We start from the raw sequence: 45,656 nt of genomic DNA, 5'->3' as shown, positions 1-45,656 counted from the left end.
GTCCCTGCGGGATAGGGTGAATGTGGCCGGCAACGTCGTTGCAAATCTTTGAAAACCGGACGGTTTCCTTCAGCCTTGCGCCTCGTATCCGAACAAATTCATCCCTACCATTCCATCCAAATTAATGGGTCCTGACCCTAGATGCAACTTTTGGGAAAAAACAGAAATTGATGTCGGGATTACAACATAATTGCCCGCATGAATTGCGAAACCGGTTTCGTACCTTTTTGCATATGCACCATAAAAAAAGCCAGCCACATCAGTCAGATGTCAGGCTGGCTTCTTTTAATGTTGTGCAATGCAGCTGCTTTTAGCAGGCCTTTCCGCCATTGATAACTTCAAAGAGTTTGCCACGTAGGCCCGCTTCCTCTTCACCATCACGAAGACCCTTGCGCCATTGATCAATGATCAAGCGCAGGCTCATGGTTTCACGAGTGTGCGGCAACTGACTTACAAAACCGGCAAAAAACGCATCAAGTTGATGGCGATCCAGAACATCCTGTTCTATCATCCCGTGGATGAGGGCCATCGTCGCAGCGATGTGTCCCTTGACGAAATCGAGCTCCACCGTGCTCACTTCGCCCTCTGTTTGGTAGTACGACATCGTACCTCTCTTCTATGTATTATCGAGGACGTTTTCTTTGAACGTCTATTCGAATTTGCATTTCTGTTTGCCTGGGGAGTGCACATTCCCCGGTTCGCGAAATGCCTCACATGAAATTCATGATCGGGCTGAACTACCATCAACATGGTTATTCATCAAATAACTCTTCGATTCAATACCGACAAACGCAATATATTATTAACGACCTTCAATTGTTTGAGAATTACAAGATATTCATTGTAGGTTTTACCTAGGCAGTGGAATAACAAAAAAATATTCAAATTTCCTCTTGCATCTGAAACCAGCCCGGCATAAACACACGCCACATCAACGGGGCGCAACAAACTGCCTCGCAGGAGCGGTTCCAAAGACGTTCCAAAACTCTCAATGAGAGAGCCGATAGCTCAGCTGGTAGAGCAACTGACTTTTAATCAGTAGGTCCAGGGTTCGAACCCCTGTCGGCTCACCATTCCTCCCCAAGAATTCAGTTACTGGAATGGTTCCCCCCCCCTGATTAACAAGGGGTTTTCGATCCTCTAGATATGACGCTCTAGCGCTTTAAAGAGCCTGTCTTCGTCGGAAGGTGTGGTCCAGACGTGCGGCGTAATTCGCAACGAACGGCCACGTTGGGAAACATAGACATTGTCTGACGCCAATCGTTGCACCAAATCCGCAGGAGCCGAATCTTGCAAACCAAGCGTCAAAAAGTGCCCTGCTCTCTCGATTTCTGACACCGGGACTAATCCCAAGCCTTTTGCCCGCTCCACGAGATACAGGTTTCTTTGGGAAAGTGTCGAATAAAGGTTATCCACAGACCAGTCATTTATCTGTGCAAGAGCCGACGCAACGGCAGGAAGTGCAGCAAAATTAGCAACTTCACCCATGTCGAAACGACGGGCCCCTGCACGATATGTATCGCTGTAGTCCACAAGGTTGGCGAAATTCTCTGCACCCGCCCGATTCATCCACCCTTCTTCCAACGGCTCTCCATCAAAGTGACGGTCGGCGACATAGAGCACACCGCAGCTATAGGGACCGAGCAGCCATTTGTAGGTCGCAGCAATTACGAAGTCCGGATCGATCCCCGAAACACTGAACGGTTGAGCGCCCAACGACTGGGTCAGGTCCAAAACTAGCGCTGCATTGTTTTGTCTGCACGCTTTCGATACCTCCAACAGGTCTATTTTTCGGCCATCGGTCCACCGACACGCGGCGGCTGCAACAATTGAGGTGCGTTCATTGATGCAGGAAACAAATGCCTCGGTCAGGTCTTCGCCGTCTGCCAATACAAGTCTCGCACCCGTTTCGGCAGCGATTTTCGCCCAAATGTGACGATTGGATGGAAACTGATCGGCAGCAAGAACAATTTCTTCACCCGCTTTCACCGGCAGGTTTTTAGCTGCAACAGCGAGGCCATAACTTGCAGAGGGAACAATCGCAATATGATCTGCTGTTGCATTCATGAGTTGGGCCACAAGACCACGAACGCGTTCAGGTGTTTCAAAGAAGTCAGCTGGCTTGATTGTCCAGGGCTGTGCTTTTCGCCGTGCCCCCTCCTCAGCAGCTGCAGCGACAGACTTCATCAAAGGCCCCATGTAGGCACAGTTCAAATAGGCAACATCTTCGGGAATATCGAACAGGTGACGCTGGACCGGGATCATATTGGTGGTGTGCTCCCCAAACGGGCTGTTTTAGAATTTTCGCATTTGCTTCTGGATCAAACCAAATCCATCTTGGCAAAACGGCTGATCAAACATTTACCAAGGGACACCACATGGCAACAATCAACTATCTCACGCGGGTGGAATTCGATTTCGGTGCTCTCAGATTGTTGCCGCGGGAGCTGAAGTCTCTGAAAATCGAGCGACCGCTGGTTGTGACCGATAAAGGTATTGCAGCAACGCCGATCTTCGATCAGCTGCTGTCGCTTGTTCCAAGCAACATGCAGCTGTTTGACGGCACTCCATCCAATCCGACAGAAGCGGCTATTGAAGAAGCTGGACAGGTTTACTCAAAACGAAATTGCGATGGGGTGATAGCTTTCGGCGGCGGCTCTTCGCTGGATCTTGCCAAAGGGGTTCGTCTGCGGGTCTCTCACGAGGGGCCCTTGGTTGAATATGCAGCGATTGAAGGCGGCATCCCCCGAATTCATGGCAACATGCCGCCTCTTATCGCGATCCCGACAACGGCAGGCACAGGCTCCGAAGTTGGCCGAGGGGCGGTGATCAACTTTTCAGATGGCCAGAAGCTCGGGGTTCTGTCCCCACACAACTTACCCTCCGTTGCCCTTTGTGACCCAACCCTGACAACCGGTCTACCGGCTGGTCTCACAGCCGCCACGGGCATGGATGCCATCTCCCATTGCCTTGAGACCTATATGGCGCCCTCGATCAACCCACCGGCGGACGCAATCGCATTGGAAGGACTGGTCCGCGGTTTTGCAGCGCTGCCACGAGCGGTAAAGGACGGCACCGACCAACAGGCCCGCTGGGACATGATGATGGCCTCCATGGAAGGCGCGCTTGCTTTTCAAAAAGGGCTGGGAGCCGTTCACGCTCTTACCCATCCTCTTGGGGCGGTGAAAGACGTTAATCTGCATCACGGAACGTTGAATGCGATCCTGATGCCACCGGTGCTTCGGTTCAACAAATCCGAGATAGGAGCGAAATGGGATCGCCTGACTGAGATCCTTGATGGGGAGCCAGATCAGGTGATTGATGCCCTGAACCGGCAAATTGGTATTCCAAATCGGCTTTCAGACTTGGGCGTCACTGGAGCGCATGTGGATGAGGTCGCAAAAGCCGCCCTCCTTGACCACTGCCACGCCACCAACCCCCGTCAGGCAGATGAAAATGACTATCGCGCCATTTTGGAGGAGGTCTTTTAGACGTCTCACATCTGAAAGTGAAAGGCCCGCGAACGCTCGCGGGCCTTATTGTTTGCGGGATCAAATATCTGCGTTATTCGGCAGGTGCTGCTGGTGGTGCTTTATTTGCGTTACCACCGCCCATCATCGCTTTGACCTTTTCCCGCATGGTTTGCATGACCACGAAAAGAACCGGGATCAGAATGACCCCAAACACCGTTGCAAACAGCATTCCCCCAAAGACGGCAAATCCAATCGCGTTCTGACTGGCAGCACCAGCGCTTGAGGCGGTCATCAGTGGGACCACGCCCAGCAGGAAGGACAGAGCCGTCATCATCACCGCGCGGAAACGCAAGTGTCCGGCCTCAATCGCGGCGTCCTTGATCGACTTCCCGGAGGCCCTTTGCTCCATGGCGAATTCGACAATCAAAATGGCGTTTTTCGCACCAAGGCCGACAAGCATGATCATACCAATCTGTGTATAGAGATTGACGTCTCCGCCCGTCACAAAGACCGCTACAAACGCGCCCAACATCGCCACCGTTACGGACATCAAAATCGCCACCGGCATGGTCCAGCTTTCATATTGGGCCACGAGGAAGAGATAGGCGAAGAGGATAGCCAGCATCAGGATGAACAGAACGAGATTACCGGTCCCTTGCTGCTGCAACGCTGTTCCCGTCCACTCATAGGCATAGCCTGATGGCAGTGCTTCTGTTGCCCCTGCTTCCATGGCGTTGATGATCACGCCTGTGGATGCGCCTGGCGCCGGCTCAGCATTTACGCTGGCAGAGCGGAACATATTGTACCGGGTGAGTGTTTGCGGCCCCAGAACGTTTTCGGTGGTCATCAAGGTTCGCATTGGAACCATGGTTCCGTCGCCTGTCCGAACATAAAGACGACCAATATCATCGGCCTTGTTACGGAACTCACCCTCTGCTTGAACCATTACGCGATAAACTCTGCCAAAGAGATTGAAATCATTGACATAGAAGGAACCAAGATAGGCCTGCAGCGTCGTGAATACATCCGCCACGTTCACGCCAAGCGTCTTGGCCTTCTCACGGTCCAAATCCACGAAGATTTGTGGAACATTGGCTCGATAGGTGGAATAGGCCTGCGCAATCTCTGAGTTCTGATTTGCAGTGTAGACCAACGACCCAATAGCTGAGGATAGGTCTTGCGGAGTTCCCCCCCCTGTTTGCTGAACGATCATCTCAACACCGCCCGTAGTTCCGAGACCCGGAATCGGTGGTGGATTGAATGAAATAATGTTCGCTCCCGGAATAGTCGAGAACTGCCCCCAGAATTTGGCGAGGATCGCGTTGATCCCGAGGTCCGGGTCTTGGCGCTCCTGCCAATTCGTCATCGTTGCAATCACAAGAGCCGAATTGGACGAAAGGGCCGAATTCAGAATCGAAAAGCCGTTCACGACAGTCACGTTTTCAACGCCCGGGGTATTCTTGGCAATCTCAACCACCTGCTGGGTAACACCCTCGGTCCGCTCCAACGATGCGCCATCGGGCAGTTGAACGTCGACCATGAGATAGCCTTGGTCTTCCAAAGGCAGGAAGCCCTGAGGGAGTTCTTTGCCGAAGTAGCCAATTGCCACGATGACTCCAGCGACTGCAACCAACCCCATAAACGACACGCGAACCAGTCTGCGAATGAGCGCCGTGTAGCCATTTCGAGCCGCGCCAATGCCGCCTTCGAAAACCGCCAACAATCCGCGGGCTGGGCCGGAGCGTGGCCGCAGAATGAGGCCGCAGAGCGCGGGTGACAGCGTCAACGCGTTGATTGAAGAAATAATCACGGAAACGGAAATGGTGACCGCAAACTGCGAGTAGAGGCGACCCGTGATGCCCGGCATGAAGATAGTTGGAACAAACACCGCCAACAGAACAAGTGTTGTTGCAATGACCGGTCCTGTGATCTGGGTCATCGCTTTGGCAGTGGCCTCTTGAGGAGATAACCCCTCGTCCGCAATCAGACGCTCGACGTTTTCAACGACGACAATAGCGTCATCCACCACGATGCCGATGGCAAGTACAAGCGCGAACAACGAGATTGTGTTCAGCGACATTCCGAGTGCGAGCAGCACGCCGAAGGTTCCGATGAGCGATACCGGAATGGCCACGGTTGGAATGATGGTTGCTCGCCAGTTGCCCAGAAAGATGAACACCACTGTCACCACAAGAATGAAGGTGACAAACAGAGTCTCGATGACGTCGTTAAGGGACTGTTCCACAAACACTGTAGTGTCGAATGGAATTTCGTATTCCATGTCATCCGGGAAGGACTGAGACAGGCTTTCCAGGCGCTCTTTAACAGCAGCAGCTACAGCAACAGCGTTAGCTCCCGGTGCCTGATACACGGCCAGAACCGTTGACGGCTGCCCGTTAAACTGACCACTGGCATTGTAGAATTGAGCGTCTCGTTCGACCCGTGCAACATCCCCGATCGTCACCACGGCACCATCTTGGCCGGTGCGCAAAATGATGTTTTCAAAATCCTCTACGGTCGTTAGGCGGCCCTTGGCCTTGATCGTGTATTGGAACTGTTGTCCATCTGGAACCGGAGGTGCGCCGATCTGACCAGCTGCCACCTGAATGTTTTGATCGCGAATGGCTGCGATAAAATCAGTCGGGGCCATTCCAAGGCTTGCCAGACGGTCTGGATCCAACCAAATGCGCATGGCGTACGCGAAGTCGGTCATGACGTCCGCCTTGCCGACGCCCTGAACACGCGCAAGAGCATCCTTCATGTTGATCGAAGCGTAGTTCGACAAAAACACTTCGTCATAGGAGCTGTTCGGCGAAAACAGCGTAATTACCATCAACATGTTGGTTGAGGCTTTTTGAACGGTCACGCCGGTTGCTGTCACTTCACTTGGAAGCTGGCTTGTCGCCTGCGACACCCTGTTTTGCACATTCACCGTGGCAATGTCGGGGTCCGTGCCAACGGCAAAGGTCACATTGAGCGAATAGTTGCCACTGTCTGCGCTGTTGGAGGACATATAGATCATGTCATCCACGCCGTTGACCTGCGCCTCAATGGGCGCAGCTACCGTTTCCTCAAGCACTTCGGCGCTGGCACCTGTGTAGCTGGCAGAGACATTTACAACAGGCGGTGTGATATCTGGAAACTGTTCAACGGGAAGCGCGAGATAACCAAGAACGCCGGCGATGGAAATAACGAGCGAGATCACCAGCGCGAATTTGGGCCGGTAGATGAAAAACTGCGAGAACATTGAGGCTTACTCCACCGGCTTGGCGGCTAGTACCGCGTTTACCGGCACGCCCGGACGGACTTTTTGGAGCCCCTGGACAATGATCCGCTCACCTTCTTGCAGGCCATCGGACACGATGAAGTCGCCATCAACCTGATCGCCAAGTTTGACATAACGCTGTTCAACGGTTTCTTCGCTTCCAACAACGAGAACAAAATCACCTTTTTGATCCCGCTGGATGGCAGCCTGCGGGATGACAAGGGCTGTTGTTTCCTGCGGTGCTTCGATAATTACACACACGTATGTGCCAGGAAGCAACGTAGCGTCCTTGTTGTCGAACTCGCCGCGGAACGAAACCGTTCCTGTGGTTGCATCAACTGTGTTGTCAATGAAGACGATCCGGCCCTTTTCGCCATACTTTTCACCGTTTGGAAGAATAAGGCTGAGGTCAGGTGCTGTTTTCGGATCGATATCCTCAGCCGTGATGCCGTGCTCTTTCACCGCATTAAGATACTGAGCGTCACTGACGGAGAAGTTCACATAGACTGGAGCCTTGCGGATCAGCTTTGCAAGAGGCTGTGTGCTCGGGCCGACGACCTCCCCAACGCTGTAGGTTGATTTACCAATCTGACCCGGGAACGGTGCCTTGATGTCTGTATAACCAAGGTTGAGTTCCGCTTGTTTCAACGCGGCGCTTCTTGCATCGACGGACGCTTCAGCTTGTTGTTTTTGCGCTAGCGTCGCTTCATATGCAGCTTCCGAGACATGTCCTTTTTCAAGCAGATCTTTGTCTCGCTTTTCATCTGCAGCTTTCAGCGCTGCATCCGCCTTGGCGCTTGCAAGATCGGCCTTGGCGCTTTCAAGAGCTGCTTCGTATTGCGACTTTTCGATCGTAAAGAGAAGGTCACCCTCTTTCACGGTCGCGCCATCCGGAACTTCCTTGGAGTTCAGGAAACCGGAAACGCGCGCGATCAGAGCGACCTCATCGACGGCTGCAATTTGTCCGACAAACTGTACGCTCTGGCGAACATCCTTGTTCTGAGCTGCAGCTACTGTAACGGAGGGAGGCGGAGCTTCGGGAGCGGCCTGTTTGCTATCGTCATTACAACCGGCAAGTGCCAGTGCCATCACGCCGCTCAAAATCAGTGTCTTGTGCGGAATTGAAAAGTGTTTGTTGAACATCGAGGGGGAAGCTCCGACGAAATAATGCTGGCAGCGAAATAGCTGCCTTCGTGCCGCAACCCTACCCTTTATCTGTTCAAAATCACAAGTGTTGCCTTGCACGTTTGACAGTACTTTTCGTCAGCGCACAATAACTGTCGCATTTTTGGAACAGATAATCATGGACCGCGAGATCACTTCGTGAGGAGGATTCGCATCCCACCGATCATGGCATTCGATTCTTCGGAAATCTCGGCATTGGGCAAACCCCCGATTCTCATAGCGGCAATTTGCGGACCGCTTGACAGGTCCAGCTCAGGTGCGTCAGCGGAATAGAGGCCTTGATATGCAGCAGCTGTAAGAACGCGGATTGTGCCACGCGCTGTTTTCATCTCCAGTCCCAGACTGGTCGCCCGCATCAATCTCTGTCCGGTGAACCCGCCCAAAAATTCATGGAGGTCTGAAGGGTCATCCGCAACAAAGACGATTTCCTCGATGGATTTTGCACCATTGGGATGCGTTTGAAACTCCGTGCGCCAAAACGTATCCGGATACCTGTTGTGACAGGTGAAAAAGCCAAGTGCCGGTGCGATGTCGGTGGATGTAAAGGTCAGGTCGAAGCCTACCTTGGCAGTCGATCCATCTTTCAGGTTGGCAATGCGCTCAAAAGAAAACGGATCATAGGTCGTCAGGCCCAATCGTTTAAAGTCGGCTTGATCCTGAACCGGGTTTTTGCTGTCCAGTACCAGCATCGCCGCGCCTTCGCGCTTTCTCAGAAAGTTGCGATTATAGGCACCGAAAGAAAAGCTGGTATTTGCGTGCTCTGCTATCAGGCTCTCATCACGAACAGCCAGGATTTCAATGAAAAATCCGTCGAGTTGAACCAGACGGTTAGACGTCCCCCAATCATGATGATTGGTCGGCGTGACAGTGAACCCAAGCTCCTCGTAAGCTTCCGCCGTCTTGTCCAAATCCTTGACGACTTGAACAATGTGATCCAGTCCTCGAGCCATCCTGCCTCGCCTCATCCCTACCAGTTCATTGGAGAAGCCGCCTCTAGACGAGGCGACTTTGATGAACAGCTGCGCCTATGAATGAAGCGAACAATGGGTGCGGCTCAAACGGTCTGGACTTCAGTTCCGGGTGGTACTGAACACCGATAAACCACGGGTGATCCGCAATTTCGACAGTTTCTGGCAGAATGCCGTCTGGCGACGTACCGGCAAAGATTAGCCCGCAGTTTTCCAGCTGTTCCCGGTAGCCGATGTTGACTTCATAGCGATGTCGGTGGCGTTCAGAAACGGTCGTCGCGCCGTAAATCTCCGCGATCTTGGAGCCGGGCTTCAGCGCGGCTTGATATGCGCCAAGACGCATGGTGCCACCCAAATCACCATCTGCGTTACGGGTTTCTTTCTCATTGCCTTTGGTCCATTCAGTCATCAAACCAACAACGGGTTCTTCTGCTGGACCAAATTCCGTTGAATTGGCTTTCTCGATACCAGCCAGATGGCGTGCGGCTTCAAGTACTGCCATTTGCATCCCAAAACAAATGCCGAAATACGGAATTTTCTGCGTTCGTGCAAAACGGGCTGCGGCAATTTTGCCTTCTGCGCCACGCTCACCAAAGCCGCCCGGTACCAGAATGCCGTGAACACCTTCCAGATGCGGAACCGGATCTTCCTTTTCAAAGATCTCTGATTCGATCCACTCGAGGTTCACTTTGACCCGGTTGGCGATGCCGCCGTGCACAAGTGCTTCAATGAGCGACTTGTAGGCGTCTTTCAGCACCGTGTATTTGCCTACAATTGCGATATTGACCTCGCCTTCCGGGTTGGCCACGGCATCGGAAATTCCTTTCCAGCGATCAAGAACTGGCGCGGGCGTCCCCTTTAAGCCAAAGGCAGCGAGAACTTCGTTGTCGAGGCCTTCCTTGTGATAGGCAATCGGCACATCGTAGATCGACTTGACGTCATAGGCGGGAATGACCGCGCCTTCGCGCACATTACAGAACAAGGACAGTTTGCGACGTTCGTTCTCGGGAATGGGACGATCACAACGAACCATCAAAATGTCGGGCTGAATACCGATCGACCGCAGCTCCTTGACGGAGTGCTGCGTCGGCTTGGTTTTCATTTCTCCGGCAGCCGCAATGAACGGCATAAGCGTCAGGTGAATGTAAATCGCGTCGCCGCGTGGAAGATCGTTGCCGAGCTGGCGAATGGCCTCGAAAAACGGAAGACCCTCAATGTCACCAACCGTGCCACCGATTTCAACCAGAACGAAGTCATAGTCCTCATTGCCGTCGAGCACGAAGTTCTTGATGGCATCAGTCACATGCGGAACGACCTGCACTGTGCCGCCAAGATAATCACCGCGCCGCTCCTTGGCGATGATGTCCTGATAAATGCGGCCCGTGGTAATGTTGTCCTGCTGGTTGGCCGGACGACCTGTAAAGCGTTCATAGTGCCCTAGGTCCAGATCTGTCTCTGCCCCGTCATCGGTCACAAAACACTCGCCGTGCTGATACGGGCTCATCGTGCCCGGATCGACATTCAGATAAGGGTCAAGCTTACGAAGGCGTACCTTGTAGCCGCGTGCCTGGAGCAGAGCGCCGAGCGCCGCTGAAGCCAGACCTTTGCCGAGCGAGGAAACCACGCCGCCAGTGATGAAGATGTATCGCGCCATGGAGCAATACCATATCCTTGCCGAGGGTCATCTGACCACTCGGGAGTTTTCATTAGGAACAAGAAAAGTGCCCTGCGAGGTGCCTGCAGGGCATATTTTTTGTGCGTTTAAGTTGAAGTCCGCTGGCGCATGTTACTGCGCGGCGGGAACCTGAGGGCCAGACGGCTGACTTTGCTCTTTCAGAGCATCGAGAATTCCACCACCTGATTCGCCGTCAGCCGTTGTGGGCGCGCTATCGCTAGCGGCCGGGCTTGTCGCATCAAGGATCGAAGACGGACGGTCTTCGTTCTTTGCAATCAGGCTAAGGCTCAAAGATGTGATGAAGAACGCAACGGCCAAAATTGCGGTTGCACGGGTCAAGACGTTTGCGGTGCCGCGTGCGGACATCATGCCGCCGCCGCCGCCGCCGCCGATACCCAGCGCGCCGCCTTCAGAGCGCTGCAGAAGCACCACAAGCACAAGCGCGAGGACGATCATCAGATGAATGACGATGACTACGGTTTCCATGGAATACCATATCTAGTTGCTGAAAGTTTGCGGCCTTCTACACCAGTCCAGCGCGCCTGACCACCCTTCCATATGTGTTTTCTGAAAGGCAGATGCAAGAACGCCTATTTATAGGCCGCCAAGATGCCGAGGAAGTCCTCGGCCTTAAGGCTTGCGCCCCCGACGAGCGCCCCATTGACGTTCTCAACAGCCATCAACTCCGCTGCGTTGCTGGGCTTCACGGAGCCGCCGTACAAAATGCGAACTTGATTTGCCGCCTCACCAAAACGATCCACAAGTTTAGCTCGGATAGCTGAATGCATATCGGCGACATCTTCAGCAGTTGGCGTCAATCCTGTACCAATCGCCCAAACCGGTTCGTACGCAATCACGGTGTTGGTAGCATTGGCCCCATCAGGAACCGAGCCTGCCAATTGACCAGCAACCACTTTCACCGCCTCGCCGGCCTTTCGTTCAGCTTCCGTTTCACCAACGCAAATGATGGCTGTTGCCCCCACGGACCAAGCTGCTTCGGCCTTGGCGCGTACCATATCATCTGTTTCACCCTGATCGGCGCGTCGTTCAGAATGACCGACAATAATGGCACTAGCGCCTGCGTCAGCGAGCATTTGCGCTGACAAACACCCGGTATGCGCGCCTTTTTCGGCCATATGACAATCCTGCGCACCGACAGAAATTGATCCGTTCTGCGCGAGTTCTACCATTGGAAATATCAAGGTGGCGGGCGGGCAAATCATCGTGTCGACCTTGGCCGAAACATCTTGGGTCACGCCTTCCGACATTTTGGTGAACTCACTGAGCGCTGCTTTCAGCCCGTTCATTTTCCAGTTTCCAGCCACCAAAGGTTTGATATTTGCGCTCATTGCCCGCTTCATCCCAGCTCATAAAAACTCACAAGGCAGAGGTTAGAGCAAAACTAAGAGAAGGTTTCAATTCCACATGTTGCAATTGCTGAAAAGAGTTTCTTGTTCTGTCACTTGCCCCCCTGCCCCATGCTCATTATGATCCGCGCGCCCTGCCAATAGTGGCAAGGCCCGGCTGCAAGTTGCGCCGACCCTGAGGCCCGATAGAAAAAGAACGACGGGAGAAAACATGCTCGACGCGCTGCGCAAGGGCGCCGGCACCTGGGTTGCCAAGATATTCATTGCCCTTTTGGTCTTCAGCTTCGCCGTTTGGGGCGTTGCGGACGTGTTTTCCGGATTCGGACAAAATACGGTCGCAAAGGTCGGCGAAACGGAAATCGCCACCGTTGCCTTTGATCGGGCCTATCGACAGGATCTCAATCGCTTTGGCCGCCAGTTGGGTCGCCCGCTTTCAACGACTGAGGGTGCCCAGTTCGGGATTCCACAGCAAACCCTTGGTCGGATGATTGCCGAAGCCGCCCTGAATGAGACCGGCCGCGAATTAAATCTTGGCATTTCGGATGACCATTTGGCCGGGATCATTCAAAATGACCCCAATTTCCGGCGTGCTGGCGGCGGGTATGACCGCGCGCTTCTCGCTCAGGTGTTGCGCAACATCGGTATGAGCGAAGACGAATATGTCATTCAGCAACGTGAATTCGCCGAGCGCCAGCAAATTGCTCAAGCCGTTTCCGGCGATATGCCAGCCCCGACAGCATATCTGGAAGTGCTCAACGCCTATGAGAACGAAACACGCGATATCAGCCTGATCGTTCTGACTGCTGAGCAGGTTGGTGAGATTGAAGATCCAGATCAAGCCGCACTGGAAGCCTACTTTGAGGAAAACAAGGTCGCGTTTCGTGCTCCTGAATATCGGAAAGTGACGCTTCTTGAACTGACACCAGAAGCCTTGGCTCGTCCGGAAGACATTTCCGACGACATGGCTCTTGACGAATACGAGCGCGACAAGTCACGTTATTTCGAGGCTGAGAAGCGCCGGGCCCGCCAGATCGTGTTTCAAGACCCGGCTGAAGCTGCGGAAGCCTCTCAGCGGCTTTCCGATGGTACGACGTTTGAAGAGTTGATGGCGGAGCGCAATCTTTCAGACAACGACGTCAATCTCGGCCTAATGGCTCAGGAAGATTTTCTGGACACAGCCGTTGGAGAAGCTGCGTTTTCACTTTCTGTCGGTGGCACCAGTGAACCGGTCGATGGTCGCTTTTCGACTGCGATTGTGAATGTGCTTGAAATCCAGCCTGAGGCCACTCAGCCATTTGATGATGTAAAAGCTGATATCAAGGCTCTGCTTGCTGCAGAACAGGCAGAGCGTGAAGTTCTCGATCTTCTCGATGAAATCGAAGATGCCCGTGCTGGCGGTGATTTGCTGGCAGAGGTCGCCGAACGTCTTCAACTGACCACGACTATGCCTGACGCGTTTGACCACGCAGGAAAAGGGCTTGATGAGAATTCTGTCTCCCTTCCGGATGCCGTAGAGCTGATTTCCGGCGTATTTTCTTCCGACGTAGGCGTTGAAAATGACCCGGTTCAACTCGGTAATCGTGGTTTCCTCTGGTACGAAGTTTCTGAGGTTATTCCGGCTCGCGAGCGCACGCTTGACGAAGTGACCCAGAAGGTGATCGACGCCTGGAAAGAAGCCGAATTGGCAAAGCGCCTAGAAAACATGGCTGATGACTATGCCGAGCGCGTCAAAAATGGCGAGACCATGCAAGCGCTGGCCGAAACTGCAGGCCTTACTGTTCAGACCAACGATGGTGTCAAACGGACAGCAACGTCCCTTGCGGTTAGTCGTAATGGTTTGACGCAGCTATTTGCAGGACCGGAAGGCCTTGTTGCAGCTGTAGAAGCGGCAGATTCTGCTGCCCGCGTTGTGGCAAAGGTCAATAAGGTCAACATACCAGCCTTCTTTGCCGAGGAACAAGGCATTCAGGCACTTGGTATGCAGTTGGCGAACCAAATGCAGGACAGCCTTCTTAGCCAGTATGTTTCCGGCATTGAGGAACGCGCTGGTGTTGAGATCAATGACGGCGCGGTGGCGCTGGTGCTTGGTCTTTCCAACCAGTCTGGCCAAACACAGTAACCAACGAGTGCGCGGTATCGCTGATGACCACCTTTAAAGACACGATTGCCAGAGTTGCCGACGGGCACAGCTTGAATGAGCAGGAAGCCCGCGCGGCATTTGACATCATCTTGTCTGGCTCAGCGACACCATCGCAACTCGGTGGATTTCTAATGGCGCTTCGGGTTCGCGGAGAAACCGTTGACGAAGTGACCGGCGCAGTTGCAACCATGCGCTCCAAAATGTTGCCGGTCTCCGCCCCTGCTAACGCCATCGATATTGTCGGCACTGGGGGGGACAATTCCGGCAGCTACAACATTTCCACTTGCACGGCGATTGTTGTCGCTGGCTGTGGTGTACCGGTTGCCAAGCACGGCAACAGGTCGCTGTCTTCCAAATCTGGCTCTGCAGAAGCTCTTTCTGAACTCGGCATCAACATTGATATCGGGCCTGAAAAGATCGCCGAGTGTATTGAAGGTGCCGGAATCGGCTTCATGTTTGCACCGCTTCATCACGCGGCCATGAAGCATGTTGGCCCAACCCGCATGGAACTTGGAACCCGAACGATTTTCAATCTTCTTGGTCCACTTTCCAACCCGGCAGGTGTTAAGCGACAGATGGTTGGCGTCTTTGCCAAGAAGTGGATCGACCCTGTTGCAGAAGCCCTGAAAAACCTCGGCTCCGAACATGTTTGGGTTGTTCATGGTTCTGATGGAATGGACGAGATCACAACCACCGGCCCTTCCTTCGTAACCGAAGTGAAAGATGGCGAGATGCGGTCGTTTGAAGTGAGCCCGGAAGCCGTTGGCTTGCCGCGTGCTACCCTGGCAGACCTTAAAGGTGGCCAACCGGCTGAAAATGCTGCAGCTCTTAAAAAGGTTCTGGCGGGTGAAAAAAACGCCTACCGGGACGTTGTTCTGTTAAATGCAGCAGCCTCCCTCATCGTTGCTGGTGAAGTCGACGACCTGAAAGCCGGAGTCGAGCAGGCCGCAAATGCAATTGACACAGGCGCTGCTGCTGATCATCTGGCGCGCCTCGTTGCGATCTCGAACGGATAAGAAATGGCAGACATTCTCCAGAAAATCGAAGCTTATAAGCGGGAAGAGATCGCGGCGGCGAAAGCTGCTGTTTCGCTTGATGAGTTAAAGGCACAAATCGCCGATGTTGCGCCTTGCCGGGGTTTCAAGAAAGCGATCGAGACCAAATTGGCGGCGGGCGATTATGCGCTGATCGCCGAGATTAAAAAGGCGAGCCCTTCCAAAGGCTTGATCCGCGAATATTTCGACCCGCCCGCCTTGGCCAAGGCCTATGAAGCTGGTGGTGCTGCGTGTCTGTCTGTCTTGACGGATACGCCATCTTTTCAAGGCAAACCGGAGTTCCTTGGCGCTGCCAAAAATGCGGTTTCCCTGCCTGCGCTGCGCAAGGACTTCCTTTATGACACCTATCAGGTGTACGAGGCCCGGGCATGGGGTGCGGACTGCATTTTGATTATTCTTGCAGCTGTTGATGATGCCACTGCAAAGGCCCTTGAGGACACCGCTTTTGGCCTTGGAATGGATGTCCTACTGGAAGTCCACAATGCGGAGGAGCTGGAACGGGCACTCAAGCTCACGTCTCCGCTGCTTGGCATAAACAATCGCAATTTGAAGACGTTTGAGACGAAGCTCGAAACAAGCGAACAGTTGGCACCGCAAATTCCAGCCGAGCGAATTATCGTCGGCGAATCTGGTCTCTTCACACCAACTGATCTTCACCGAATGACAAAAGTAGGCATCTCAACATTCCTGATTGGCGAGAGCTTGATGCGACAGGCCGATGTTGAAACGGCGACACGCTCGCTTTTAACCAAGCAGACCACAGCTGCAGCGGAATAGCCCTATGAGTGCCGATCCGAGCCTGACCCATATCGATGCGAGCGGCGCGGCCAATATGGTCGATGTGTCGGAAAAGGAGGTCACCTCTCGCACAGCGACAGCCGAAGGCCGCATCCGGATGTTGCCGGAAACCCTTGAACTCATTCAGTCCGGTAATGCCAAAAAGGGCGACGTCCTTGGAACCGCTCGCCTTGCCGGGATCATGGCGGCCAAAAAGACCCATGAATTAATCCCGCTGTGCCACCCTTTGATGCTCTCCAAGGTCTCAATTGATCTTGAAGTAGATGAGCAATTGCCGGGCATTCGCGTTTTGGCCACCACAAAGGTGAGCGGGCAAACCGGCGTTGAAATGGAAGCACTGACCGCTTGCTCTATTGCCTGTCTCACCGTTTACGATATGGCGAAAGCCGTCGATCGATTTATGGAAATCGGTGAAATTCGCCTTGTTGAGAAAAAAGGCGGCAAGTTCGGCCATTGGCACAAGGATGACAGCAGTCCCAAACCGGGTGTTGGAACCTGATATGAGCTTGATGCCGGTCGATGACGCGCTTCTCGCCTTGCTGGATGACATTCTTCCCAGAGAGTGCGAATGGGTGCCTCTGGAGGAGGCCAACGGCCGGAAGCTCGCACAAGACCTCGTTTCCAAACTGACCCAGCCCCCCTTTGCAGCCTCTGCCATGGATGGTTATGCTGTTCGGCATGAAGACGCCGCCAAGCCCGATGTTCGGCTGACGGTGATTGGCGAAGCTCCCGCCGGTCATGCATTTCAAGGCGCTGTCGGCACAGGAGAAGCGGTTCGTATCTTCACCGGAGCGCCGGTTCCGGAAGGTGCCGACACAATACTCATTCAGGAAAACGCCGAGCGCACTGAAAACCAAGTCCGAGTGGTGGAAGCGCCAACCAAAGGCCGCTTCGTTCGTGCCGCGGGTCTTGATTTCAGTTTGGGCGATACTCTGATCAAAGTCGGGAAGACCCTCAACTACCGCGATCTTGCCTTGGCTGCGGCCATGAATCATGCGGTCCTTCCCGTTGTTCGGAAGCCCGTTGTGGCAGTGCTGGCGACTGGCGACGAACTGGTTCGCCCGGGCGGTGAACCGGGCCCCGATCAAATCATTGCTTCCAATCATGCCGGGATTGCCGGGCTGGTTGAAGATTGCGGTGGTATCCCGCTTGATCTCGGCATTTCCCCGGATTACCCCAAAGCTATGGCCAACTATGTGGCACGAGCAATAGATTCCAAGGTAGATGTCCTCATCACGCTTGGCGGTGCATCTGTTGGCGACCATGATCTGGTCCAGGACGTACTCGGCGAACAGGGTATGGACCTTGCGTTCTGGCGCATTGCCATGCGTCCGGGAAAGCCATTGATGGCGGGCCGTTTGGGCGACATCAAAGTGTTGGGTCTGCCGGGCAATCCGGTTTCCAGTCTCGTCTGCGGGTTATTGTTCTTGAAACCGCTTCTGGCTGCCATGCTTGGTGAAAGCCGTCTGAGCGAGGAAACCACCGCTGTTCTTGGCGCGGACCTCGGGGAAAACGACCGGCGCCAAGATTATATTCGGGCCAAACTGGAAACCGATAACAACGGCCAATTGGTTGCAACGCCGTTCAAACGACAAGACAGCTCAATGCTAGCGCTGCTGGCCCATTCCGGCGCACTCATCATCCGGCCACCTCATGCCCCAGCTGTAAAAGCGGGTGATCAGGTGAAAATCCTGAAGCTTTGAGCTCCCGCTTCAACGCTCCCGCATGGCATGCGCGATTTGATCCGTCACAGGTTTAACGAGATAACTTAAGACCGTGCGGTCCTGCGTTTTCATGAATGCTTCGACCGGCATGCCCGGTATAAGTGCTTTACCACCCAGTTTCGCCAGTTCTTCTTCTGGAATAAGCAGCCGCGCAGTGTAGTAACCAGTACCGGTTCTTTCATCCATGATCAGGTCGGCAGAGACGGTCAATAGCGAGGCTTTCAACTCTGGTGTGGTCCGCTGATCAAAACTCGGAAAACGGACCGTTGCTTGTTGGCCGGTGCCCAACTGGTCAATATCGACCGGGCGCACCTGCGTCTCGATCAGGAGCTGATCTTCTTGCGGCACGATCACCATCACGGTTTCGCCGGGCGCAATCACGCCGTCGATGGTGTGAACGGCCAATTGGTGCACATATCCTGTTTGCGGCGCACGAATATCAACGCGGGTTAGCTGGTCCTCAGCACCGATCCGCTGCTCCTGCAACCGAGCAATCTCGGACCGGACCTGTTGCAGTTGTTCCAGCACCTCTGCGCGATAGCTGTCTTCGATTTGCAGGATTTGAACACGACGTTCGCTGATCGCCTGTTCAGACCGCGCAATTTGAGAGAGAAACTCGCCATACTCACCCTGCAGCCGCGCCCGTTCACGACGCAAACCTGTAACCCGGCTTTTGGAAACAAGGTTTTTGGCCAGTAGGTCAGACAGGTCGGAAAGCTCCTCGTCCAGCAGCTTGATCTCAACATCCTTCGCCTTAAGCTGTGCTGTTAGACCTTCTATCTGTTTGTCGAATTGGCGAATTTGCTCTTCTATCTGGTTTTTCCGACCAACGACGCTTTCCCGGCGCGCTTCCATGAGCGCAACCTGCCCCTGCTCGATGGGCCCTACATCTACATCTGCGCCAAAGTCTATCCGGTCAAGCCCGTCACGTTCGGCCACCAAACGTACTTCTTGTGCGCTTAGTTCCCTGAGCTGTTTGGTGATGACGGAAAGATTGGCTCGTGTCACCGTGTCATCCAGCCGGATAAGCAAATCGCCTGCTTTCACCGTATCGCCATTTTGGACCCGGATTTCCTTGACGATCCCGCCTTCCTGATGCTGGACCTGTTTGGTGTTGCTCTCAACAACCACAGTTCCGGATGAGACCACAGCTCCTGAAATTTCGGCATTTGCAGCCCATCCACCAATGCCGCCAGCCACGATCAACGCCAACAGTGACGCGGTTACGATATGCGAGCGGACGCTCTTCTTCAACCCCGCGTCACTGGCAGAATCCATGGAGGACCCTGCGTTGGCTTTAACCGAACCGGATTGGGGAGATATTTCACTCATACAATGCCTCCCATTTTGCGCGGAACCGGTTTCACCACTTGTTTGAGTGCTTCGTCTTTGGGTCCAAATGCCGCCATATTGCCTTCGCTCAGGCAAAGGATCTTATCGACCGTCGCAATCGCACTCGGACGATGGGCGATGACAACCACAATTGCCCCCTTGTCGCGCATCTCCTTGATGGCTGCTGTCAAAGAAGCTTCACCTTCTGCATCCAAATTGGAATTCGGTTCATCCAGAACGATAAGAAATGGATCTCCATATAGAGCTCGGGCAAGAGCGATCCGCTGGCGTTGTCCGGCAGAAAGCGAACGTCCCGCAGACCCTATGACCGTGTTATAGCCCTCTGGCAGCGTCACGATGAGCTTGTGAACATCAGCGAGTTCAGCTGCCTCAATAATCGCTTCGGTTGATTTGTCTTCTCGAAACCGAGCGATGTTGTCTGCAATGGTTCCATCAAACAGCTGCAAATCTTGTGGCAGATACCCGACAAACTGACCGCGGCGTTGGCTCGTGTATTGAGAGATTTCTGCACCATCATAACGAACAGCGCCCCGCAGACTTGGGGAAATACCAACAAGGGCACGGGCCAAAGTAGATTTTCCTGAGCCGGACGGACCGATTACACCGAGTCCGTCTCCGGCCTCCAGTTTGAAGTTGATGTTATTGACGAAAGGTGCGTGTTCTCCAAGCGGTCCACAGCTCAACTGCTCGACAGAAATCTCTTTTGACGGAAGAGGCAGTTCAAAGGTATCTGAACTGAATATATCTCCAGCTTGACCAAGCAATTGGCGCAGACGAGCGAGTGCTTGACGACAAGCGACGAAGCCGCGCCATTGAGCGACGGCCTGTTCAATGGGTGCCAAAGCACGCGATGTCATAATTGAAGACGCAATCATGACGCCCGGTGTAATTTCACCCAGGATAGCCAGCCATGCGCCGACACCGAGTATTGCGGACTGCAAGACAAACCGGATCGTTTTGATCGTGGTACCGAAGAAACCGGATCGATCCGCTGCATGTCTTTGCGTGTCGAGATAGTCGGTATTTTGGTTATCCCATTTTTCTGTAAGGGCAACATCCATGCCCATAGCCGAGATAACTTCAGAGTTACGCTGACCGGTTTCCACGTATCCCATGCGCCGCCCAGCCTGCTGATTGGCCTTTTGAACCGGCGCACGTGACATAACCTCATTCAGAGCAATCAGGATGCAGATAATCACCGCTCCGCCCAAGCCGACAAACCCGAGGATCGGATGAAACAGAAAGACAATGCCGAGATAGAGTGGGAGCCAAGGGAGGTCAAAAATCGCGGCGGGACCGGGACCGGATAAGAACTGGCGAACCGCATCGAGATCCTGAACCGGCCTAATTTTTGCCGCATGCCGTCCCAATCGCGTCGGCAGCAACATGGATAACCGATAGACAAGCGGCGACAAACGCGCATCAACGCGCTGTCCGATCCGCGAGAGAATTCGACCTCGCAGTCCCTCCAACAATCCGTAAAATGCGTAGAGAACGATTGCCAGGCCACCGATAACAACAAGCGTTGGAACCGACCCACTTGCCAACACTCGATCATAGACCTGAAGCATGAAAATTGGGCCGGTCAACATGAGGATGTTGATCAGGAAACTGAACACACCGACAGCCCAAAAGGTCGACCGAATTGGACGAAAGGCTTCAGAGACGGGGTTGTCCTTGCCGGACGCTTCAGTTTTGTGACCTGTATGAGTTTTCGCGGTCATCCCTACCATTCCATCCAAATTAATGGGTCCTGACCCTAAACCCATCCAATTTGAATTGGGTAAAAAACCATGACTTTCCGAATAGATGCTTCAGTCAATCAAAAATGCAACGTGTTGTTGTGTAATTTCAATAACAAAAAGGGCCGCCCGTGGGCAGCCCTTTTCCATATTTGTTCGGATTCGATAGCTTATCCGGCGGCCTGAACGGCGCGTTTTGCCATGACTGTCACCAGGTTTGCGCGATACGCGCTGGAGCCGTGGATATCTGACAAGAGGTTGTCTGCACCAACTGAAATGCCCGCCACAGCATCAGTGGAGAAGTTACCGCTCAGCGCTGCTTCCATGTCGGTCGCCCGGAATACGCCTTCTTGACCAGCGCCCGTGACTGCCACACGAACAGAGCCGTCTGACTGTTTGGCCACAAACACACCCGCCATTGCATAACGCGATGCCGGATTTGGGTATTTGGCGTAGGCAGATTTTTCGGCAACCGGGAAGGACACCGAAACAACCACCTCATCTTCATCGAGTGCTGTTTCAAACAGGCCGGTGAAGAACTCTTCTGCAGACAGAGTGCGCTTACTGGTGGTGACTGTCGCATTAAGGGCAACAAGCGCCGACGGGTAATCCGCTGCCGGATCATTGTTGGAAATCGATCCGCCCATTGTCCCCATGTGGCGCACAGCAGGATCACCGATGCCGCCAGCCAATGAGGCCAGACCCGGGATTTTCTGTTTCACCAAATCAGAAGATGCCACTTCGGCATGCGTGGTTGCAGCACCAATTGCAATGGCACCGCCCTCTTCGCAAATGCCCTTCATTTCGGCGATCTTGGCCAGATCGACCAGATCACTTGGAGCAGCCAAGCGTTGCTTCATGGTCGGCAAAAGGGTTTGGCCGCCAGACAGGAACTTGCCGTCCTCGGCCTTTCCCATCAGCGCCACTGCGTCGGCCACAGAACCGGCTCTGTGATAGGATGTCTCATACATTTTGTTTCTCTCCCGTTGGTCCTGACCAAAGAATGCAGTCAGGGTCGGTTGTCACCTTGTAGATAAGGATGCCTGGCCGGAGACCGGCCAGACACCAGCCGGTTATTCAGCGGCCTGTTTCATGCTGCTTTGGCAGAGCTGCCAGACCTTTTCGGGTGTTGCAGGCATGGACAGGTCATTTGAGTTGATCGCATCTGTGATCGCATTGATCACCGCCGGTGGAGAACCGATAGCGCCCGCTTCACCACAGCCCTTCATGCCAAGTGGGTTGCCCGGACACAGGGTCTCGTGGGTCGACAGCTTGAACTCAGACGGCAGGTCGTCCGCGCGTGGCATGCAGTAGTCCATGTAAGAGGCCGTCAAAAGCTGACCCGTTTCATCATAGGCTGCATTTTCCAGAAGCGCCTGACCTATGCCCTGGGTCAGACCGCCATGAACCTGACCTTCCACGATCATCGGGTTGATCACCTTGCCGAAATCGTCGGCGGCGACAAAGTTGATGATTTCGGTCTTGCCGGTTTCCGGATCAATTTCAACTTCACAGATATATGTTCCTGCCGGGAACGTGAAGTTTGTTGGATCGTAGAAGGCGCCTTCCTTCAGACCCGGTTCCATGCCTTCAGGCAGGTTGTGGGCCGTGTAGGCGGCAAGAGCGACTTCGGTGAAGGTCAACTTCTTGTCTGTCCCTGCAACTTTCAGTTCGCCGCCTTCGATGGTGATGTCTCCTTCGGAGGCTTCCATCAAATGGGCCGCGATTTTCTTGGCCTTGGCTTCGACCTTGTCGAGCGCCTTGACGATAGCGGACATGCCAACCGCACCGGAACGAGAACCGTAAGTCCCCATTCCGAATTGGACCTTGTCGGTATCACCATGAACGATAGAAACCTGATCATTGCCGATACCGAAGCGCTCGGTGATCAGCTGGGCAAAAGTCGTCTCATGGCCCTGACCATGGCTGTGAGACCCTGTCAGAACTTCAATGGTCCCAACCGGATTGACACGAACTTCAGCAGATTCCCATAGACCGACGCCTGCTCCCAACGAACCAACAGCAGCAGAAGGTGCAATGCCGCAGGCCTCAATGTAGCAGGACATGCCAATACCGCGCAGCTTGCCGCGAGAAGCGGCCTCTGCTTTACGAGCGACGAAACCACTGTAATCAATGGCATTCATGGCTGCATCAAGCGTGGCGCTGTAATCACCTGCGTCGTAGCACATGATCACCGGGGTCTGGTGCGGGAACTGGGTGACGAAGTTTTTACGGCGGAAGTCCGCTGGTGCCATGCCCACTTCGCGCGCCGCCGTTTCCATCATGCGTTCCAGAAGATAGGTCGCTTCCGGACGCCCTGCCCCGCGATAAGCATCGACGGGAACTGTGTTGGTGTAGACAGCCTTCACGTTCGCATGGATGGCCGGAATATTGTACTGGCCCGACAACAGTGTCGCATACAAATATGTCGGCACGGACGACGAGAACAGCGACATGTAAGCGCCGAGGTTGGCCACTGTTTTGACGCGCAGACCAATGATGTTGTTGTCCGCATCCATTGCCATTTCAGCAACTGAACGGTGGTCACGGCCATGCGCATCGGTCAAGAAGGCTTCGGTCCGGTCAGATACCCATTTAACAGGACGATCTACTTTTTTGGACGCCCACAAGCAGACCATTTCTTCCGGATAGATGTAGATTTTGGAGCCAAAACCGCCGCCAACATCCGGGGCAATCACACGCAGCTTATGCTCTGGCGCGATTGAGTAAAACGCAGATAGAACCAGACGCGCCACATGCGGGTTTTGCGATGTGGTGTAAAGTGTGTGGTGCTCTTCCGCTGAATCATAGATGGCGAGTGCAGCTCTCGGTTCCATCGGGTTTGGCACAAGGCGGTTGTTTTCAATGTCCATGCGGGTGACATGTGCCGCATTTTCAAAAGCTGCGTTAGTGGCTGCTTCGTCTCCGATTTCCCAGTCGTAGATCAGGTTGTTCGGAGCTTCCGGGTGAAGCTGAGGAGCGCCAGCCTCCATGGCTGCGATCGGATCAACAATCGCATCGAGCTCTTCGTAATCAACCATGACCGCGTCTGCAGCATCACGTGCCTGAGCTTGTGTGTCTGCGATGACAACAGCAACAGCTTGGCCGACATGGCGGACGATTTCCGGCTCGAGCGCGCGCCAGGCACCCATATTCATCGGAGAGCCATCCTTTGAATGGATCATCCAACCGCAGATCAGGTTGCCAACGCCATCGCCAACCAGCTGTTCGCCGGTCAGCACAGCATCCACGCCCGGCATATCGAGCGCAGCACTGCTGTCAATTGACTTAACTCGTGCATGCGCATGAGGGGACCGTACAAAGGCTGCATAACCCATGCCTTTTGCGGTCATATCGTCCGTGTAACGGCCCTTGCCGGTGATGAAGCGCTTGTCTTCTTTACGAACGACGCGCGCGCCAATTCCATCAACGCCCATATGTCTCTCTCCCAAAACTTCGGATCTGACGCCCGAGGTCGGACGTCTCTGGGACCGGCCTCCTCTGCCCTGTCCCGCTCATGTTCGGATATTGCGCACAGACGCCGAAAAGTCGGCACTCAGCGCGCGAAAGCCGTTATTCGGCGGCTTGCGCCATGCCTGCCATTTGATCGGAGGCGGCCTTGATGGCCTTCACAATATTCTGGTAGCCGGTGCAGCGGCAGATGTTGCCTTCTAGCTCGTGGCGAATGGTTGCTTCGTCCAGATTGCCCGCGCCATGACGGTTGATCATATCCAATGCGGACATGATCATGCCCGGGGTGCAGAAACCACATTGCAAACCGTGATGTTCACGGAACGCGGCCTGAACCGGGTGCAACTCTCCACCATTTGCGACACCTTCGAGGGTCGTCACTTCGCTGCCATCAGCTTGAACAGCCAACACGGTGCAGGATTTTACAGCTTTGCCGTCCACATGAACGACGCACGCGCCGCATTGGGATGTGTCGCAGCCAACGTGTGTGCCGGTCAGGCCCTGTTGCTCCCGAATAAAGGAAACAAGCAGCGTGCGATCTTCCACCGCACCGCTGACACGCTTGCCATTCACGACCATAGATACTTGAGACATAAATCCTCCTCTCCCAAGGTCTGGCAGTTCCAACTCTGCCTTGTATGCCTACATTTATGTTACGCTTAGAATTGTAGAATTTTCAAACTCTTCAACTCATAACAGCCAAAATAACGATGATTGCGCCGAGAGCGATCAGCCCCCAAACCATCGGTCCGCCCAAAGCGCCACGTTCTGCAGCTTGTTCGACTTGTTCCTCCACCTTGTGAACGGCTTCTTCAGCAGCATGTTCTGCAGACTGCAAAGCGCTTGCTGCTGCTTCCGGTGCGTCCTCAATTGCGATGCGCTTGGCCTCTTCTGCAACGCCCGCATCAAGATCTTCGCCTGCAGATGCTCCTCCCACCGTTTCAGAGAACTTTCCAAAAAACTCGTCGGCCATTTTCTTGGCGGTGGAATCTATCAAACGGCTGCCCAGCTGGGCCAGTTTTCCGCCGACCTGCGCCTTGGCCGTATAGGTCAAAACCGTCTCAGCGCCCTCTTCTGCGAGCGAGACATCTGCAGACCCCTTGGCAAAACCGGCGACACCGCCTTTGCCCTCACCGACGATTGTGTAGCTTTCCGGCGCGTTGATGTTTTCCAGTGTCACAGCGCCTTTGAACTTGGCCTTGACCGGTCCAATCTTCGACGTGACAGCAGCAGTCATTTCCGTCGGGCTGGTCATCTCAAGAGATTCACACCCGGGAATGCACGCTTTCAATACCTCGGGGTCATTCAGCGCGTCCCAGACCTTTTCCCGTGGAGCCGGGATCCGGTAGGTGCCCTCCATGTCCATATCAAAACCCTCCTCTGCGAGCCCAATTCATGCGGCACGCTTATTTCATTTGCATAACAGGTAAGAACAGCACTGCCACTCTGTACACTGTACTTTTGGACGGGATGTCCATCTTTGCATTTTTTTCGGCCTCAGGTTACAAAATTAGAGAGGCGCGGCAAACTGCGACATAAGCAGCGGCCTGCGTTTTGGGAGGAAAAAATGCAGCCTATTGGCGGCATGCGGTTTGGGTGCGGTGTGCTTTCCTTGGCCACCGACCGGCTGGACGATGCAAAATTCTGGACCGATTTATCGGCTGCTTATGCGTCCGATCGATATGGCTATGCTCTCGTTTTTTTCTCTCAAACCCATTTTACTCCACAAAACATTCGCGATGGGATGGCCAATGCCGCACCGTCGTTGAACTATGCAGCGTGCTCCACCGCAGGTGAAATCGGCGGCGCTGAAGTAACCTTTGGTGGCCTTATTGCGATTCTCTTTCCGAAAGGTGATTTCTCTTTCTCGGCGGTTCGGATTCAGGACCTGAAGAATATCGGTTTTGACCGAATTGTGAGCCGGGTAACCGAAGAGAAGAAGCGTTTTCTCGCTGAAGACGACATTGACGAGGACAATCGCGTGTCCCCCACTTCAAATGTCTTCGCGATTAGTTTGATCGACGGGCTATCAGTGGCCGAGGAGACGGTGACAGCCGCGCTTCACTGGGCTCTTGATGATGTACCGTTGCTCGGTGGATCTGCTGGAGACGATATGCGGTTTTCTGAAACCTCATTGATTCTCAATGGGGATATCAGCAGCGACTGTGCAATCGTGATTATGGGGCGGACCAGCGTTCCGTTCCGCATTTTTAAAACCGACAATTTCGTGCCAACGGACCGAAAGCTTGTCGTCACGCGATCAGATCCTGAGAAGCGGATCATCTATGAGTTCAATGCCGCTGAAGCGGCGAGCGAATATGCCCGTGTGATCGGCATGCCGCCCGGCGAATTGTCACCCATGAGCTTCGCGTCCCATCCACTGGTGGTGCGGGTTGGAGGGGAATATTACTGCCGCTCCGTGCAAAAAGTGAACGCCGACGGCTCTCTGTCTTTCTTCTGCGCCATTGATGACGGCATCGTTCTTACTGTGGCGGAGCCGGAAGGAATGACCGCCACGACACGTGCTGCCTTTGACACCGTTCGCAATGATCTTGGCGACATTGATTTCATTCTCGGCTTCGATTGCGTGCTTCGGCGCATTGACGCGCAAAACAGGCAGGCCACCCAACGCATTCAGAGCCTTTACAGGGAAAACAACGTCATTGGTTTCAACACCTATGGCGAACAGTATCACTCCATGCACCTGAACCAGACCTTCACTGGCATTGCGTTTGGAGTTGCAGACGACGCCGGAGGGCCTCATGAGTCTGGCTGAAGTTGACGATGTTGATCGCCTGAAACGGATCAATGATGCCTTGGTCAATCGGGTGGAGCTTGCCATTGACCAGCAACGCAATGCCTTCTCCCTGTTCCAAACGGCTATATCGCTTGAAGGACAGGTTCGGCGCAGAACCGATGAGCTGACCACCACGCTGCATTCGCTTGAAGAAGCAAACAGCGAGTTGGCACGGCAAAAAGAAATATCCGAGCGCGCCAACCAATCCAAAACCCGCTTTCTTGCCGCTGCGAGCCACGACATTCTCCAGCCCTTGAATGCGGCTCAGCTCACCATTTCGTCGCTTTACGACCTTCAGGAAAGCGATGCAGCCCGTTCCATGGTCGAGCAAGTTGAACGCTCACTCGACACCATGAATGAGTTGCTGCGCACCTTGCTGGATATTTCGCGGCTGGATGCGGGCGTGACCAAACCCAACTTTGCCTCTGTGTCTTTGGCGCAGTTGATTGAAAGCGTGTTGTCTGATCTGCGTCCAATTGCCGAACGCAAGGGCCTCAAACTGCGGACTGCCATCTCGGACAGCTACATTTACACTGACCGGTCCATGCTCCGGCGCGCGCTGCAGAACCTCATCTCCAATGCCATTCGCTACACTGATGAAGGCGGAGTGTTGATTGGAACGCGAAAGGTTGGAAAAGACCTCGCCCTAGAAGTGGTAGATACCGGATGCGGCATTCCTGAGGACCAGCTCGAAACCATCTTCGAAGAGTTTCACCGGGGCAGCCACGGGAAAGCGACCGCTAGCACTCAGGAATGCGCCTTGGGCTTGGGGCTTTCGATTGTCCGCCGCCTTGTTGACACTCTCGATCACACCCTTTCGCTCACCTCGGTTCCAGGACGAGGCAGCGCCTTTCGCATTCAGGTACCAATCGCAGAATTTGCCCCCAGCCCCACTCAACGCCAAACCAAACGCCGACCAACGCCTATGCTGAGGGATGGATCTCTCTCGGGGAAAAAGGTGCTTGTGATCGAAAACGATCCGGCTGTGATTGATGCGATGGCCTTGCTTATGGGGAACTGGGAAGTGGATGCCCGAATTGCACCGAGCAAGCAAACCGCTTTACAGGCGCTTTCAGATACAAACTGGTGCCCAGACCTGATTATTGCAGACCACCATCTGGACGATGGTGATTTGGGAACGGAAACACTTGCCGATCTGAGAAACTATTTGCCAAGGCCTGTTCCAGCCATTTTGGCAACGGCAGATACGTCCAAGCGTGTTCAGGCTCGCGTCGACGAGCTAGGCGTTGAGTATATGCCGAAACCGGTCAAGCCAGCACAGCTGCGGGCCTTGATGAACCACCTGATTCAAAACAAAACTAGTTAGCCTTGGGCGCGTCATCCGGCGCCTCACCTAACACCGGTTCGATAGCCCCAAGGGCTTCCAATTTGCTGATTTCAATGACGGCCTGCGTCCGGCTGAACACATTGAGTTTGCGCAGAATTTCCGACACATGGGCCTTCACGGTGGTTTCTCCAACACTCAGTTCAAACGCAATCTGTTTGTTGAGAAGGCCGTCACAAATCATCTTCAACACTTTCATCTGCTGAGGTGTCAGACTCGCGACCCGCTGGATCATTTCCTGCGTCTTGTCATCCAAGGCAGTTTGGGCATCATCCATATCTTCGGGAACATAGACTGCCCCGCTCATGACATGCTGAATTGCATCTGCAAGAGCCGCTTTTTTTGAAGACTTGGGCACAAATCCAGCCGCGCCATAGGCCAAGACCTGAGAGACAATGCGCGGATCGTCATTGCCTGAAACAACCACAACAGGCAGCCGCGGAAAGTGTGTTCTCAAATGCAAAAGGCCCTCCATGCCCCGAACACCGGGAATTGAAAGGTCCAAAAGCGCCAGATCATAACCACTGTCTTTGGCGAGATACCCGCAGGCCTCATCCAGTGATGCAGCGTCTTGAGTGTTCGAGTCGGGATAAGCCAGTTCTACAGCGCTGTGCAACGCCTCACGAAACAGCGGATGATCGTCTATAATCAGGAACTTAGCCATCACGGTGGTCTCAGCGAACATGGACTTTAGCCTTCAAGTATAGATTGAGCTCTCCGGCGGAACCAACCCCTCAATCAAAAGTCCTGCCGAGGGAAACCACCGGCCGAAATGTTGGCCGGTGGCATTTTGTTGCGATCAGTTGGCCGAGGCCAGCTGCTTTGGCAGTTTGAAGACCCAGATTGAACCACCCTGATTCAGGTAGTTGACCTTCTTGGCAACTTCGCCGCCCCACAGCGGAACCGCACCGCCCCAGCCGGATGCAACAGCAATATACTGCTCCCCATCCATTTCCCAGGTGATTGGTTGGCCAACAATGCCGGACCCAGTCAGGAACTTCCAGAGTTCTTCACCCGTATCAGCGTCGAACGCTTTCAGGTGACCCTCTGGTGTCCCGGTAAAGACCAGCCCGCCAGCAGTCGTCATCACACCAGCCCAAAGCGGAGCGTTGTTTTTGTACTCCCACTTAACTTCACCCGTGTTCGGATCGATAGCTTTCAAAGATCCAATGTGGTCTTCAAAGATCGGCTTGATGGTGAAACCCGAACCGAGATATGCAGCACCCTTTTTGTAGGTGACCGGCTCATTCCAGATGTCCATCCCCCACTCATTGGAAGGCACGTAGAACAGACCCGTGTCCGGGCTGTGCGCCATTGGCATCCAGTTCTTGCCGCCAAGAAAGGACGGAATTGCGAAGACAACTTCACCTTTCTTGCCTTCAACAGCCTTGCTTGGGTCGCCTGGGCGGTTTTCTTCGATGAAGATCGGGCGGCCATTTTCGTCAATGCCCTCGGCCCATGAGATATCGCTTACGAATGGCCAAGCATTGACGAAATTACCGTCTTCACGGTTAAGCACGTAGAAGAAGCCGTTGCGGTCTGCTGTTGCATAGCGCTTGTTACCATCGGCATCGACGAAGGGAACGACCTCGTTCACACCGTCAAAGTCCCACCCTTCGCGAGGTGTGGTCTGGTAATGCCACTTGATTTCACCGTTCGACGGATCGATGCCAATCCGAGATGCGGCGTAAAGGTTGTCGCCTTCTGTACCTTCCGGATTGCCGGCTGCACGCAACCAGCTGTTCCACGGTGCCGGGTTACCTGCACCAAAGACAAGCGTGTCTGTGTCCTTGTCGTATGTGCCGCCGAGCCAAGTCGCACCGCCACCTGTTTTCCAAAGGTCACCCGGCCAGGTCGCATTCAGCGTCCCGGTCATGGTACTTTCTTCGCCGTTCAGCGTGCCCATGTGACCTTCAATTACAGGGCGGGTCCAGACGAGTTCACCGGTTTCGGCATCGCGGGCCTGAACCTCACCGACAATCCCGAATTCGCCGCCGGAATTGCCTGTTACCACGAGGCCATTCACGATGACCGGAGCAGCTGTATAGGAGTATCCCGCTTTATAGTCCGCGATCTTCTTGCGCCAAACTACATCGCCTGTTTTTGCATCGAGTGCGACGATTCTGGCGTCCAGCGTACCGAAGTAGACTTTATCTCCGTAAATTGCTGCACCACGGTTGATCACATCACAGCACGGCAGAATGCCTTCCGGCAAACGGGCATCATACTGCCAGATTTCCTCTCCGGTCCGCACGTCAATGGCATACATACGTGAGTACGAGCCTGTGACATACATAGTTCGCGCTGAAAAACCCCTTAACTGATTGAAGAGTATGGATACCCATTGGGTTTTGGATGTGTGAATATGCCGGTTAGTTGATCCGAAGCACGCATTTTCTGGCATATTCTCATGAGACCTTCAAAACGCAACAAACGGTGTGGCGATCTGTTCAAGGAACGCCTGGCCGCAATCATCGATATGAACCATTCGTTGGTGCGGCTGTCTGGTCTGATGCCTTGGGATGAATTTGATGCGGAGTTCGGCAGGCATTATCGCCCCTTGGGACGACCGGCCAAACCAACGCGTCTGATGGCCGGGCTGCACTTTCTCAAGCACATGTACGATCTTTCCGATGAAGAGACGGTTGAGCGTTGGGTTGAAAACCCCTACTGGCAGTCTTTCTGCGGTTTTGAGTTTTTCCAGCACCAATTCCCCATTGATCCCTCAACCATGACCCGCTGGCGCAAACGGATTGGTCCTGAGGGAATGGAAAAGCTTCTTTCTGCTACGGTAGGTGTTGCGATTGAGAGCGGGACGATCAAGAAGAGCAGCCTTGAGCGGGTCTTGGTTGATACGACCGTTCAACCCAAAGCCATTGCCCATCCCACCGATAGCCGTCTTTATCACAAGGCCTTGCAGCTTCTGGTGCGCCAGGCCAAGAGGGCCGGCATCATCTTGCGTCGCAGCCATACCAGAGTTGCCAAAAAGGCGGCCTTGATGGCGGGCCGTTATGCCCATGCCAAACAGTTCAAGCGGATGCGCCGGGAACTCAAAAAGCTGAAGACCTATCTGGGCCGGGTCTATCGCGACATCTCCCGCAAGATCGCAGGCAACGAAGGTCTTGAGCACCGGTTCTCCCGTCTGCTGGGACTGGTGGAGCGGCTTCTGGCCCAGACCCCCAAGGACAAAAACAAGATTTATTCCATGCATGCGCCGGAAGTGGCCTGTATTGCCAAGGGCAAGGCGCGAACACCTTACGAGTTCGGGGCCAAGGTTGGCATTGCCACGACCAATCGGGAAGGATTGGTTCTTGCGGCGAGGGCTTTTGAGGGCAATCCCTATGATGGGCACACCTTGAATGACACCATCAGTCAGGCTGAGAAAGTCTGCGGCACCAAAGCTGAGCGTGTCTATGTGGACCGTGGCTATCGGGGGCATGATTATGAGGGCGACGCCAAGGTCATGATCTCCGGCCAGAAGCGCGGGCTGACGGCACAGATGAAGCGTGAGCTGAAACGACGATCAGCGATCGAGGCCACCATCGGCCACATGAAAACAGATGGACGACTTGACCGGAACTTCCTCAATGGCAAAAATGGCGATGCCATCAACGCCCTGCTGGCCGCAGCCGGTCATAACCTGCGTCTGATCCTCAATGCACTGATCATTTTGCTGCTCTGGATCACAAACCCCATCCCCAAACCGGTCAAATCGAATATTTGCGTATTGCTTCGGCCACGCGCAACATCAATGGCTTAGACGTTGTTCAGGGCGGACTACATAATGCCATCATGGATAAGAGGCTGGCTTTCCTGACCACGCTGTTTTTCACCACCAAATGAAAAGGCCCAAGCCGGGACAACATTTTTCACGTTGTCTTTGTTGATGATTTTCAATGGGGAGTAACGTTGCTGATGGCGACCCATGCCATTTGTCAGCACATCGCCCGTTGTGGCCGCGTCGTTGGCGAGGTCCTCTTCGGTCACCCCGGCTGCTTGCGCGCCCGTTGTCGCCAACAGTCCGACTGCGGCGACAGCCAAATATTTCTTCATCCTGCATCCTCCCAGGTTATGTGCACAAACAGGCGCCTCTCCTCCGGGCACCTCAACACATGCAGACGTATTCCGCTGCGGAAGAATAGGAGAAAGGTGGATGAGTGAGAATTGCACCAAAGTGCATACTGGATAATAAAACTCGGCCTTTTACGGTTTTTCTTTATTCAACTACTAGCGAGACGGGCAAAACCTTTTCAAATTCTCGCTTGGAATCACGCCAGCCGTCAACACCTTCAGGAAACCAATAAACAGTTGTATATCCGAGAGATTCTATGCGCTGGGCCGCGTTCCAGCTCATCCAGCAGTCGGCCATGCAAAAGACCAGAACCGGATGATCTTTGTTTCCGTTTGTTAATTGAGTGACATTGGATGCAAGGTAGCGATCCATCTCTTCATCCAAAACGCCGCGCCCCACTTCCGGCAACCAAACGGCACCCGGCAAACTGTCTCGCGGACCTTGCACCAACCATGTTCCTTCAAGCTCGTCATACCTGGAGATCAGCGCACCAGACACATCAATCGGCAACGCCCCTTTCCCGATGAGATTGGCCGCCCTTTCCGTGGACACCGGAACAACATTGCCTGGAATATCTTCCGGTGTCGGTGCCCGATGCCTTGATATGCGAAAACCGGTTTCAGGATGAAAAAGATCCGGTCTTCGCTCCTGAACAGAACGGTAGGATTCTGCCAGCGCAGGTTCATGCGCCCCCCAAAGGCTAAACAAGACCACCACAGACAAAACTCGGTTCAACCAAATCAATTCTCAATACTCCCCGAAACCCGACCGAAAGTCTTACTTCACGTTACCTGAGCCACTGCTAATCTAAATTCAAATATAATTGGGAGGAAATCATGCTTGCGTTACGGAAACTCGCGCTTGCCGCTATAGGGCTCGCGTTGTCAGCCGGATTGGTTCAGGCAGACCAGCCGGTCCTCAAGGCCGCCGTTTTGAAGATCGGAACCGTGAACTGGGAGCTTGATACGATCAAGCATTATGGTCTCGATACCGAAAATGGCTTCCAGCTTGAAGTAACGGGGATGGCTGGCAACCCAGCCACAAGAATCGCATTTCAGGGCGGTGAAGCAGATATTGTGGTCGCTGACTGGCTCTGGGTTGTGCGCCAACGGGCTGAAGGCAAGGACTACCGCTTTATTCCTTATTCCAAGGCCGTGGGTGGCCTTGTTGTCCCGAAAACAAGCAATGCGGAAACACTGCAAGACCTGAAGGGGCAAAAAATCGGTATTGCCGGAGGCCCGGTTGATAAAAGCTGGCTGATCCTGCGCGCCTATGCCGAACAAGAATATGGCATGGATCTGGCCGCAGAAACCGAGCAGGTCTTTGGCGCCCCGCCGCTGATCTTTAAGGGCGGGCTGTCAGGAGAAACCGCTGGAGCAATCAATTTTTGGCATTTCCTTGCGAAGATGAAATCAGCAGGAATGCGCGAACTGATTTCTGTATCAGATGCTGCCAATGCGCTTGGGCTGGATCCTGAAACACCGCTTCTTGGCTATGTGATCCACGGAGAGCTTGCAGAGAATAATCCGGAACTGGTGCAGGGTCTCATGCGCGCGTCCCGCTCGGCGAAGGGTCTTTTGAAGAGTGACCCTGCTGCATTCGAGCGTGTGCGTCCGCTTATGCGGGCCAAATCCGACAATCAGTTTCAGGCACTGAAGGATGGATTTATCGCAGGCATTCCTTCTGAAGGTCCCGTCAATGAAGAGCAGGCAGCCAAAATGCTGGAACTGATGGCCCGGCTTGGCAGTGAAAAGCTGCTCGGCTCCGTAACCACCCTTCCGGAGGGCCTGTTTGTCGCGCCTCAAAGCTAAAGACACTTCAGTCCGGCTCATTTCACTTGCTTTGCTGCTCTTGGGATGGGCTGGTTTGGCGTTTCTTATAGATGATACCCAAGTTTTGCCCGGCCCGATTGTCGTTGCCGGATTGATAGCGAGCGAAGCAGTCAACGGCCCGTTGTTTCAGCATATGGGCGCAACACTCTTGCGCGTTTTGGCCGCTTTTACGCTTGCGATGTCGTATGGGTTGGTTTTCGGACTTGTTATGGGTCGGGCCAAAAAAGTTGACCGATGGCTTGATCCCTGGCTTGTTATTTTCCTGAACCTACCTGCCCTTGTCACCATTGTCCTTTGTTATCTCTGGATAGGTTTGACTGAAGTTGCAGCGGTCCTCGCGGTTGCCATCAACAAGATCCCGATGGTTACAACCATGATCCGTGAAGGCGCACGGGCGCTTGATCCTGAACTGGATGACATGGCCCAGATTTACCGCATGCCATTGGGGGCACGCGCCCGCCATGTTCTCCTGCCGCAATTGTCGCCACAGATCGCCGCGAGTGCCCGAACCGGCACCGCCTTGATCTGGAAGATTGTTCTGGTGGTTGAGTTCCTCGGACGCTCCAATGGGATTGGTTTTCAAATCCACCTTTATTTTCAACTGTTCGATGTGCCGATGGTGCTGGCCTATTCGCTCGCCTTTGTGATGGTCATGCTGTTGATCGAACTTGTGATTCTGCAGCCTTGGGAAGTGCGTGCCAACCGCTGGAGGCGCGGATGATTTCCGTTGATCTCAAGTCCAAGTCCTTTGGTTCAGTGCAGATTCTGGGCGAGATCAAATTGTCTGTCAGTGCGGGAGAATGCGTTGCGCTGCTTGGCCCTTCGGGCATTGGCAAAACAACACTCCTGCGCATCATGTCCGGGCTTGATTCCGATTTCGCCGGCCACCTGACAAAGCCCAACCGCATAGCCATGGTGTTTCAGGAACCCACTCTCCTGAATTGGCGAACTGTTTTACAGAACCTCACGCTTGTCACCGGGATTTCAACGGACAAAGCCCGCAATGCCCTGAGTGAAGTCGGTCTTGCAGGAAAAGAGGCGCTTTATCCGCTGCAATTGTCCCTCGGCCAACGCCGAAGACTATCACTGGCGCGTGCTTTTGTGACCGACCCGGACTTCCTAATAATGGACGAGCCGTTTGTTTCGCTCGATGCAGAACGGATCGAAGAAATGATGGAACTCACCCAGAAGCTCTTGAACAAACGGAAGATTGCCAGCTTGTTCGTTACTCACTCACAAGAGGAAGCAAGCATGCTCGCAACGCGCATCCAGCATCTCAGGGGCTCTCCAGCTACTCTCGCATAAATTGGCCTTACAGCGCTCCAGATTGCGCGAAAAGAAAGCCTCGCCGTTCATTCATAATATGCCAGTTGCGCTGGGGTTCGATCAGCAGGCTCTTGAAGACAGTAAGGTTTTTCGGTTCGTCTGCAATAAGGAGGTGACCGTTCATGGCCAGAGCATTCAAGAATTTTGTCAAAACAGGCCCGCGCCGTTCTTTTGGTAGCATGTGAAGGGTGCGATCAACCAGCAAGATATCGTAGCTACCAATTGGCCCGTAACCTTCTAGGTCCGCCACGTGTCCGGAAATAGGCAGGGCCTCTTGTCTGGCTGTTGCAAGCAATTGCGAAATTCCATTTGACGAGGTATCGATACCCGTCACTTTGTGACCTAGCCGCGCGATAAAGATCGCATCACGCCCTTGCCCATACCCAAGATCAAGAACCTGTTTAGGCGGTCCCTCCAAACCCTCGAAAAATTCAACAAAATCCTGTGTAGGTTTTCCTAGCCCTTCTGGGGTTTCTGCGTAGAAGGCATCGTAATCAAATAGCATACAATGCTCCTAATAAATCCGCTGGAACTTCCACTCGTCGGCATCGGGTGTCACAGAGCGCCAATCATAGTCGCTGTCCTTTAGGTCGCGGGCAACGTCCAGTCCCTGTTCCGCAGAGCGATCAATGAAGGATTTTCCTAAAGCCTCATCCTGCGCAACGCCATATCCGCGCAAGAGATCAAGGCCGTAGTTGAACTCACCAATCGAGTCTCCCGCCTCAGCCGCCTTCCGGTCCCACTCGGCAGCCTGTTCCGGATTTTCCGCATCACCCAGACCGTTTTGGTCCATAAAGGCCATCCAGGTCATTGTCCCGGTCCAGCCCTTTTCTCCGCAGGTCTTGAACAGCTTGCGGGCGTCTTCATGGCTGCCCTTTTTGGTCATCAGATACCCTTGGGCACAGACAACCATATCAACATCCCCTTCCAGCGCACGCTGAAGGGATTTGTTCAAGGTCATTTCGTCGGGGTTCAAGGTGCCACCAGGATCGATGTCTTCCGCCGACGCGCTGCTCATACCAGACAGCAACAGCAGGATGGATCCTGCAAGTTTTACTGCGTGTGTCATTCCCAGCACCTCCTCAGGCCCGACACTTTCTTAAATTTGTTCCGATCATGCCTTCTTGCGGATCATACCACGTGCGGGGTCATAGCCCCACAAACTGCCAGCTAAAAAGACCAGAAACGCTAAGTTTACCCAACCCAGAGCTTCAAAATTAAGTTGGCCGTAAAGAGCGAAACGAATGAGTTCAACAGCATGCGAAAACGGATTGAAGGCACAAATATCACGCAGCAGGACAGACGCTTCCGCCATTTTCCAAAGCGGGTAAAGCGCGGTGGACATGAAGAACATTGGAAAGATCACGAAATTCATGACGCCAGCAAAGTTCTCAAGCTCCTTGATGGTGGAAGACAAGAGAAGACCCAAAGCGCCCAGCATCAACCCGCTGATGAGCAGCGCTGGAAAGGCCAGCAAGTACCCTTCCCACGGAAAATCGATGCCAACGACAAGTCCGGCAATTGCCAAAAACGCATAGACTTGAATGATGGAAATCAGCGTGCTTGCGACCAGTTTGGAGAACAACAACCACCAACGCGGCATGGGACTGGTGAGCATCAAACGCATCGATCCCATCTCCCGGTCATAGACAAGACTGAGAGAAGACTGCATGCCTGAAAACAGCTGCACCATGCCACATAAGCCGGGCACGATATAAACTTCATACGTGATGTACGTTTGGTAAGGCGGCATGATCGACAGGCCGAGCGCAGCCCGCAACCCTGCAGCAAAAACGATGAGCCAGACAAGCGGGCGCACGAGAGCCGCCAGAAATCGGCTGCGGTGGGACACAAAGCGCAAAGCTTCGCGCTGGATTACCGCAAGAAGACAAATCAATGCGCCACTCATGCAGCTGCCTCACTGCTTGAGGTCAATGCAAGAAATCTATCGCCTAACGTTTGATCGCCTGCGATTTTTCCTGCAATTCCATCTGCAACTATTTCACCGCGATGCAGGACCACCAACCGATCTTCTGACCTGATTTCGTCGACGAGGTGCGTCGCCCATAAAACGGTGAGGCCGGTATCCTGCACCAGATCATGCACATGATCGGTGATGGACTTTCGAGTTGCCGCGTCAAGTCCGACCGTTGGTTCATCAAGCAAGAGCACAGATGGCTCGTGCAGCAAGGATCGAGCGATTTCCATCCGCCGGCGATGCCCGCCGTTGAGCGCCTTGGCTTTTTCACCCGCACGCTCTGCCATTCCGAGACGCTCAAGGGCGGCGTCAATTCTCTTGTTGGCATCGCGCCCGGAAATCCCGTGAAGCGCGGCAAAATACTTCAGATTTCGCCGGACTGTCAGGTCCATGTCAAAAGTTGGCTGTTGGAACACGACACCCAACTTTGCAAGCGCTTGCCGAGGATTGTTTTTAAGCTGGATGCCCGCAATGTCCACGTCACCAGATTGTGGAATAAAGAGACGCGTCAGCAATGCGAACAAGGTAGATTTGCCAGCCCCGTTCGGCCCAAGCAAAGCGCAAAAAGCCCCGCTTTCAACCTCGAAACTGACATCGTTCAAAGCAGTCTTTTTGCCGTAGCCATGAACGATATGTGAGACCTTGATACCAGCATTCACGCTGCGCGCCCCCTCCTCTTTTTCCGTATCCTATCCCGACACTTGCCCAAGGGCACTTAGTTTGTTGGTCGGTATGCTGCACCCCAAGGAAAGCGCCCGACCTTGATGGATTTGACGGCAGCAAGTTCTTCAACATCGATCACCGTCACGTCGCCAGAAACACCATTCGTGGTGAAAAGCAGGCTCTCGTCTCCATTAAACGCCATGTGCCAGACACGCCGTCCAACCAAAATATAGTCAAGGACTTCAAAGGTCTTCTGGTCCACCACAGCAACATGGTTTGAAGGACCGAGAGCGACAAACACATATTTCCCGTTGCGGGTCATTTCAAATCCAACCGGCTGCACGCGATCCTGATGAACACCCTGGATTTCGAAGGTCAGTTTTGCCTTCTCGCTTTGCGTTGCCACATCAAAAATTGTGATCGTTCCGCCGATTTCCGAACTCACCCATAGCTCAGAGCCATCATGCGTGAATTCGGCGTGGCGGGGCCTTTGATCAACAAGCGTGTTGGCAAATAGCTGCTGCGTGGATGTATCGATCCAATGCGCCATGTTTGTCGTTTCAGACGTTGTGATGGCGATCTTGCCATCGGGCGAGACAGCCATACCTTCCGGCTCAATCCCGACGTCAATCTGGGCGACCACCTTGCGAGTTTGGGTATCCACCACGGTGGTGATCGCGTCGTCCTCATTGGCGATGTAAAGATGGCGGTTGTCGGGGTGCAGGACGAATTGCTCAGGGTCTTCGCCAGACGGCAATTCATTCAGAATTTTCCCGGTATCCGGATCGATCACCTGAACCGTGTCACTGTCCGATGCGCACACATACAGAACGGAGTGATCAATTGCGAATGTGATCCCCCGTGGGCGCTCCCCCACCTCAATCGTGCGGGTAACTTCCATCGTCTCGATATCGATGACGCTGACCGTGTCGTCCTTTTCGTTTGACACCCAGATCTCATCTGCAGAGGCGGACGAAAGGGTTACTGCAGATATGGCTGCAGCCAAAAGCAAAGATGTACGCATAAGTTTACCCTTCAAAGGCTGTGCATTTGGATTCTGGCTGATCGATTCCCAGAGAATCCATTTCGTTACGTTCGTGCAAAAAACCCTCCATTGGTGCCATGGCGACCAAAGCGCGTGGATGGGTGATTGGAATTGGTTGGCGCAGCTGCCCGTTCCAGCTCCGGAAGGTCAAAGGGCGCCCTTTGAAACCGGCAAGCTCGAACTTTTCGGAGAACATATAATCGCGCACGATTTTCACATCTGATGTGTTGGTCCGTGTGACAGCTTCTCCAATGGCCCGGACAGCCGCCCATGCAGCAAAATCTTTCGGCCTCATGTCCCGTTCTGAAGCTTCACTAAACCGGCTTTGCAGTTGCGCTGCCCCCCATTGCTCGACCGTTCGATCCCAGGCTGAAGGAACCAGTCCTTCGGTTCCAGCAACGGGACGCGGCAGCCATGTGTTGTACGCGACATACCGTCCAAAATCGCCAGGCTCATCCGCGATCACCACCAAATGGTGGTCACCGAAATTTTGCGTAAAAAGCGGGACTTCCTGCGCCGCATTGCGGCGCATGTCTGCATCAAACTCCCAGATCTTTTTCGCCAATATCCTGATGCCGAATTTGCGCGCGGAGTTTTCGAGCGACAGGGCATAGGCAAGGTCACCGGGATGCCCGCCAGTCAGCAACACCCAGACGATCCATTTCTTTTTGACCGAAAACTGCGCCAACGCATCCGTTAGCATGCTTCTCGAAGGCAGAGTGTGCAAAAGGTTTGCCCGGCACGCCTCGTCCCGCAAGCGATTGTCTGCACTGCCAACGTTGAACAACAGCGCGTCTTTTGCCTCTGGCAGGTCTGCGAGTTTTAGAAGGTCGTCCATCGGGGCGTTGACCACGATGTACGGGGTGTGCTGCAGCATGTCGCGCGCGGCATTTAAAAACGCGTCCGTATTGTCGGACACCTGAACCGTCAGGTCATAGGTTTGCTTTAGGAAACGGCCTGTTGTCGCATTGTCGGCAAGGCCGACCTTAGCCCCAGCCAAGCCATCATCCTCCGGAATGGGATCGAGGTTGGATAGCACTGGTGGCGGCGGGACATGTTTTTCGAGATAGCCAATTGTTGTCTTCACCTCGGCACTGGCCGTCCCAAGCGTTGTCAACATTGCTACCATTAACAAAAAGGGCAATGACTTGCGCATGAATTTCACCCCTCCCAAGGCGGATCAGACATCGCAACATCTTGTTGTATTTACGGGTTTGACTGTAACCACGCCTCCTTTCGTTACGCAATGCGCCTGCCTTTGTCCCTTGGTACAATAGCATAGTGCGAATTCTTCCGATTATTTTCAAACGAGAACTCGGGAGGAGAGTATCAATGCTTTCACGCAATGCTGTGCTGTGCACACTTGTGGCATCCGCCGCTGCGTCATTTTTGGTCTTCACACAGACAGAGACTGTTAGAGCACATGGAGATGTAGCGCCACAGGCCGTTGATACGGCTGGTTTGCCGGAACTCGGTGACGAATGGCTGGCTGAAAATCCGTGGCGTGACCCGGAGAATGAATTCTGGTCAACTGCCGTTGAGGTCGGTGCATCCGGTTACAATCAGAACTGCGCACGGTGTCACGGACTGGAAGCCATTTCTGGTGGCCTTGCCCCGGACCTGAGATATCTGGAAGCCGATGACTACGGCGACGAGTGGTATCTGGAACGGTATCAAAACGGCTACACCCAGAACGGCATCACCAAGATGCCAGCCTTTGGCGAACTGCTTGGACAAGAGGCTGCCTGGGCCATCCGAACCTATATTGAAACCCGCCCGGATGACGGCGCGCTGGACGAAAAAGCTGATCGTTTGAAGGAAATTCGCGATCAAATAACCGCACTCAGCACAGCTGGTACGTCAGCTAGCGATGCAGAGGCAGAAGTAGCTGCCTTGCGGACTGAAATGACCGCAATAGCAGATGCAGTTGAGACGGGATCGGGCGCTCCTAGGGCGGACTCCGTCGCATCTCGTGCAGTTGCTGTGCTTGATGGGGCTGATGGTAGTCTCAAGAAGGCAATCGATGTGTTGACAATCGGACTTTCGGCGGCCGAATAATGCGTAGGGTCTCACAAGCGTTTGCAGTTGTTATTTGTCTTCTCATGGCCATCGGTGCCTTCGAAGACACGGCAACTTGGGCTCAAAACTGTGAGAGCATTAAATCCGGTCTCAATGCAGACCGGAAACCTCAAAATGTCGGGCGCGACATTGTCGGGCGGAGCCTCGACGATATTCTGGATCGCGGATTTATCAAGATAGCAGTCTATGAAGACTTCCCGCCCTTCTCCTATCGAGAGAAGGGCGTTCTCAAGGGCGTTGACATTGATGTCGGTCGGCTCATCGCCGAGGACTTGGGGGTCGAGGCCCGTTTTATTCCGACCGCCGCTGACGAGAATGTCGACGGAGATCTGAGAAACAATGTGTGGCGCGGCAAGTTGATTGGCGGCCAGATCGCCAATGTGATGTTGCACATTCCCTATGACCGGGAACTGGGGTGTCGCAATGAACAGGTTGTCCTGAATGGCCAGTATTACAACGAGCAAATGGCCATCGCCTATCGACCGAAAGACTATCCTGAAGACCCGCCGGTCGCGGCCTATTTCCGCTTTGATACTGTTGGCGTGGAAAATGACACATTGGCGGACTTCTATTTGAGCAATTTCGCTGGTGGTCAAATGCTCAAAAACATCCATCGTTTCAAAACCCATGAAGAGGCGATGAGCGCTCTGGCTGCTGGGGAGGTTATGGCGGTGATGGGGCCTCTTTCACAGTTGGAGCATAGTTTGGGTGAAGAGACTGCGGTTCACACCCCGCCGTTTCCCGGATTGGCGAAATCGAGCTGGACACTTGGGTTGGCCGTTCGGCACAATTGGAGACCGCTTTCCTACAGCGTAGACGATGCCATTCGCTATGCCGTTCAGGACGGACGGATGGAAGCAATCTTCAAGGCCCACGGCCTGACATATACAAAGCCAGATTGGTAGGCATGATCATGCGGTTAACTGTCGGTTTTTTATCAGCTTTTCTTGCCACGCAAGCCGTGGCTCTGGACGATCCGAAAGTACCGTTGGATGACCCGCTAAAATCCGGAATGTGGTCCTATCATCAGATCAACATTCTTGGTGATCCTGCAAAAATCCGGTTCGATGATCGCGTGGTGGTGAAAGCACCGGCTGTGGCTGAAGACAGCTTCAACGTGCCCGTGCTGGTCGATGCCACTGCTCTCGAAGATGTGACACAGATGGTTTTTCTGGTCGACTACGGACCGATCCCGAAAATCCTGACCTATTGGCCTGAACAATCGGAGCCAAAGATATCCTTCCGCTTCAAGATTGATCAGGCAACGCCGGTGCGGGCCGCCGTTCAAACTTCCGATGGCATGTGGCACGTCGGTTCAACGGTGATAGATGCAGCGGGGGGCGGATGCACGGCCCCAGCCGTTGCCTATGCTGCAGATGATTGGGAAGAACATCTCGGCAAGGTTCATGGTCAAGTCTGGCCCGAGAACGGACGTTTGCGCATGATTGTCGACCACCCGATGGATACAGGCTTGGCAGATGGAATACCGATCTTCATCATCGAGGATCTCACTGTTTCCACCCCTGGCGCAAAGTCTCCCCTTGCCCGTTTGCGGCTTTATGAACCCGTCAACGAAGACCCGGCCTTCACGCTATATTTCGACAAGGCTACGCTTGGCACCGAAATATCAGTCACCGGCCGGGACAACAACGGCAACGAAATTGACGCCATCATTCGTGCGGCGGCCAGCCAATGACACATATCACCAGACGTGCGGTGCTTGGTGCGGCAGTCGGAACAGCGGCATCTGGACTTGCCCCACGTACTGTATTTGCAAACCCAACAAGCTATGAACTGAAACCCTTCTCTGTTGCTGACGGCATCTGGATGATTGAGGGGTCCAGAGACTATTTCTCTCGCGAGAATGGCGGCGCAATCGTCAATTGTGCGCTGATAGATACCGACATCGGCATTTTGATCGTGGACAGCGGCCCCTCAAAAAAATATGGCGAAGCTCTGCTTGATGTCGCTCGGGGACTGAATGGTCGCGGCGCAGCCGGGGTCATGATCACCCACCACCACCCGGATCATTTTTTGGGCAATCAGGTTTTTGCGGACAACCTAATTTATGCCCTGCCTGAAACTCGAGCGCTTGCCGCCTCAGAGGGTGATGGCTTCGCTGACAACATGTATCGGCTGCTTGGCGACTGGATGCGTGGAACCGAACCGCTTCCGCCAAACAAAGACATCACAAGCAGCTTTTTGACAATCGGCGGTCGAAAACTCAAGACACTGCCGCTGGCAGGACACACTGGCGCTGACCTGGCAATTCTGGATGAGAAAACCGGAACCCTGATCGCAGGAGATCTGGCCTTTCTAGACCGCGCCCCGACAACACCCCATGCCGATTTGGCCATGTGGCGCGACGCGTTGACTGATATGAGCCAACAACAATCATCGTCCATCATTCCAGGACATGGTCCGATTGATCGTACAGGCACTTCCTTGACCCAAACACGCGCTTATCTGGATTGGCTGGAAGCAACCCTGAAGCGATCAGCCGGCGAGGGTCTGGATATGGTCGAGATCATGGACCTTCCCATTCCAGAAGAGTTTTCCGGAATGGGATCCATGCCTCAGGAGTTTTACCGCTCAGTTGCGCACCTTTACCCGGACATTGAACGAACTGTGATGCCGCTGAGCCAGTAACGGGGTTGCCTGTTTGAGTTAGGCCCCTGGCACTTTCAACGCCTGAAAATCAATCATCACGTTGTCACGGAAAGCCGGAAGCTCGCAAAGCGCCGCGTAATACGCATCAAGTGCCGGTAGATCTGCGCGCTCAAACTCCATCTCATAGTATCTATAGAGCAATGACCCGATCTGATAATCAGCAAGGTTTGGCTCGTTTCCACCCAAAAGTGGCGATTTTGGCAAGTCGGCAATGATCGCCATCGCACTTTTCAGATTGGCTTCTGCAGTTTTGATAGCAAAGTGATTGCGGCTGTCGGCCGGAGTGCGGAACAATTGCCAGAAAATCACCGGCAACAAATGGGGGTAAATGTGCGAACGGCACATGTCTCCCCAGCGCTCAACTTGAGCCGCAGCCATCGGGTCTTGTGGATGGTTGCCATATTGGCGCAGGACGTACCGAAGGATCGTGCCGCTTTCGGAGAGAGAGTTTTCACCGTCCACCAACACCGGCACCAGCCCGAGAGGGTTCATGGCCCGATATTCAGCCGTGTCAGTCCCTCCAAAGGCGCCGCCCACATCGAGCCGTTGGAACTGCATTCCGAGTTCAGTCAAACACCAGGTTATGGGTTGGACGTTGATGGACGTGATCCGGCCGTGAACGATCAGCATATTTTAAGCCCCTTTGGTTGTTTCAACCACACCGCAGCTCCGGGCGGAACGCACAAAAATGTGATGATAGGTCTTGCGTGAAAACGAAATGCGCATGGTCTCAATGAGAGGTGCTTGCATCCATACAGAACCCGTTTTGCAGAAACAGCGGTAGGTTACTACCAGGAACCGGGCGGGAATAAAGATAACCCTGCAAATAGGTGCAATTTAAATCGCGAAGGATATTTCTCTGCGCGACTGTCTCAACGCCTTCGGCTGTTACTTCCAGGCCAAGTGCTTGTGCAACCGCGACAATTGACCGGACAACGGCGAGCGCATCTTCATCCTGATCCATGTGCATTATGAAGGCTCGATCGACCTTGATACCGTCGACTGGTAGCTTGCGAAGATAGGAAAATGATGAATAGCCAGTGCCAAAGTCGTCAATAACCACTCTACCGCCATTCTCCTGTATCCAAGTCAGAAAGGAAATGGTTTCCGGGTCGTTGTTGACGAAAATTCCCTCCGTAACCTCGAACGTGATTTGGCTCATTTGCATGCCCGTCACATCCAGTGCCCGCTCAACATCATTATATATGCGCGATGATTGAACCTGCTTCGGTGACAAATTCAGATTGAGGTGCATGTCATTTGAGCGAAATGGCATGTTCATGAATTCGGCCGTGGCGTTCTGGATCATCCAGCCCCCCACATCGATAATCATGCCGCTTGCTTCAGCTGCCTCAATCATCCTTTGTGTATTGAGAAAATCGCCTCCAGATGTCCGAAATCGCATAAGAGCCTCGCAGGAATGGATTTCTTCGGTGTCCGCATGCAGGATCGGCTGATAATGCAGAAGAAATTTGGTTTTTCCGGCTGTGCCGGTGAGAAGAGACGTCAACCGCAGGCGCTCAAAAGCGCTTTCTTGCATCACTGGCGTAAAGACCGAATAGTTGCCAATGCCGCGCTGCCGCAGATCATTCAATGCAATTGAAGCATATCGGGTGAGTTGTTCGGGGTCATT

At 53.8% G+C, this 45,656-nt stretch carries 42 protein-coding genes and 1 tRNA gene (1 of these 43 only partly in view); 17 read left to right on the top strand and 26 right to left on the bottom strand.

Annotated elements, in window-relative coordinates; translation table 11 throughout:
* Window positions 1–310: 310 nt before the first annotated feature.
* A complete protein-coding gene (locus tag TRICHSKD4_RS03620; RefSeq protein ID WP_040616137.1) occupies window positions 311–604 on the bottom strand; it encodes a hypothetical protein in 294 nt (97 codons plus the stop codon).
* A gap of 393 nt (window positions 605–997) precedes the next feature.
* Between TRICHSKD4_RS03620 and TRICHSKD4_RS03615 the strand changes: the two genes are divergently transcribed.
* Window positions 998–1,073, top strand: a tRNA-Lys gene (locus tag TRICHSKD4_RS03615).
* Window positions 1,074–1,140: 67 nt separating this feature from the next.
* Here TRICHSKD4_RS03615 and TRICHSKD4_RS03610 read toward each other — a convergent pair.
* The gene (locus TRICHSKD4_RS03610; RefSeq protein ID WP_009466055.1) at window positions 1,141–2,265 is read right to left on the bottom strand and encodes an aminotransferase class V-fold PLP-dependent enzyme; all 1,125 of its coding nucleotides are present in this window, start codon (window positions 2,263–2,265) and stop codon (window positions 1,141–1,143) included.
* A 113-nt stretch (window positions 2,266–2,378) separates the two neighbouring features.
* Between TRICHSKD4_RS03610 and TRICHSKD4_RS03605 the strand changes: the two genes are divergently transcribed.
* Window positions 2,379–3,491: an iron-containing alcohol dehydrogenase gene (locus TRICHSKD4_RS03605; RefSeq protein ID WP_009466054.1), complete on the top strand. Its 1,113-nt coding sequence runs from the start codon at window positions 2,379–2,381 to the stop codon at window positions 3,489–3,491.
* Window positions 3,492–3,564: 73 nt separating this feature from the next.
* Here TRICHSKD4_RS03605 and TRICHSKD4_RS03600 read toward each other — a convergent pair whose 3' ends face one another.
* The 6 genes from TRICHSKD4_RS03600 to tpiA form a co-directional block, all read right to left on the bottom strand.
* On the bottom strand, window positions 3,565–6,720 hold the full coding sequence (locus tag TRICHSKD4_RS03600) for an efflux RND transporter permease subunit (protein WP_009466053.1): 3,156 nt from the start codon (window positions 6,718–6,720) through the stop codon (window positions 3,565–3,567).
* Between the two features lie 6 nt (window positions 6,721–6,726).
* Complete coding sequence (locus TRICHSKD4_RS03595) at window positions 6,727–7,881, bottom strand: efflux RND transporter periplasmic adaptor subunit (protein ID WP_009466052.1); 1,155 nt, start codon at window positions 7,879–7,881, stop codon at window positions 6,727–6,729.
* Window positions 7,882–8,054: 173 nt separating this feature from the next.
* Complete coding sequence (locus tag TRICHSKD4_RS03590; RefSeq protein ID WP_009466051.1) at window positions 8,055–8,873, bottom strand: VOC family protein; 819 nt, start codon at window positions 8,871–8,873, stop codon at window positions 8,055–8,057.
* Window positions 8,874–8,916: 43 nt separating this feature from the next.
* A complete protein-coding gene (locus tag TRICHSKD4_RS03585; protein ID WP_009466050.1) occupies window positions 8,917–10,545 on the bottom strand; it encodes a CTP synthase in 1,629 nt (542 codons plus the stop codon).
* Between the two features lie 132 nt (window positions 10,546–10,677).
* A complete protein-coding gene (secG, locus tag TRICHSKD4_RS03580) occupies window positions 10,678–11,052 on the bottom strand; it encodes a preprotein translocase subunit SecG (RefSeq protein WP_009466048.1) in 375 nt (124 codons plus the stop codon).
* A gap of 104 nt (window positions 11,053–11,156) precedes the next feature.
* Window positions 11,157–11,915, bottom strand: coding sequence for a triose-phosphate isomerase (gene tpiA, locus TRICHSKD4_RS03575; RefSeq protein ID WP_040616238.1), 759 nt, complete (start codon window positions 11,913–11,915; stop codon window positions 11,157–11,159).
* Between the two features lie 229 nt (window positions 11,916–12,144).
* Between tpiA and TRICHSKD4_RS03570 the strand changes: the two genes are divergently transcribed.
* The 5 genes from TRICHSKD4_RS03570 to glp are packed head-to-tail and all read left to right on the top strand — an operon-like array spanning window position 12,145 to window position 17,629.
* Window positions 12,145–14,052: a peptidylprolyl isomerase gene (locus tag TRICHSKD4_RS03570; protein ID WP_009466045.1), complete on the top strand. Its 1,908-nt coding sequence runs from the start codon at window positions 12,145–12,147 to the stop codon at window positions 14,050–14,052.
* A gap of 23 nt (window positions 14,053–14,075) precedes the next feature.
* Window positions 14,076–15,089 (top strand): anthranilate phosphoribosyltransferase, encoded by a 1,014-nt coding sequence (trpD, locus tag TRICHSKD4_RS03565; RefSeq protein WP_009466044.1) that lies wholly within the window; start codon window positions 14,076–14,078, stop codon window positions 15,087–15,089.
* Window positions 15,090–15,092: 3 nt separating this feature from the next.
* On the top strand, window positions 15,093–15,905 hold the full coding sequence (gene trpC / locus TRICHSKD4_RS03560; RefSeq protein WP_009466043.1) for an indole-3-glycerol phosphate synthase TrpC: 813 nt from the start codon (window positions 15,093–15,095) through the stop codon (window positions 15,903–15,905).
* Between the two features lie 4 nt (window positions 15,906–15,909).
* The gene (moaC, locus tag TRICHSKD4_RS03555; protein ID WP_009466042.1) at window positions 15,910–16,425 is read left to right on the top strand and encodes a cyclic pyranopterin monophosphate synthase MoaC; all 516 of its coding nucleotides are present in this window, start codon (window positions 15,910–15,912) and stop codon (window positions 16,423–16,425) included.
* A gap of 1 nt (window position 16,426) precedes the next feature.
* Window positions 16,427–17,629 (top strand): gephyrin-like molybdotransferase Glp, encoded by a 1,203-nt coding sequence (gene glp / locus TRICHSKD4_RS03550; protein ID WP_009466041.1) that lies wholly within the window; start codon window positions 16,427–16,429, stop codon window positions 17,627–17,629.
* A gap of 9 nt (window positions 17,630–17,638) precedes the next feature.
* Here the strand turns inward: glp and TRICHSKD4_RS03545 are convergent, their stop codons facing one another.
* The 6 genes from TRICHSKD4_RS03545 to TRICHSKD4_RS03520 all read right to left on the bottom strand — a co-directional run bounded on the left by TRICHSKD4_RS03545 (window position 17,639) and on the right by TRICHSKD4_RS03520 (window position 25,582).
* On the bottom strand, window positions 17,639–18,982 hold the full coding sequence (locus TRICHSKD4_RS03545) for an HlyD family type I secretion periplasmic adaptor subunit (protein ID WP_208992987.1): 1,344 nt from the start codon (window positions 18,980–18,982) through the stop codon (window positions 17,639–17,641).
* Complete coding sequence (locus TRICHSKD4_RS03540) at window positions 18,979–20,727, bottom strand: type I secretion system permease/ATPase (protein ID WP_009466039.1); 1,749 nt, start codon at window positions 20,725–20,727, stop codon at window positions 18,979–18,981. Before TRICHSKD4_RS03540 ends, TRICHSKD4_RS03545 begins: the two co-directional genes overlap by 4 nt.
* A 188-nt stretch (window positions 20,728–20,915) precedes the next feature.
* On the bottom strand, window positions 20,916–21,716 hold the full coding sequence (locus TRICHSKD4_RS03535) for a xanthine dehydrogenase family protein subunit M (protein WP_009466038.1): 801 nt from the start codon (window positions 21,714–21,716) through the stop codon (window positions 20,916–20,918).
* A 102-nt stretch (window positions 21,717–21,818) separates the two neighbouring features.
* The gene (locus tag TRICHSKD4_RS03530; RefSeq protein ID WP_009466037.1) at window positions 21,819–24,182 is read right to left on the bottom strand and encodes a xanthine dehydrogenase family protein molybdopterin-binding subunit; all 2,364 of its coding nucleotides are present in this window, start codon (window positions 24,180–24,182) and stop codon (window positions 21,819–21,821) included.
* 136 nt (window positions 24,183–24,318) lie between these two features.
* Entirely contained in the window at window positions 24,319–24,810 is a 492-nt protein-coding gene (locus TRICHSKD4_RS03525) for a (2Fe-2S)-binding protein (RefSeq protein WP_040616135.1), read from the bottom strand.
* Window positions 24,811–24,901: 91 nt separating this feature from the next.
* Window positions 24,902–25,582, bottom strand: a complete 681-nt coding sequence (locus TRICHSKD4_RS03520; RefSeq protein WP_009466035.1) for a carbon monoxide dehydrogenase subunit G — start codon at window positions 25,580–25,582, stop codon at window positions 24,902–24,904.
* 201 nt (window positions 25,583–25,783) lie between these two features.
* Between TRICHSKD4_RS03520 and TRICHSKD4_RS03515 the strand changes: the two genes are divergently transcribed.
* Window positions 25,784–26,992: an FIST N-terminal domain-containing protein gene (locus TRICHSKD4_RS03515; protein WP_009466034.1), complete on the top strand. Its 1,209-nt coding sequence runs from the start codon at window positions 25,784–25,786 to the stop codon at window positions 26,990–26,992.
* Window positions 26,979–28,340 (top strand): hybrid sensor histidine kinase/response regulator, encoded by a 1,362-nt coding sequence (locus TRICHSKD4_RS03510; RefSeq protein ID WP_009466033.1) that lies wholly within the window; start codon window positions 26,979–26,981, stop codon window positions 28,338–28,340. The genes TRICHSKD4_RS03515 and TRICHSKD4_RS03510 overlap by 14 nt, the downstream gene beginning before the upstream one ends.
* Here TRICHSKD4_RS03510 and TRICHSKD4_RS03505 read toward each other — a convergent pair.
* Window positions 28,333–29,043 (bottom strand): response regulator transcription factor, encoded by a 711-nt coding sequence (locus tag TRICHSKD4_RS03505; protein ID WP_009466032.1) that lies wholly within the window; start codon window positions 29,041–29,043, stop codon window positions 28,333–28,335. The two genes, TRICHSKD4_RS03510 and TRICHSKD4_RS03505, sit on opposite strands and share 8 nt — an antisense overlap.
* A 114-nt stretch (window positions 29,044–29,157) precedes the next feature.
* A complete protein-coding gene (locus tag TRICHSKD4_RS03500) occupies window positions 29,158–30,762 on the bottom strand; it encodes a PQQ-dependent methanol/ethanol family dehydrogenase (protein WP_009466031.1) in 1,605 nt (534 codons plus the stop codon).
* 6 nt (window positions 30,763–30,768) lie between these two features.
* Here TRICHSKD4_RS03500 and TRICHSKD4_RS03495 point away from each other — a divergent pair, with 6 nt between their 5' ends.
* Window positions 30,769–32,118 carry an IS5 family transposase gene (locus tag TRICHSKD4_RS03495; RefSeq protein ID WP_009465529.1) on the top strand — a complete coding sequence of 450 codons (1,350 nt, stop codon included), beginning with the start codon at window positions 30,769–30,771 and terminating at the stop codon, window positions 32,116–32,118.
* Between the two features lie 17 nt (window positions 32,119–32,135).
* On the opposite strand, the gene TRICHSKD4_RS03490 is transcribed toward TRICHSKD4_RS03495, so the two are convergent.
* Both TRICHSKD4_RS03490 and TRICHSKD4_RS03485 read right to left on the bottom strand, forming a co-directional pair.
* Window positions 32,136–32,411 (bottom strand): quinoprotein ethanol dehydrogenase, encoded by a 276-nt coding sequence (locus tag TRICHSKD4_RS03490; protein ID WP_009466030.1) that lies wholly within the window; start codon window positions 32,409–32,411, stop codon window positions 32,136–32,138.
* Window positions 32,412–32,574: 163 nt separating this feature from the next.
* Window positions 32,575–33,174, bottom strand: a complete 600-nt coding sequence (locus TRICHSKD4_RS03485) for a rhodanese-like domain-containing protein (protein ID WP_208992986.1) — start codon at window positions 33,172–33,174, stop codon at window positions 32,575–32,577.
* Window positions 33,175–33,266: 92 nt separating this feature from the next.
* On the opposite strand from TRICHSKD4_RS03485, the gene TRICHSKD4_RS03480 reads away from it, so the two are divergent.
* From TRICHSKD4_RS03480 to TRICHSKD4_RS03470, 3 genes are read left to right on the top strand one after another with little or no spacing between them, the layout of a single operon-like run.
* Window positions 33,267–34,241 carry an ABC transporter substrate-binding protein gene (locus TRICHSKD4_RS03480; protein ID WP_009466028.1) on the top strand — a complete coding sequence of 325 codons (975 nt, stop codon included), beginning with the start codon at window positions 33,267–33,269 and terminating at the stop codon, window positions 34,239–34,241.
* Window positions 34,222–34,983, top strand: coding sequence for an ABC transporter permease (locus TRICHSKD4_RS03475; protein WP_009466027.1), 762 nt, complete (start codon window positions 34,222–34,224; stop codon window positions 34,981–34,983). The genes TRICHSKD4_RS03480 and TRICHSKD4_RS03475 overlap by 20 nt, the downstream gene beginning before the upstream one ends.
* Window positions 34,980–35,567, top strand: coding sequence for an ABC transporter ATP-binding protein (locus TRICHSKD4_RS03470; RefSeq protein ID WP_009466026.1), 588 nt, complete (start codon window positions 34,980–34,982; stop codon window positions 35,565–35,567). The genes TRICHSKD4_RS03475 and TRICHSKD4_RS03470 overlap by 4 nt, the downstream gene beginning before the upstream one ends.
* Before the next feature lie 7 nt (window positions 35,568–35,574).
* Here TRICHSKD4_RS03470 and TRICHSKD4_RS27895 read toward each other — a convergent pair whose 3' ends face one another.
* From TRICHSKD4_RS27895 to TRICHSKD4_RS03440, 6 genes are read right to left on the bottom strand one after another with little or no spacing between them, the layout of a single operon-like run.
* Window positions 35,575–36,093: a bifunctional 2-polyprenyl-6-hydroxyphenol methylase/3-demethylubiquinol 3-O-methyltransferase UbiG gene (locus TRICHSKD4_RS27895; protein ID WP_009466025.1), complete on the bottom strand. Its 519-nt coding sequence runs from the start codon at window positions 36,091–36,093 to the stop codon at window positions 35,575–35,577.
* Window positions 36,094–36,102: 9 nt separating this feature from the next.
* On the bottom strand, window positions 36,103–36,657 hold the full coding sequence (locus tag TRICHSKD4_RS03460) for a tetratricopeptide repeat protein (protein ID WP_009466024.1): 555 nt from the start codon (window positions 36,655–36,657) through the stop codon (window positions 36,103–36,105).
* A gap of 45 nt (window positions 36,658–36,702) precedes the next feature.
* On the bottom strand, window positions 36,703–37,497 hold the full coding sequence (locus tag TRICHSKD4_RS03455) for an ABC transporter permease (RefSeq protein WP_009466023.1): 795 nt from the start codon (window positions 37,495–37,497) through the stop codon (window positions 36,703–36,705).
* Entirely contained in the window at window positions 37,494–38,225 is a 732-nt protein-coding gene (locus tag TRICHSKD4_RS03450; protein ID WP_009466022.1) for an ABC transporter ATP-binding protein, read from the bottom strand. Before TRICHSKD4_RS03450 ends, TRICHSKD4_RS03455 begins: the two co-directional genes overlap by 4 nt.
* 56 nt (window positions 38,226–38,281) lie before the next feature.
* Window positions 38,282–39,253, bottom strand: coding sequence for a YVTN family beta-propeller repeat protein (locus TRICHSKD4_RS03445; RefSeq protein ID WP_009466021.1), 972 nt, complete (start codon window positions 39,251–39,253; stop codon window positions 38,282–38,284).
* Window positions 39,254–39,257: 4 nt separating this feature from the next.
* The gene (locus tag TRICHSKD4_RS03440) at window positions 39,258–40,430 is read right to left on the bottom strand and encodes an ABC transporter substrate-binding protein (RefSeq protein ID WP_009466020.1); all 1,173 of its coding nucleotides are present in this window, start codon (window positions 40,428–40,430) and stop codon (window positions 39,258–39,260) included.
* A gap of 176 nt (window positions 40,431–40,606) precedes the next feature.
* Here TRICHSKD4_RS03440 and pedF point away from each other — a divergent pair, with 176 nt between their 5' ends.
* The 4 genes from pedF to TRICHSKD4_RS03420 are packed head-to-tail and all read left to right on the top strand — an operon-like array spanning window position 40,607 to window position 44,002.
* Window positions 40,607–41,332, top strand: a complete 726-nt coding sequence (gene pedF / locus TRICHSKD4_RS03435) for a cytochrome c-550 PedF (protein ID WP_009466019.1) — start codon at window positions 40,607–40,609, stop codon at window positions 41,330–41,332.
* Window positions 41,332–42,258: an ABC transporter substrate-binding protein gene (locus tag TRICHSKD4_RS03430; protein ID WP_208992985.1), complete on the top strand. Its 927-nt coding sequence runs from the start codon at window positions 41,332–41,334 to the stop codon at window positions 42,256–42,258. The genes pedF and TRICHSKD4_RS03430 overlap by 1 nt, the downstream gene beginning before the upstream one ends.
* An 8-nt stretch (window positions 42,259–42,266) precedes the next feature.
* A complete protein-coding gene (locus TRICHSKD4_RS03425) occupies window positions 42,267–43,049 on the top strand; it encodes a quinoprotein dehydrogenase-associated SoxYZ-like carrier (RefSeq protein ID WP_139051964.1) in 783 nt (260 codons plus the stop codon).
* Complete coding sequence (locus TRICHSKD4_RS03420; protein WP_009466016.1) at window positions 43,046–44,002, top strand: quinoprotein relay system zinc metallohydrolase 1; 957 nt, start codon at window positions 43,046–43,048, stop codon at window positions 44,000–44,002. The genes TRICHSKD4_RS03425 and TRICHSKD4_RS03420 overlap by 4 nt, the downstream gene beginning before the upstream one ends.
* Window positions 44,003–44,020: 18 nt before the next feature.
* On the opposite strand, the gene TRICHSKD4_RS03415 is transcribed toward TRICHSKD4_RS03420, so the two are convergent.
* A complete protein-coding gene (locus TRICHSKD4_RS03415; protein ID WP_009466015.1) occupies window positions 44,021–44,653 on the bottom strand; it encodes a glutathione S-transferase family protein in 633 nt (210 codons plus the stop codon).
* A 100-nt stretch (window positions 44,654–44,753) separates the two neighbouring features.
* On the bottom strand, window positions 44,754–45,656 hold the 3' portion of the coding sequence (locus tag TRICHSKD4_RS03410) for an EAL domain-containing protein (protein ID WP_009466013.1). The gene runs 1,338 nt beyond the window's last position; the window shows 903 of its 2,241 coding nt (coding positions 1,339–2,241); its start codon lies beyond the right edge, outside the window — the gene reads right to left on this strand; it ends in the stop codon at window positions 44,754–44,756.

It is taken from the genome of Roseibium sp. TrichSKD4 (assembly GCF_000148725.1).
Classification (GTDB): Bacteria; Pseudomonadota; Alphaproteobacteria; order Rhizobiales; family Stappiaceae; genus Roseibium.
This window is presented reverse-complemented; position numbering and strand designations above follow the sequence as displayed.

Excerpts from the sequence above, each read along its gene's own strand:
- TRICHSKD4_RS03620 (WP_040616137.1), bottom strand. The coding sequence starts at position 604 with ATGTCGTACTACCAAACAGAGGGCGAAGTGAGCACGGTGGAGCTCGAT.
- TRICHSKD4_RS03610 (WP_009466055.1), bottom strand. The coding sequence starts at position 2,265 with ATGATCCCGGTCCAGCGTCACCTGTTCGATATTCCCGAAGATGTTGCC.
- TRICHSKD4_RS03605 (WP_009466054.1), top strand. The coding sequence starts at position 2,379 with ATGGCAACAATCAACTATCTCACGCGGGTGGAATTCGATTTCGGTGCT.
- TRICHSKD4_RS03600 (WP_009466053.1), bottom strand. The coding sequence starts at position 6,720 with ATGTTCTCGCAGTTTTTCATCTACCGGCCCAAATTCGCGCTGGTGATC.
- TRICHSKD4_RS03595 (WP_009466052.1), bottom strand. The coding sequence starts at position 7,881 with ATGTTCAACAAACACTTTTCAATTCCGCACAAGACACTGATTTTGAGC.
- TRICHSKD4_RS03590 (WP_009466051.1), bottom strand. The coding sequence starts at position 8,873 with ATGGCTCGAGGACTGGATCACATTGTTCAAGTCGTCAAGGATTTGGAC.
- TRICHSKD4_RS03585 (WP_009466050.1), bottom strand. The coding sequence starts at position 10,545 with ATGGCGCGATACATCTTCATCACTGGCGGCGTGGTTTCCTCGCTCGGC.
- secG (WP_009466048.1), bottom strand. The coding sequence starts at position 11,052 with ATGGAAACCGTAGTCATCGTCATTCATCTGATGATCGTCCTCGCGCTT.
- tpiA (WP_040616238.1), bottom strand. The coding sequence starts at position 11,915 with ATGAGCGCAAATATCAAACCTTTGGTGGCTGGAAACTGGAAAATGAAC.
- TRICHSKD4_RS03570 (WP_009466045.1), top strand. The coding sequence starts at position 12,145 with ATGCTCGACGCGCTGCGCAAGGGCGCCGGCACCTGGGTTGCCAAGATA.
- trpD (WP_009466044.1), top strand. The coding sequence starts at position 14,076 with ATGACCACCTTTAAAGACACGATTGCCAGAGTTGCCGACGGGCACAGC.
- trpC (WP_009466043.1), top strand. The coding sequence starts at position 15,093 with ATGGCAGACATTCTCCAGAAAATCGAAGCTTATAAGCGGGAAGAGATC.
- moaC (WP_009466042.1), top strand. The coding sequence starts at position 15,910 with ATGAGTGCCGATCCGAGCCTGACCCATATCGATGCGAGCGGCGCGGCC.
- glp (WP_009466041.1), top strand. The coding sequence starts at position 16,427 with ATGAGCTTGATGCCGGTCGATGACGCGCTTCTCGCCTTGCTGGATGAC.
- TRICHSKD4_RS03545 (WP_208992987.1), bottom strand. The coding sequence starts at position 18,982 with ATGAGTGAAATATCTCCCCAATCCGGTTCGGTTAAAGCCAACGCAGGG.
- TRICHSKD4_RS03540 (WP_009466039.1), bottom strand. The coding sequence starts at position 20,727 with ATGACCGCGAAAACTCATACAGGTCACAAAACTGAAGCGTCCGGCAAG.
- TRICHSKD4_RS03535 (WP_009466038.1), bottom strand. The coding sequence starts at position 21,716 with ATGTATGAGACATCCTATCACAGAGCCGGTTCTGTGGCCGACGCAGTG.
- TRICHSKD4_RS03530 (WP_009466037.1), bottom strand. The coding sequence starts at position 24,182 with ATGGGCGTTGATGGAATTGGCGCGCGCGTCGTTCGTAAAGAAGACAAG.
- TRICHSKD4_RS03525 (WP_040616135.1), bottom strand. The coding sequence starts at position 24,810 with ATGTCTCAAGTATCTATGGTCGTGAATGGCAAGCGTGTCAGCGGTGCG.
- TRICHSKD4_RS03520 (WP_009466035.1), bottom strand. The coding sequence starts at position 25,582 with ATGGACATGGAGGGCACCTACCGGATCCCGGCTCCACGGGAAAAGGTC.
- TRICHSKD4_RS03515 (WP_009466034.1), top strand. The coding sequence starts at position 25,784 with ATGCAGCCTATTGGCGGCATGCGGTTTGGGTGCGGTGTGCTTTCCTTG.
- TRICHSKD4_RS03510 (WP_009466033.1), top strand. The coding sequence starts at position 26,979 with ATGAGTCTGGCTGAAGTTGACGATGTTGATCGCCTGAAACGGATCAAT.
- TRICHSKD4_RS03505 (WP_009466032.1), bottom strand. The coding sequence starts at position 29,043 with ATGTTCGCTGAGACCACCGTGATGGCTAAGTTCCTGATTATAGACGAT.
- TRICHSKD4_RS03500 (WP_009466031.1), bottom strand. The coding sequence starts at position 30,762 with ATGCCAGAAAATGCGTGCTTCGGATCAACTAACCGGCATATTCACACA.
- TRICHSKD4_RS03495 (WP_009465529.1), top strand. The coding sequence starts at position 30,769 with ATGAGACCTTCAAAACGCAACAAACGGTGTGGCGATCTGTTCAAGGAA.
- TRICHSKD4_RS03490 (WP_009466030.1), bottom strand. The coding sequence starts at position 32,411 with ATGAAGAAATATTTGGCTGTCGCCGCAGTCGGACTGTTGGCGACAACG.
- TRICHSKD4_RS03480 (WP_009466028.1), top strand. The coding sequence starts at position 33,267 with ATGCTTGCGTTACGGAAACTCGCGCTTGCCGCTATAGGGCTCGCGTTG.
- TRICHSKD4_RS03470 (WP_009466026.1), top strand. The coding sequence starts at position 34,980 with ATGATTTCCGTTGATCTCAAGTCCAAGTCCTTTGGTTCAGTGCAGATT.
- TRICHSKD4_RS27895 (WP_009466025.1), bottom strand. The coding sequence starts at position 36,093 with ATGCTATTTGATTACGATGCCTTCTACGCAGAAACCCCAGAAGGGCTA.
- TRICHSKD4_RS03460 (WP_009466024.1), bottom strand. The coding sequence starts at position 36,657 with ATGACACACGCAGTAAAACTTGCAGGATCCATCCTGCTGTTGCTGTCT.
- TRICHSKD4_RS03455 (WP_009466023.1), bottom strand. The coding sequence starts at position 37,497 with ATGAGTGGCGCATTGATTTGTCTTCTTGCGGTAATCCAGCGCGAAGCT.
- TRICHSKD4_RS03445 (WP_009466021.1), bottom strand. The coding sequence starts at position 39,253 with ATGCGTACATCTTTGCTTTTGGCTGCAGCCATATCTGCAGTAACCCTT.
- TRICHSKD4_RS03440 (WP_009466020.1), bottom strand. The coding sequence starts at position 40,430 with ATGCGCAAGTCATTGCCCTTTTTGTTAATGGTAGCAATGTTGACAACG.
- pedF (WP_009466019.1), top strand. The coding sequence starts at position 40,607 with ATGCTTTCACGCAATGCTGTGCTGTGCACACTTGTGGCATCCGCCGCT.
- TRICHSKD4_RS03430 (WP_208992985.1), top strand. The coding sequence starts at position 41,332 with ATGCGTAGGGTCTCACAAGCGTTTGCAGTTGTTATTTGTCTTCTCATG.
- TRICHSKD4_RS03425 (WP_139051964.1), top strand. The coding sequence starts at position 42,267 with ATGCGGTTAACTGTCGGTTTTTTATCAGCTTTTCTTGCCACGCAAGCC.
- TRICHSKD4_RS03420 (WP_009466016.1), top strand. The coding sequence starts at position 43,046 with ATGACACATATCACCAGACGTGCGGTGCTTGGTGCGGCAGTCGGAACA.
- TRICHSKD4_RS03415 (WP_009466015.1), bottom strand. The coding sequence starts at position 44,653 with ATGCTGATCGTTCACGGCCGGATCACGTCCATCAACGTCCAACCCATA.